67 protein-coding genes and 1 other annotated feature (1 of these 68 only partly in view) are annotated in these 56,802 nt (G+C 46.6%); of the genes, 5 read left to right on the top strand and 62 right to left on the bottom strand.

The annotated features are described in order from the left end of the window. From dapB to MH144_RS24990, 3 genes are all read right to left on the bottom strand, one after another. Positions 1-135, bottom strand: partial view of a 4-hydroxy-tetrahydrodipicolinate reductase gene (gene dapB / locus MH144_RS25000; RefSeq protein WP_239305022.1) — the 5' end (the start) only. 669 nt of this gene lie to the left of the window's left edge; only the first 135 of its 804 coding nucleotides appear in the window; the start codon lies at positions 133-135; its stop codon lies beyond the left edge, outside the window. Positions 136-219: 84 nt separating this feature from the next. Then, a complete protein-coding gene (locus MH144_RS24995) occupies positions 220-744 on the bottom strand; it encodes a tetratricopeptide repeat protein (RefSeq protein ID WP_239305021.1) in 525 nt (174 codons plus the stop codon). Positions 745-795: 51 nt separating this feature from the next. Continuing rightward, positions 796-1,125 carry a nucleotide pyrophosphohydrolase gene (locus MH144_RS24990; protein ID WP_239305020.1) on the bottom strand — a complete coding sequence of 110 codons (330 nt, stop codon included), beginning with the start codon at positions 1,123-1,125 and terminating at the stop codon, positions 796-798. A gap of 170 nt (positions 1,126-1,295) precedes the next feature. On the opposite strand from MH144_RS24990, the gene MH144_RS24985 reads away from it, so the two are divergent. Continuing rightward, positions 1,296-2,165 carry a YitT family protein gene (locus MH144_RS24985; RefSeq protein ID WP_239305019.1) on the top strand — a complete coding sequence of 290 codons (870 nt, stop codon included), beginning with the start codon at positions 1,296-1,298 and terminating at the stop codon, positions 2,163-2,165. Between the two features lie 92 nt (positions 2,166-2,257). On the opposite strand, the gene MH144_RS24980 is transcribed toward MH144_RS24985, so the two are convergent. From MH144_RS24980 to mtrB, 33 genes are all read right to left on the bottom strand, one after another. Then, positions 2,258-3,127 carry a sporulation protein YpjB gene (locus tag MH144_RS24980; RefSeq protein WP_239305018.1) on the bottom strand — a complete coding sequence of 290 codons (870 nt, stop codon included), beginning with the start codon at positions 3,125-3,127 and terminating at the stop codon, positions 2,258-2,260. A 60-nt stretch (positions 3,128-3,187) separates the two neighbouring features. Further along, complete coding sequence (locus MH144_RS24975; RefSeq protein WP_239305017.1) at positions 3,188-3,814, bottom strand: DUF1405 domain-containing protein; 627 nt, start codon at positions 3,812-3,814, stop codon at positions 3,188-3,190. A gap of 112 nt (positions 3,815-3,926) precedes the next feature. Next, on the bottom strand, positions 3,927-4,808 hold the full coding sequence (locus MH144_RS24970) for a menaquinol-cytochrome c reductase cytochrome b/c subunit (protein ID WP_239305016.1): 882 nt from the start codon (positions 4,806-4,808) through the stop codon (positions 3,927-3,929). 21 nt (positions 4,809-4,829) lie between these two features. Then, positions 4,830-5,501, bottom strand: coding sequence for a menaquinol-cytochrome c reductase cytochrome b subunit (gene qcrB / locus MH144_RS24965; RefSeq protein ID WP_017687726.1), 672 nt, complete (start codon positions 5,499-5,501; stop codon positions 4,830-4,832). A gap of 15 nt (positions 5,502-5,516) precedes the next feature. Beyond that, complete coding sequence (locus tag MH144_RS24960; protein WP_095361914.1) at positions 5,517-6,059, bottom strand: QcrA and Rieske domain-containing protein; 543 nt, start codon at positions 6,057-6,059, stop codon at positions 5,517-5,519. A gap of 192 nt (positions 6,060-6,251) precedes the next feature. Beyond that, a complete protein-coding gene (locus MH144_RS24955; RefSeq protein WP_239305015.1) occupies positions 6,252-6,797 on the bottom strand; it encodes a DUF2487 family protein in 546 nt (181 codons plus the stop codon). A 31-nt stretch (positions 6,798-6,828) separates the two neighbouring features. Then, on the bottom strand, positions 6,829-7,008 hold the full coding sequence (locus MH144_RS24950; RefSeq protein ID WP_095292837.1) for an IDEAL domain-containing protein: 180 nt from the start codon (positions 7,006-7,008) through the stop codon (positions 6,829-6,831). A 23-nt stretch (positions 7,009-7,031) separates the two neighbouring features. Next, positions 7,032-7,538 carry a gamma carbonic anhydrase family protein gene (locus MH144_RS24945; RefSeq protein ID WP_127540304.1) on the bottom strand — a complete coding sequence of 169 codons (507 nt, stop codon included), beginning with the start codon at positions 7,536-7,538 and terminating at the stop codon, positions 7,032-7,034. Between the two features lie 46 nt (positions 7,539-7,584). Then, positions 7,585-8,703 (bottom strand): hypothetical protein, encoded by a 1,119-nt coding sequence (locus MH144_RS24940; protein ID WP_239305014.1) that lies wholly within the window; start codon positions 8,701-8,703, stop codon positions 7,585-7,587. 235 nt (positions 8,704-8,938) lie between these two features. Beyond that, positions 8,939-9,538 carry a histidine phosphatase family protein gene (locus MH144_RS24935; RefSeq protein ID WP_239305013.1) on the bottom strand — a complete coding sequence of 200 codons (600 nt, stop codon included), beginning with the start codon at positions 9,536-9,538 and terminating at the stop codon, positions 8,939-8,941. Positions 9,539-9,577: 39 nt separating this feature from the next. Next, positions 9,578-10,213, bottom strand: a complete 636-nt coding sequence (locus MH144_RS24930) for an anti-sigma factor family protein (RefSeq protein WP_110758995.1) — start codon at positions 10,211-10,213, stop codon at positions 9,578-9,580. Further along, entirely contained in the window at positions 10,210-10,803 is a 594-nt protein-coding gene (locus tag MH144_RS24925) for an RNA polymerase sigma factor (protein ID WP_239305012.1), read from the bottom strand. The genes MH144_RS24930 and MH144_RS24925 overlap by 4 nt, the downstream gene beginning before the upstream one ends. A 645-nt stretch (positions 10,804-11,448) precedes the next feature. Then, positions 11,449-12,543 carry a prephenate dehydrogenase gene (locus MH144_RS24920; RefSeq protein ID WP_239305011.1) on the bottom strand — a complete coding sequence of 365 codons (1,095 nt, stop codon included), beginning with the start codon at positions 12,541-12,543 and terminating at the stop codon, positions 11,449-11,451. A 26-nt stretch (positions 12,544-12,569) separates the two neighbouring features. Then, positions 12,570-13,670, bottom strand: a complete 1,101-nt coding sequence (gene hisC, locus MH144_RS24915) for a histidinol-phosphate transaminase (RefSeq protein WP_239305010.1) — start codon at positions 13,668-13,670, stop codon at positions 12,570-12,572. Positions 13,671-13,743: 73 nt separating this feature from the next. After that, on the bottom strand, positions 13,744-14,550 hold the full coding sequence (gene trpA, locus MH144_RS24910) for a tryptophan synthase subunit alpha (RefSeq protein WP_239305009.1): 807 nt from the start codon (positions 14,548-14,550) through the stop codon (positions 13,744-13,746). After that, the gene (gene trpB / locus MH144_RS24905) at positions 14,550-15,746 is read right to left on the bottom strand and encodes a tryptophan synthase subunit beta (RefSeq protein WP_239305008.1); all 1,197 of its coding nucleotides are present in this window, start codon (positions 15,744-15,746) and stop codon (positions 14,550-14,552) included. Before trpB ends, trpA begins: the two co-directional genes overlap by 1 nt. Next, positions 15,743-16,456 (bottom strand): phosphoribosylanthranilate isomerase, encoded by a 714-nt coding sequence (locus MH144_RS24900; RefSeq protein WP_239305102.1) that lies wholly within the window; start codon positions 16,454-16,456, stop codon positions 15,743-15,745. Before MH144_RS24900 ends, trpB begins: the two co-directional genes overlap by 4 nt. A 20-nt stretch (positions 16,457-16,476) precedes the next feature. After that, positions 16,477-17,268, bottom strand: coding sequence for an indole-3-glycerol phosphate synthase TrpC (gene trpC / locus MH144_RS24895; RefSeq protein WP_239305007.1), 792 nt, complete (start codon positions 17,266-17,268; stop codon positions 16,477-16,479). Next, positions 17,258-18,331 carry an anthranilate phosphoribosyltransferase gene (gene trpD, locus MH144_RS24890; RefSeq protein WP_239305101.1) on the bottom strand — a complete coding sequence of 358 codons (1,074 nt, stop codon included), beginning with the start codon at positions 18,329-18,331 and terminating at the stop codon, positions 17,258-17,260. The genes trpC and trpD overlap by 11 nt, the downstream gene beginning before the upstream one ends. Before the next feature lie 35 nt (positions 18,332-18,366). Then, a complete protein-coding gene (gene trpE / locus MH144_RS24885) occupies positions 18,367-19,938 on the bottom strand; it encodes an anthranilate synthase component I (RefSeq protein ID WP_239305006.1) in 1,572 nt (523 codons plus the stop codon). A gap of 520 nt (positions 19,939-20,458) precedes the next feature. Continuing rightward, positions 20,459-20,836 carry a chorismate mutase gene (aroH, locus tag MH144_RS24880; protein ID WP_239305005.1) on the bottom strand — a complete coding sequence of 126 codons (378 nt, stop codon included), beginning with the start codon at positions 20,834-20,836 and terminating at the stop codon, positions 20,459-20,461. 2 nt (positions 20,837-20,838) lie between these two features. Beyond that, positions 20,839-21,936, bottom strand: coding sequence for a 3-dehydroquinate synthase (gene aroB, locus MH144_RS24875; protein ID WP_239305004.1), 1,098 nt, complete (start codon positions 21,934-21,936; stop codon positions 20,839-20,841). A gap of 1 nt (position 21,937) precedes the next feature. Continuing rightward, positions 21,938-23,107: a chorismate synthase gene (aroC, locus tag MH144_RS24870; protein ID WP_239305003.1), complete on the bottom strand. Its 1,170-nt coding sequence runs from the start codon at positions 23,105-23,107 to the stop codon at positions 21,938-21,940. 250 nt (positions 23,108-23,357) lie between these two features. Then, positions 23,358-24,149: a CheR family methyltransferase gene (locus tag MH144_RS24865; RefSeq protein WP_095361928.1), complete on the bottom strand. Its 792-nt coding sequence runs from the start codon at positions 24,147-24,149 to the stop codon at positions 23,358-23,360. 24 nt (positions 24,150-24,173) lie between these two features. Beyond that, positions 24,174-24,617 (bottom strand): nucleoside-diphosphate kinase, encoded by a 444-nt coding sequence (ndk, locus tag MH144_RS24860; protein ID WP_239305002.1) that lies wholly within the window; start codon positions 24,615-24,617, stop codon positions 24,174-24,176. Positions 24,618-24,774: 157 nt separating this feature from the next. Next, on the bottom strand, positions 24,775-25,749 hold the full coding sequence (locus MH144_RS24855; protein WP_095292868.1) for a polyprenyl synthetase family protein: 975 nt from the start codon (positions 25,747-25,749) through the stop codon (positions 24,775-24,777). After that, positions 25,746-25,895 carry a hypothetical protein gene (locus MH144_RS24850; protein WP_239305001.1) on the bottom strand — a complete coding sequence of 50 codons (150 nt, stop codon included), beginning with the start codon at positions 25,893-25,895 and terminating at the stop codon, positions 25,746-25,748. Before MH144_RS24850 ends, MH144_RS24855 begins: the two co-directional genes overlap by 4 nt. Before the next feature lie 182 nt (positions 25,896-26,077). Beyond that, complete coding sequence (locus MH144_RS24845) at positions 26,078-26,695, bottom strand: UbiX family flavin prenyltransferase (RefSeq protein ID WP_239305000.1); 618 nt, start codon at positions 26,693-26,695, stop codon at positions 26,078-26,080. Between the two features lie 2 nt (positions 26,696-26,697). Beyond that, positions 26,698-27,564: a UbiA-like polyprenyltransferase gene (locus tag MH144_RS24840; RefSeq protein ID WP_239304999.1), complete on the bottom strand. Its 867-nt coding sequence runs from the start codon at positions 27,562-27,564 to the stop codon at positions 26,698-26,700. Beyond that, complete coding sequence (locus MH144_RS24835) at positions 27,557-28,285, bottom strand: demethylmenaquinone methyltransferase (protein WP_239304998.1); 729 nt, start codon at positions 28,283-28,285, stop codon at positions 27,557-27,559. Before MH144_RS24835 ends, MH144_RS24840 begins: the two co-directional genes overlap by 8 nt. A gap of 11 nt (positions 28,286-28,296) precedes the next feature. Further along, complete coding sequence (locus tag MH144_RS24830; protein ID WP_239304997.1) at positions 28,297-29,160, bottom strand: heptaprenyl diphosphate synthase component 1; 864 nt, start codon at positions 29,158-29,160, stop codon at positions 28,297-28,299. Between the two features lie 101 nt (positions 29,161-29,261). Continuing rightward, positions 29,262-29,813: a hypothetical protein gene (locus MH144_RS24825; protein WP_239304996.1), complete on the bottom strand. Its 552-nt coding sequence runs from the start codon at positions 29,811-29,813 to the stop codon at positions 29,262-29,264. A gap of 202 nt (positions 29,814-30,015) precedes the next feature. Continuing rightward, positions 30,016-30,237, bottom strand: a complete 222-nt coding sequence (gene mtrB, locus MH144_RS24820; RefSeq protein WP_095292880.1) for a trp RNA-binding attenuation protein MtrB — start codon at positions 30,235-30,237, stop codon at positions 30,016-30,018. A gap of 149 nt (positions 30,238-30,386) precedes the next feature. Here mtrB and MH144_RS24815 point away from each other — a divergent pair, with 149 nt between their 5' ends. Then, complete coding sequence (locus MH144_RS24815; protein WP_239304995.1) at positions 30,387-30,548, top strand: hypothetical protein; 162 nt, start codon at positions 30,387-30,389, stop codon at positions 30,546-30,548. A gap of 66 nt (positions 30,549-30,614) precedes the next feature. Here the strand turns inward: MH144_RS24815 and MH144_RS24810 are convergent, their stop codons facing one another. From MH144_RS24810 to spoIVA, 5 genes are all read right to left on the bottom strand, one after another. Next, complete coding sequence (locus MH144_RS24810; protein WP_024630670.1) at positions 30,615-30,887, bottom strand: HU family DNA-binding protein; 273 nt, start codon at positions 30,885-30,887, stop codon at positions 30,615-30,617. A gap of 218 nt (positions 30,888-31,105) precedes the next feature. Then, positions 31,106-32,092, bottom strand: a complete 987-nt coding sequence (locus MH144_RS24805; RefSeq protein WP_239304994.1) for an ABC transporter permease — start codon at positions 32,090-32,092, stop codon at positions 31,106-31,108. Continuing rightward, positions 32,089-33,606 (bottom strand): sugar ABC transporter ATP-binding protein, encoded by a 1,518-nt coding sequence (locus tag MH144_RS24800; protein WP_239304993.1) that lies wholly within the window; start codon positions 33,604-33,606, stop codon positions 32,089-32,091. Before MH144_RS24800 ends, MH144_RS24805 begins: the two co-directional genes overlap by 4 nt. Before the next feature lie 111 nt (positions 33,607-33,717). Beyond that, a complete protein-coding gene (locus MH144_RS24795; RefSeq protein WP_239304992.1) occupies positions 33,718-34,815 on the bottom strand; it encodes a sugar ABC transporter substrate-binding protein in 1,098 nt (365 codons plus the stop codon). 221 nt (positions 34,816-35,036) lie between these two features. After that, entirely contained in the window at positions 35,037-36,515 is a 1,479-nt protein-coding gene (spoIVA, locus tag MH144_RS24790) for a stage IV sporulation protein A (RefSeq protein ID WP_127540262.1), read from the bottom strand. Between the two features lie 459 nt (positions 36,516-36,974). Here spoIVA and MH144_RS24785 point away from each other — a divergent pair, with 459 nt between their 5' ends. Then, positions 36,975-37,364: a tautomerase family protein gene (locus tag MH144_RS24785; RefSeq protein WP_239304991.1), complete on the top strand. Its 390-nt coding sequence runs from the start codon at positions 36,975-36,977 to the stop codon at positions 37,362-37,364. A gap of 102 nt (positions 37,365-37,466) precedes the next feature. On the opposite strand, the gene MH144_RS24780 is transcribed toward MH144_RS24785, so the two are convergent. From MH144_RS24780 to MH144_RS24700, 17 genes are all read right to left on the bottom strand, one after another. Continuing rightward, positions 37,467-38,243 (bottom strand): hypothetical protein, encoded by a 777-nt coding sequence (locus MH144_RS24780; protein ID WP_343226113.1) that lies wholly within the window; start codon positions 38,241-38,243, stop codon positions 37,467-37,469. A gap of 74 nt (positions 38,244-38,317) precedes the next feature. After that, complete coding sequence (locus MH144_RS24775; RefSeq protein ID WP_239304990.1) at positions 38,318-38,671, bottom strand: 2Fe-2S iron-sulfur cluster-binding protein; 354 nt, start codon at positions 38,669-38,671, stop codon at positions 38,318-38,320. Between the two features lie 15 nt (positions 38,672-38,686). Continuing rightward, entirely contained in the window at positions 38,687-39,334 is a 648-nt protein-coding gene (locus MH144_RS24770) for a hypothetical protein (RefSeq protein WP_239304989.1), read from the bottom strand. A 55-nt stretch (positions 39,335-39,389) separates the two neighbouring features. Continuing rightward, on the bottom strand, positions 39,390-39,569 hold the full coding sequence (locus MH144_RS24765; protein ID WP_095292896.1) for a DUF2768 family protein: 180 nt from the start codon (positions 39,567-39,569) through the stop codon (positions 39,390-39,392). 174 nt (positions 39,570-39,743) lie between these two features. Further along, entirely contained in the window at positions 39,744-40,019 is a 276-nt protein-coding gene (locus tag MH144_RS24760; protein WP_056696692.1) for a stage VI sporulation protein F, read from the bottom strand. A gap of 100 nt (positions 40,020-40,119) precedes the next feature. Beyond that, positions 40,120-41,160: an NAD(P)H-dependent glycerol-3-phosphate dehydrogenase gene (locus MH144_RS24755; protein WP_239304988.1), complete on the bottom strand. Its 1,041-nt coding sequence runs from the start codon at positions 41,158-41,160 to the stop codon at positions 40,120-40,122. Then, the gene (gene plsY, locus MH144_RS24750; RefSeq protein WP_239304987.1) at positions 41,153-41,776 is read right to left on the bottom strand and encodes a glycerol-3-phosphate 1-O-acyltransferase PlsY; all 624 of its coding nucleotides are present in this window, start codon (positions 41,774-41,776) and stop codon (positions 41,153-41,155) included. The genes MH144_RS24755 and plsY overlap by 8 nt, the downstream gene beginning before the upstream one ends. Before the next feature lie 11 nt (positions 41,777-41,787). Beyond that, positions 41,788-43,110 carry a ribosome biogenesis GTPase Der gene (der, locus tag MH144_RS24745; protein WP_239304986.1) on the bottom strand — a complete coding sequence of 441 codons (1,323 nt, stop codon included), beginning with the start codon at positions 43,108-43,110 and terminating at the stop codon, positions 41,788-41,790. A gap of 183 nt (positions 43,111-43,293) precedes the next feature. Continuing rightward, positions 43,294-44,508, bottom strand: a complete 1,215-nt coding sequence (gene rpsA, locus MH144_RS24740; protein WP_095292903.1) for a 30S ribosomal protein S1 — start codon at positions 44,506-44,508, stop codon at positions 43,294-43,296. 146 nt (positions 44,509-44,654) lie between these two features. Further along, complete coding sequence (locus MH144_RS24735) at positions 44,655-45,242, bottom strand: lysophospholipid acyltransferase family protein (protein WP_239304985.1); 588 nt, start codon at positions 45,240-45,242, stop codon at positions 44,655-44,657. Then, positions 45,239-45,943 (bottom strand): (d)CMP kinase, encoded by a 705-nt coding sequence (gene cmk, locus MH144_RS24730; RefSeq protein WP_239304984.1) that lies wholly within the window; start codon positions 45,941-45,943, stop codon positions 45,239-45,241. The genes MH144_RS24735 and cmk overlap by 4 nt, the downstream gene beginning before the upstream one ends. 395 nt (positions 45,944-46,338) lie before the next feature. Continuing rightward, positions 46,339-46,992: a flagellar brake protein gene (locus MH144_RS24725; protein WP_239305099.1), complete on the bottom strand. Its 654-nt coding sequence runs from the start codon at positions 46,990-46,992 to the stop codon at positions 46,339-46,341. A 139-nt stretch (positions 46,993-47,131) separates the two neighbouring features. After that, positions 47,132-48,478: a germination protein YpeB gene (ypeB, locus tag MH144_RS24720; protein ID WP_239304983.1), complete on the bottom strand. Its 1,347-nt coding sequence runs from the start codon at positions 48,476-48,478 to the stop codon at positions 47,132-47,134. A 108-nt stretch (positions 48,479-48,586) separates the two neighbouring features. Beyond that, entirely contained in the window at positions 48,587-48,757 is a 171-nt protein-coding gene (locus tag MH144_RS24715) for a hypothetical protein (RefSeq protein ID WP_164764345.1), read from the bottom strand. Between the two features lie 117 nt (positions 48,758-48,874). Beyond that, positions 48,875-49,570, bottom strand: coding sequence for a glutamic-type intramembrane protease PrsW (gene prsW / locus MH144_RS24710; RefSeq protein WP_239304982.1), 696 nt, complete (start codon positions 49,568-49,570; stop codon positions 48,875-48,877). Positions 49,571-49,611: 41 nt separating this feature from the next. After that, positions 49,612-50,226: a genetic competence negative regulator gene (locus MH144_RS24705; RefSeq protein WP_239304981.1), complete on the bottom strand. Its 615-nt coding sequence runs from the start codon at positions 50,224-50,226 to the stop codon at positions 49,612-49,614. 187 nt (positions 50,227-50,413) lie between these two features. Further along, positions 50,414-50,767 (bottom strand): hypothetical protein, encoded by a 354-nt coding sequence (locus MH144_RS24700; protein ID WP_239304980.1) that lies wholly within the window; start codon positions 50,765-50,767, stop codon positions 50,414-50,416. Positions 50,768-50,860: 93 nt separating this feature from the next. On the opposite strand from MH144_RS24700, the gene MH144_RS24695 reads away from it, so the two are divergent. Next, positions 50,861-51,745 carry a polysaccharide deacetylase family protein gene (locus tag MH144_RS24695; protein ID WP_239304979.1) on the top strand — a complete coding sequence of 295 codons (885 nt, stop codon included), beginning with the start codon at positions 50,861-50,863 and terminating at the stop codon, positions 51,743-51,745. Between the two features lie 51 nt (positions 51,746-51,796). On the opposite strand, the gene MH144_RS24690 is transcribed toward MH144_RS24695, so the two are convergent. Genes MH144_RS24690 through MH144_RS24680 form a run of 3 tightly spaced genes read right to left on the bottom strand, consistent with a single transcriptional unit; the run spans position 51,797 to position 53,630 of the window. Further along, entirely contained in the window at positions 51,797-52,537 is a 741-nt protein-coding gene (locus tag MH144_RS24690) for a metallophosphoesterase (RefSeq protein ID WP_239304978.1), read from the bottom strand. Between the two features lie 53 nt (positions 52,538-52,590). Then, positions 52,591-53,040 (bottom strand): hypothetical protein, encoded by a 450-nt coding sequence (locus MH144_RS24685; RefSeq protein WP_239304977.1) that lies wholly within the window; start codon positions 53,038-53,040, stop codon positions 52,591-52,593. Further along, entirely contained in the window at positions 53,037-53,630 is a 594-nt protein-coding gene (locus MH144_RS24680; protein ID WP_239304976.1) for a type II CAAX endopeptidase family protein, read from the bottom strand. Before MH144_RS24680 ends, MH144_RS24685 begins: the two co-directional genes overlap by 4 nt. A gap of 336 nt (positions 53,631-53,966) precedes the next feature. Beyond that, positions 53,967-54,198 (top strand) — a binding site (T-box leader). 198 nt (positions 54,199-54,396) lie between these two features. Here MH144_RS24680 and serA point away from each other — a divergent pair. After that, positions 54,397-55,992 carry a phosphoglycerate dehydrogenase gene (gene serA, locus MH144_RS24675; RefSeq protein WP_239304975.1) on the top strand — a complete coding sequence of 532 codons (1,596 nt, stop codon included), beginning with the start codon at positions 54,397-54,399 and terminating at the stop codon, positions 55,990-55,992. Positions 55,993-56,058: 66 nt separating this feature from the next. On the opposite strand, the gene MH144_RS24670 is transcribed toward serA, so the two are convergent. Beyond that, positions 56,059-56,802 (bottom strand): BclA C-terminal domain-containing protein (locus tag MH144_RS24670; protein WP_239304974.1); only part of this gene is annotated, 744 nt, incomplete at its 5' end.

Raw genomic sequence — 56,802 nt, 5'->3', positions numbered from 1 at the left:
GGCATCAATACCTGCGCCGGAGCGGTTAACCGCGGCAGCAAGCTCCAGTTCAGGGTCTTGAAGAACCAGCTTCACCACTTCCCGGCCCATCCGGCCAGCCGCTCCGATTACGGCAACTCTTATTACTTCACTCATCTTGGCTGCATCTCCTCACTGTATGTTGGTTCAGTCACTAGAAAATTCATATCATCAGCTTTCACTTCAGATGAAATGAATTTCTTATTGAATGGAATTCTTACGCTGCTTGATTTGTTGGTACATTTGATGCAATTGTGCGTTCTGCGGATCCAGCGATATCGCATCACGAACAGCCTTGATTGCACGATCAAATTCATTCAAATCGCTATAGGCCAGTGCAAGCATCACATGCGCTTCGACAGACAGCGGATCAAGCTTAACCGCCTCTTTCAGCAGAGCAGCTGCCGAAACATAACGTTCGTGTGTGCCGCTACCTGCCTGTTCAAGCAAAGCCTTCGCCTGTGTACTTAGCTGTTTGGCTTCCAATGTCTGCAGATGCAGAACATATTCTTCTGTGCCACCGGACAGCTGAGCTGCCTTACGGGCATGTTCCAGTGCCGGACCAAGGTGCTGGCTGCGGGCATGCGTAATGGAACAACGGTAGTGAAGCTCCGCATGTTCCGGGTGAGCAAGAATAGCCGATTCGAACCAACGGATCGCCTGCTCAAAATCATTTTGCAAAATACAGCGGTAAGCCTGCTGCATATAATCTTCCGGCTTCATCATTCAAGCTGTCCCTCCCCATTCGGGTGATGGTACAGCATATGTAATCTACGCCTAATCGGTGTTTTTTGGAGTCCACCGATTTGCATCGCGTGTATTAAATTTATGCATGACTTTGTCGTGTGCCTGCGCCAGATCAATCCCGAGCGAGTTGGCAAAACAAATCGTGATAAACAAAATATCCCCTAGCTCCAGCTCAATGGAATTGTCTGCTTCAGAAGCTTTTTTCGGCTTTTCACCGAACTCGTGATTGACTTCCCGAGCTAGTTCTCCCACCTCTTCCGACATACGGGCCAGCATGGACAGCGGACTGAAGTATCCTTCTTTGAACTGGGAAATGTAGAGGTCAACCTCGCGCTGCATTTCTGCGATGCTTTTCTCCATGAGAACGGATTCTCCTTTTGAAATTGTGTCGTATTTGTTCCTAATATATCAGTTATTTAGTTTGACTTCCACCATCCTGAGGCACAAATCATTTTTAAAGAATCAATAAATAGGTATACTAAGATGGCAAGTATTGCTTCATCATTAATTTACATATGGAGAGGGATCTAATGAGCACTACCAAAACTTGGATTCAAATCAAACTGATTCTCCCTATTCTGCTAGGTACTGCATTGTATGCTTTTGGTCTGCTGTACTTCATTATCCCTAATCAACTGATGGAGGGTGGCGTCACCGGGGTTACCGTACTGCTCAATTATGCTTTTGGCCTCTCTCCGTCTCTGACGACCCTTATTATCAACGTTCCATTATTTCTGATCGGACTCAAGATATTGGGCGGCAGACAGATGGTCTATACAGGGGTGGGCATTGGTGCCCTTACGGTGTTTCTGTGGTTGTTTGAGAAAATGATTCACTCGGGATGGATTGAGCCACTGCACACAGAGAACGATCTCCTGCTGGCAGCGCTTTATGCAGGTGTCACTCTCGGGGCCGGTTTGGGTATTGTATTCCGCTCAGGCGGTACGACAGGTGGTTCAGATATCATTGCACGGATTCTCAATCGAAAATATGGATGGAGCATGGGCCGAATTTTGCTCGGTATCGATTTTATTATTATCGGCATCTCCCTAATCTACATTCCAAAAGAAAAAATACTCTATACGCTGGTTGCGGTCTTTATCGCCTCCAAGGTCATAGACTTCATTCAGGAAGGGGCTTATTCCGCTCGAGCATTCATGATCATTAGTGACCATGCACCAGAAATAGCCGATCTGATTACCCGGGAAATGGACCGCGGTGTAACGCTTATTCCAGCCATCGGCGCCTACTCCAAACAAGCCAAACATGTTGCTTACTGCGTTATTTCACGTCAGGAATTCAGGCGACTGCAAACCATTGTCAGATCCGTTGATCCCCGAGCCTTTGTTATCATCAGCGATGTACATGACGTTCATGGAGAAGGCTTCAAGGAATCCTGAAACCAACCAAAATATACGCAAAAACCTCTATCCCAAGGACAAGCCAATTCAAGTCCTTGCGGTATAGAGGTTTTTTGGTTCGTAGTTAATGATCAGCGCCGGAATGGAAAGATGCCTTGCTGCTGTGCACGATACTTACGATATCCCGCATAGGTTAGTGCGGCCACAATTACGGAAGTGATGAATAACCCTGCGGCTCTCCGGTTTGGCCCTTGAACAAATGGAACAAAGGCACTCTCATCCTTCTCGCGACCAAACAATTGATTAACCAGTTCTTCGCCTTGGGATATCATACTTTGCAGCTGAGTGATATCTGGCTGTTTAGCTCCAGTCAGCCCTTTGGTATGGGATAACCAGGCGTCCAGCTGAGCGATCTCGTAGGGTTCACGACGAATCATCGCTGCCGGTCGAATGGTCTCATAGTGTTCCTCGAGCAATGCATATCGGCTGGTGAGTGCTGCTGTTTTCTCATGCTGACTTACAGCAGTGGATATGGCCTGAAGATCATCTTTTACAATTTTATAATATTGGAGCCATAAAGGTTTGGATGGATTAGCAAGACTGTCAGCAGCGAGCCGCAGCTTGGCAGAAGCCTGCTGAAGATCGGTGTCATCACTTTTGACGCGGACAGCTGCTTGTTTTACTTCCACAATCGTTTCGGATAAAGCATGAATGCCTTCGACCGTCGTCTGACCTTCAAACGAGATATGCTCCAACCGTTCGCTAATCCGCATAATACCGTTTCTGACTTCTTCGATATTATGATCTAAGGCATGCCTGTAGAGCGATGTCGCTTCCTGATTAAGCTGCTGAATGGAACTATTGACGAGGGCTTGTTGATCCGCTTCTACTTCCTTCCCTTCACTTTGTGCAGATACACTGTATGACAAGTTCGTCCAAAACAACAGCGCCATGAACGATACTACCATTAATCCGGTTTTGTTCCAGAACATTCTCTTCATGGACATCCCCCCCATACCAATGTATGGCAGGGCACGGGCACTTAGAACAAGCTTACGAAATCAGGCTCGTTTAGCCTGTCTTAACGCCAGCCACGCACACAGAATGCTAACCAGCGTAAGCCCGAAAGTGAAATTGCGCACACCATCCAGATGCTGATAGAGAGCACTCGGCAGCCAAGGGAAAATATCATATGTATAGTCCATCGTATCGTTCAATAACGTCCATAGACTGGCAATAAGCAGCGCAGCCCATCTGAAACCAAAGAACCTGACATAAATCAACGCTTCAATGGCCATGGCACTGTGTGAGGCGATCAGCATCCAGTCCTGCCAATGCGGCGACCCACCCTGCATCCAACCCGCAAAAATAATTGAAACGGCCCAGACCCCATATTTCACCGATGTAACCACAGCGAGAGCTTGAATAACATGTCCAATTCGGTTGAGCACCGTAGACTTAGGTTTATATAGAACCCATAAAAGACCAAGGGTAAAAAACAAACTCGCTGTGGGACTGTCCGGAACAAAAACAACCTGCCATATGGGCTGTTCCTCCAGTGTTAGTTTTAGCTGATCTCCGTACCATATGTACCCATACACGGTACCTACTGCATTACACCAAAACAGAAGCCACAGGAAATACCGATTGGTCAGAAATTCCCTGCTCCAGAAAAACGATAAAGACACGTTCGCTGCCCCTTCCTTCTTACAATTCTATAGTCTTTTTGAAGCGTTGATTGGTTAAACACTCAAAAAAACCTGACCGCAACAACAGTCAGGTTTTTGGCTTAATTCGATTTTACTGTTCTGACTTCTGTTTCGCAAGCCATTCCGCCAGGTGATTAATATCGTCGTCTGTCAGACCTTGGGCGATAGCTTGATCATACATTGCAGGCATAGTGTTATAGCCCTCTTTAATTATGGTCAAAATCTCTTCCTGGCTGTGTTTGTCACCAATACCACGAAGCGAAGGTCCATTGGCTCCCTTCAAATCAGCAGCATGACAAGAAATACACCCTGCTTTTTTGAGTGTTTCCATTGCAGGATCATCCTTCTCAACGATGGCCACTTCTTGTTGTTGGCCCGGTGCATTGGAAGTCGGCAGACCTTGTTCATGCTTCTCGTGTGCCTCTTCCTCACGCTGAATATGCTCAGGCTTCTGGCCTGTCGCTTCAAGCTCGTGCTTGTAGTGCGTCCAAGCCACATTCGTGAGATAAAATACAGAAAGGATTGACAGGACCATCAACGATGATGCAATTGGACGTCTGTAAAACCTTCTTTCCTTACCTGTATCCAAGAATGGGGCAAGCAGCAATGCTCCAAAAGCAACCCCGCTGACACCCAGAACACCGAGCAGGACATAATCGCCTGACGCATACGGATATTTTAGATATTGGTACAGAAAAAGGAAATACCAGTCCGGCATCGGAATAACGGATGCACTTGGATTGGCCGGATAACCAAGCGGAGCAGGTTCAGAGATGGTCAGTACCAGGATACCCACCAGCACCACAACACCAACCATCCATTCCTTCAGCAGAAAGTTAGGTATGAATGCTTCTGATTTGCCTGGATACGCTGTATAGTCCGGAGGGGTAATGAACCCTGCCCCTTTACGGACGCGTGAATCACCGACAAAGATAATCTTCTCCTGATCATCAGGCTTGTGTCCGTGAGCCATTGCGATTCCTCCCTTCTCAAATTATAGTGGTCCCGAAATGCCCTGTCTGCGGATCATGATGAAGTGTCCGACCAGAAGCACCAGAAGCACAGCGGGAAGGAAGAAGACGTGCAGGGCAAAGAATCGTGTTAGCGTCTGTGCACCTACAATGGTTCCGCCTTGAAGGAATTCTTTAATGATTGGTCCCAACCAAGGGACGGTATTGGCAATTTCAAGGGTAACTTTGGTAGCAAAATAGGCTTTGTTATCCCACGGCAGCAGGTACCCAGTCAATCCAAGACCCAGCATGACGAAAAAGATCAACATGCCGACAACCCAGTTCATCTCACGGGGCGCTTTATAAGAGCCTGTAAAGAATACACGCATCGTATGTAAAAACATCATTACGATTACCAGACTGGCTCCCCAGTGGTGCATGCCGCGCACAATTTGGCCGAAGGCTACCTTGGTCTGCAGATACTCGACACTGGCATAGGCATTGATAATATCAGGTACATAATACATCGTAAGAAACATTCCTGAGAGAATCTGAATTACGGTGATAAAGAACGTCAAGCCACCAAAGCAGTAGACGAATGCGGAAAAGTGGTGAGCCGGGTTTACGTGCTCTGGAACTTCATGATCCGCAACGTCCCTCCAGATTGGCGTGATATCGAGACGCTCGTCAATCCAGTCATAGACATTTTTAAACATCTGCGTTCACGCCTCCTATTTCACTCGGGTGTTCGGAACAATCTCGCCCAGATATACCCAGCCCTGTTCCTCCTTGACCACATACTCATCCAGCGGTTTCGGGGCTACGGCAAGATTTTTCCCTTCCTTGTCATAGTGCGCGCCATGGCAGGGGCAATGATACTCATCAGGATAATTTTTGTCACTGTTCCAGCCGACTGTACAACCCAAATGTTTACAGATCGGTGAAAGCGCATAAATTTTACCCTGCTCATCCTTGCGAATCCATGCCACAAGCGAAGCATTACTCAGGTACCAACCATCTTGCTGCTGCAATTCAAATGTGAACTCTTGAGGTTCGTTTGTAATTTTGCTGATCTCAGCTACTTTGACAGAAGTGCCTTCTCCCTTGTGCTGCAGAATTGGGTCCACCGCAAAACGGACCATGGGAAGAATCGCACCGGCGGCCATATAGGCTGTAGCTCCACCAAGCGTGTACGTTAAAAACTGCCTGCGTGACATTTCCATCCGGCTTGGCGGTTTGTTCGAGGCTTCGTGCTGGTCATGCTCACTGCTCATACTGTCTCCACCCCCCTTTTTCAGCCAACTCTCTCATACGTTTTCATTATCAGAAATTCCACGACTTACTAGAACATACATAATCATATAGTAGCCCTAGAACACCGTCAAGAATTTGTCACACATTTTTAAGGTTCAATTGTAAGCGTTATTAAAAAAGTGTTGATAAATTGTCACAATTCCAGTTGAATGCTAATTTTTCCACATCTCACGTACTTTTCCCCCGACATACCCTGCTATTTTCACTTCATCTATTTCTTCTACCATTTCAGAACGATTAAAAACCAGATCAGCAGATGAAATTTGGTCTTTCTCCAAAAAACCATCTGATGTCATTATCACCACATATTTGAATCCTGAGCGCTTCAACTGCTCACATATGGTGTTTAATGCCATTGACATTTCCGGAAAGGCAAAATGGAATGCCGGATACGTCATGACCCGTCCTTTAAACGGGACTTCAATCAGATCCAAAAAGTCTCTAAGCCTCTCTAACGCTTCCGTGGCTTCAGCCGGCGACTGATTACCCGTTATACCGGTGAATGGAATAAGGCATGTATCCAGATAGAGTTGCAGTTCAGCCCAGCTGTCTTGAGTCATCTCACTGAATTTCAATTCCCTATTTCCCCTCTCTATCCATTTTATTCTCATATTATATATGAGCAAACGATGTAAATCTATAGAGTTATTCGTAAATCTCTCCCAAATAAACACAAAAGGAAATGCGTAATCACGCATTTCCTTCTTATATGGTTAGATCATCGGTTTATCAGTTTATGGTTTTCAGTTCATCCGTCAGACTCCGGAAAGCTACTTCGTCTCCGGTAGCCAACGCCTTGTCGATTTCCATATACAGCTTCTCGCTACGCTGTTTACGAAGCGCTTCGTCCCACACCATCTCAGCAGCCAGCCCCAACATGACTTCATACGTAACTTTCATTTTATCCAATAGGATGCACCTCCAAAACGGATTTAAGAGCTCCTATATTCCTTACCTTTGGCAACATAACCAAGTGAAGTTCTCGACATCCGCTCAAGGTCGGCATCCGTCAATTCACGGATCACTTTGGCTGGTGTTCCCAGAGCCAGGGTATAGGGCGGAATTTTAGTGTTTTCAGTTACAACAGAACCTGCCCCAATCAGTGTGTATTCACCAATTTCGGCTCCATTGAGAAGGATGGCTCCCATACCGATCAGTGAGCCTGTTCCAATGTGACAACCATGAATAATCGCAGCATGTCCCACTGAAACGTCATCTCCCAGAATCAAAGGTTGATTCGTATTCACATGTCCAACAGCATTGTCCTGAATGTTACAACGTTGTCCGATCCATATTGGCGCCAGATCGGCTCGTAATACGGCATTGAACCAAACCGTAGAATCTGCACCTAACTTCAGGTCACCTATAAGTTTGGCCCCTTCAGCTACATACACCGAAGAATGAAGCTGCGGTTGTTGACCCTTGAATGGGATTATCATATCGGTATCACTCCTTAATTTGGGAGTGATTTTAACAACTTGTCCCCTAAATGTCAAACACAAGAGGCGTTGTGTCGCCAGACAGCGAGCGGCAGGTTGCAGCGAGCCGCAAGCCCCATGCTGTCATTTGCACGGTACTTTCACCCTCCTGCTCTCCGATGCGAAGCATCCCCAGATGCAGCATCATTTTGACAACTCTCGTTTCATAGATCGTCTCCGGCGTGTCGTAATAAAACGGCTGGATTAACGGACCAATTTGTCGGAACAATGACTCTGCGGTGGACCAACCAGGTGCACATTCTCCTGTCCAATACACAATGGAGGACAAGTTTGGAATAGCACCTTTATAAAGTCTTAACCAAAACCGAAATAGCTGTATCATCTCGGCTGTATTCTCTGCACCCAGTTTTTCCTCGCCGGATGCAGTCAATTTCAGCAGCCCTTGTTCTTCCCGAACAAGCCGGTGGTGGAATGCATAGTCATATAGCAATGCAAACCGGTCAGGGTAATCCTTGAAGGAACGACCGTAACCAAACCTCCATCCCGCTTTTCCAACCAATGTTTCACTGACATGAAGATGGTCCATCACCTGCTGCTGGGAACGCCTGTACATCATACCCTCAGCGTTCAAAGTAATTTCATGCTGCTGTACAAATTGCAGGAACAACTTCAGATCGTCCACCAGCAGATGGTATTCATCCCGGTACATCGGTGGTTCATTTGTCGTTCTAATACCTGCCTTCAGGTGTGCGGATAACACATCCCTGAATCTCATTTTCAGATCCTGGGGTACCTGATACAGGTACTTCGTATGCTGTGTTGTTCCATTGAATAACCACCCGCTTTTGGTGAACCGAACGATAAGATCTCGCGGACTGGCGCCGGACTCGCTTTCTTTTTTGTCCATCGACTGACGGGCAATGGCGACAAGTTCCTCCATGCCAAAGTATTGCCGAGGATCAAATAGCAGGTTGTTCAGAAAACGCAAATGCGCCACATTTAGTTCGCTGACCTGTTGCTCAAAAAATCGTCTACTGCCCAACGTTGTGAGAATACTCTGGATGAGTTCATGTTTGGAATTGGGTTTGCACTCACACTGGTAATAGTCCGCTATTCGATTAAGCTGGCCGATATCGGCAAAAGTTAGCATATCCGCTAGATTCATGGGTCCATCGCCTCGCCGTTAACTACTATTGGGCTACTGATTCGGGGCCGGAGTAGTTTGGTTTTGTAAACATGTTTGACGGAATTCCCATGATCTAAACCTCATTTTTCAAATCTTTTATCTTTTTATTCATCCTATGCCTGAACTTGTCTCCTCAGAAGAAAAATGAGAGGCACAGATTGATACCAAACGACAGTTTCGCTGTTTCAAAACAAAAAAAACAACCTGAGTCCAATTACTCAGATTGTTTAGCCGCATCCAATGTTAGATGTCGTGTGCAGTTATATAACAAGGGACTCCAGTCATCCTGTTCTTTTTCCAAGATCGTAAGTGACAAGTTTCCAATTCGTTCCGTATAGCGGTCTTTGAACAAGGCAGATAACAGATTAGCGAGAAAAGCCCCATGAGTTACAATCAATACGTTTTTGTCCTGATATGCAGTCCATAAATCTTCTAGAAACGCTAAAGCGCGAGTCTGTATATCAATAATCTGCTCCTGCCCCAGATCCAGCGTCTCCCAGTCCATTCCCCAGCGGGTGATTCGTTCATCCGAGGTTAAACCCTCGATCTGACCGAAACCTCTTTCTTTCAAACGCGCATCTGGCTCAAGCATAGGCACGTTTAGCAATCCAGAGATAATCTCTCCTGTCTCCTGGGCCCGCGATAAACCACTGGTAATGATATAGTCCCATTGATAATCCTCTGTCAACAGACGGTGTCCCAGACGTTCTGCCTGCTGACGCCCTTCAGCATTCAGTGGTATGTCTGTCTGCCCTTGGATACGCCCTGCAGCGTTCCAATCGGTAAGACCGTGACGAATAAGCCCAATACGCATCTCATCCCTCATTTCTCTATACGGTAAACGCTTGATTAACTACGCACGCGCACCTTGTTTACGTTTGTTCGTCGTTCGATGCATACGCCCCAGCGAAAACAAAGCCATGCCAATGGCGAGTAGTGACAATGCCATCCAGTACCCCGGATACGCAGGTCCCATACTTACGACAAAGGGTTCAATAATGCTTCCTCTATCGGCACCTGGCATGTCGTACTGATACATGCCTGAAGCGGTCAGATCACTCCCAGCAACAGCTGTTTCGAGAATCCCCGTAGAAACGACGCTTTGCTGTTCAGCTTCTGATACACCAGACTTAAACATCGCCATGTATAAGAAACTGCATAAAAAAATGGCCAGAAACGCAGCAATCCACAACGTCATGTGCTTGCGGATCGCAGCAGAGAATCGATTCACTTTTGCCTCTTCAGGCAAAAGCCACGGGGACTCCGCATAAATGCGGTCCATTACGTTGCGATTGACTCTCTCTGCCTGCTGCTCTGTCACTGGTTCCGGTATGCTGTGCAGCAGCACTTGGGCTTCTTCCCAAACTTCAAACTGCTGCGAGCACTCCTCACAACCATCCAGATGAGCATGAAAAGCAAGCCGCTGCGGATGATTTGCCGGCAAGTCCCAGATCAGTGCAAACAAGTCCTGGGCTTCATTGCAATTCATCGGTTCTTCATCCCTTCATATGGCTCGTACACCGGTTCGAAGAAATAAGGTTCCAATTGAGTTTTTACGCTTGATCTTGCTCTGAACAATAACGATTTTACAGAACTGACGCTCTGCCCAAGAATATTCGCAATCTCCTGGTAGTCTAGTTGATCATATTCACGGAGTATGATGGCAGAACGCTGCTTCTCCGGTAAGTTGTTAATGGCATCTCTAACCAGCATGACCCGCTCACTGCGCAGTACAGCATGCTCTGGCGCGTTCTCGGAAGGAGCAACGGGTACAACCCCACTCTCTTCTAGAGGAACACTGCCACTGCGCTGTTTACGCAGCTCACTCAGTACCGTATTTCTTGCAATGGTATATAACCACGTAGAGAATGAGGCATCCACCTCACGGAATGAGTGTAAACTGCGGAACGCCTTATAGAAAGTCTCAGAACAGAGATCTTCCGCAAGCAGCTCCATATTGGAACTTTTCAACATATGATATACGAAAGCCAGTATTTTACGCTGATAACGACGCATCAGCTCGGAATATAACTCCAGGTTACCTTCCTTGATCTCTCGAATCAACTGGGAATCCGTCATTTGAGTGCGACCCCTCCTCGCCCATCCATGTGCTTCTCCCCGTTCGACTCTATCCATGTATTACCGAACAGGCACAAAAAAGTTGCGGTTCTCACCGCATAAAACAGCGTAAAGCCAAATCAGGCCTCTACGCCAAATTCCCCTATGTAATGGCAATTTCCCCAACGTTTCTACATTAACAGTATTTATTGTACAACGGTCAACAGCCTCCTGGCAAATCCTTTACGATATAAAAAAGCCCGACCTGTCATTCTTATGCCTCTTATTTCACGAGTATGACGACATAAGGACCCTTTTTGGAAAAAATGCACATTGCACACTCATTAGACGCAGAGAGATCCCAAAAGGTTTCAAAATTTTAATCTTTTTATTCCATATTCTTTTTTCAGGATTTTATTTCCTGGAATTTACGTAAGTTATAATTTGGTTTAACAATTTTTTATAAAGTGTTGACAAAATGAAAACGTATACATATAATAAAAGTACAGTATGGTTTCTCTCCACTCCTATCCAATAACTGTATTGCTCCACGTGAGCAATGGCCGCTTATGTAAGCGGTCTTTTTTTTGCCCTTCTTTAAGGACGTACCGTAACAACTGCTAATTAACACAAAAAAAAAGGGCTCTCGCCCTCTTTTTTCTATCCTCACACCCAAACCTGATATCCCAGGGAATCCAATAAAGACTTCGCACGTTCCATATCCTCTTCCTGACGGAATGACAAACGCATGATGCCTGGTACATCGACCCGGTTCTCGATAATCTCCAAGTTACTTAGGTTGATATCATGTGTCCCGAGCTCTGTTGCAATCTTACCAATCATCCCTGGTGCATCCTGCACGTCTGTATACAAGTCAAACAGCGGCGAGATCATGCCTTTACGCCGTTCTGGTAATACGCTCCGGAAATCACGGGCCTGACGGAATGCTTCTTCGATTCCTGGGCCATTCTCGTTCTCCAGCATATCCGTAAAAGCAGACATCTGGCTGTTCCAGTCCTTCAATAGACCAAGGAGTACTTCACGATTGCTCAGCAGGATATCACGCCATACAATTGCATCACTGGATGCAATACGTGTGATATCACGGAATCCGCCTGCAGCCAACATTTTATAGAGCGGATTCGATTCATTGTATTCACGCACCTGATTCACGAGCGCTACCGCGATGACATGTGGCAAATGACTGATAGCTCCCACAATATCATCATGTAATAATGGCTCGACTCGGACGATCTGTGCCCGCGTATAGGCAAGAAGCTCGGATAATTGGGCATATGCCTCTTCAGGCACATGTGCAGACGGAGTCAGAACATAGTACGCGTTCTCGAAGAGTACGGCCGAAGCGGCGTCAACACCAGCACGCTCAGATCCGGCCATCGGATGGCCGCCAATGAAGTAGGCATCGGTCATGCGTACATGCTCTGCACAGGCAACGATGGAAGCCTTGGTGCTGCCAACATCCGTGATGATGCATCCCTTTTTCAAAGGCAGCTTCGCCAATTGTTGAAAATATGATTCAAGCAAACCTACTGGAACGCACAAAAAAATAAAGTCGGCATCCTGCACCGCTTCTTCCAGAGAGAGTGTAGCCTCGTCCACTACACCACTCGCTATGTACTTGTCTTTCAGTTCAGGTAGATGAGCATAGCCCATTACAGTTACTCCCGGCTTGCCTTTGAAGCAAAGCGCGAGAGATCCTCCAATGAGCCCCACACCAATCATTGCAATTTTTAATTTCATGAGACCTCACTCTTTCATCGCCGGTTTTAGTGGCTTGTTGTCGCCTTCTCAGCCAGCGTGTTTTCCAATGCCGTCACAAATGCACGGTTCTGCTCAGGTCTGCCTACGGACACACGAATGTATGTTGGATAGACTTGGAATCCAGGGCGGACTATGATGCCTTGTTTGAGCAAGGATTGGAACGCGTCCTTAGATGGCATATCCAAATCAACCATGATGAAATTTCCTTGCGAAGCGAAGAATGGCAATCCAAGTCGCGCAAACTCACTTTGCAGAAAATCGCGTTCAGATGCATTCTGCTCCGCACATTCCTGAACAAATGGTTGGTCCAAAAGTGCTGCCGTTGCTGCCACCTGGCCAAAACGGGACGTGTTGAACGGTTCGCGTACTCGGTTAATCAGGTCGATGACCTCCGGACGTGCAATGCCATATCCAATTCGTAGTGAAGCAAGGCCATAGATTTTGGAGAATGTCCGCAAAATGACCAGGTTCGGATAACGATCCAGCATGGAAATACTTTGTGGATAATCCGCATCCGTTACGAACTCATAATAGGCCTCGTCCAACACAACCATAACATGAGCAGGTACCCGATCCATAAATGATACAAGTTCCTGTTCAGAGATAATTGTCCCTGTAGGGTTATTCGGGTTACATACCCAGACAACTTTGGTTTTATCGTTAATTTTCGCAAGCATGGAAGACAGGTCATGGGTTCCATTTTGAAGAGGAACTTCAATTGTCACAGCGCCCTCAATGTCTGCATTGCTTTTGTACACGGAGAACGTCTGATCCGCCATGATTGTCTCATCGCCGGGAAGGAAGAAGGCCCGGGTAATCAGGGCAATAATCTCGTCTGATCCGCAGCCAAAAATAATGTTGTTCCGTTCCACGCCTAAATGCTTCGCCAGCACCCCAGTCAGCTCAACCGCGCTGCCGTCAGGATACAGACTAACATGGGCCAACTCTTTCGTAATGGCTTCCACTACGGCAGGAGAGCTGCCATAAGGATTCTCGTTGGAGGCCAGCTTGATCACTTGCTCAAGCCCCAGTTCACGTTTCACTTCTTCAATCGGTTTGCCCGGTTGGTACACAGGCAGATTGACAATCTGGGATTTCGGTTTCAACCCGACCGCCTCCTGTAGTTAAGTTATAAGTTACATGCCGAAACATGCAGGGCAATAACACGCCGTTATCTCCCTATCCTTTTAATTGTGCCACAAAGTTGCGAATTTGCAACAGTCCTGCCGCACGGGTATCCGGATTCCCAAGAAGAGGAATCGCTTCTTCAACCTGACGAACAATGGCACTGCCCACGACCACACCGTCGCAGATGCGGGAAAAACGCTCCACTTGCTCATGGCTGGATATGCCGAAGCCTACTGCAACCGGAATATCTGTCAGACTTTTCACAGTCTCAATAAAGCTTTCTACTCCGTCAAAGAAGGAGGCTCTCTCCCCCGTTACACCAAGTGAAGATACGCAGTAGATAAAGCCTCGCGCTCCTGTAACGATACGCTCAATCCGTGCGTTGGACGTAGGAGCTACCAGCGGAACCAGATGCACACCTGCTGCGTCTGCTCTGCGGCGCACATCTTCTGCTTCCTCAATGGGAAGATCCGGAATAATCATGCCGCTAATATCGTGTTTGACAAGTTCAAGAAAGAATAAATCAAGTCCCGTTTGCAGCACAGGGTTGTAATACGTAAAGAGAACAAACGGAAGCTGTACTCCTGCCTCACGTGCTTTGGCAGCTGTTTCCATGCAGGTACGAATGGAGATCTGGCTTTTCAGCGCACGCTCGGAAGCACGCTGGATGACAGGGCCATCCGCAAGCGGATCTGAATAAGGAACCCCAAGCTCCAGGATGTCAGCTCCAGCCTGTTCAAGCTCCTTGATAATATCGATTGTCGTCTCTACGTCAGGATCCCCAACAGTCAGAAACGGAATTAGTGCTGTACGATTTTGTTCCTTTAAACGCAGGAAGGTTTGGTCCATCCGATTCATCACAGGTTCCCTCCCGTGTATTTCATAATGGATTCAACATCTTTGTCTCCCCGACCGGACAGACAGATGACAACGATATCGTCTGCTGTAAGTTCAGGTGCAAGCTTAACGACCTGAGCGACGGCATGTGCAGATTCCAGCGCAGGAATGATACCTTCCGTACGGCTGAGCAACTGCAGGGCATCCAGCGCCTCCTGATCTGTAATCGGTACATACTTTGCACGTTCAATATCCTTCAGATAGGAATGCTCCGGACCAACGCCAGGATAATCCAGACCCGCCGAGATGGAATGTGCAGGTTGAACCTGTCCATACTCATCCTGAAGCAAATAACTCATGGAACCCTGGAATACACCATGTGTCCCTTTACTCATCGTCGCTGCGTGGAATTCAGTGTCCACACCTTTGCCGGCAGCTTCAACACCAACAAGCTTCACATCCTGATCCCCAATGAACGGGTAAAACATGCCAATCGCATTGCTTCCGCCACCGACAGCCGCAACAATCACATCAGGAAGACGCCCTTCGATTTCCTGAATCTGTCTGCGCGTCTCATCCCCAATGACTCGTTGAAAGTTACGCACCATCATGGGATATGGATGAGGACCAACGACTGATCCAAGCACATAGAATGTATCCTCCACGTTGCTGACCCAGTAACGAAGTGCCTCATTCCCTGCGTCCTTCAGTGTCCGTGTGCCCGATGTCACCGGGATCACTTCCGCCCCCAGCAGTTTCATACGGAATACGTTCAGTTGTTGACGCTCTGTATCTTCTTCTCCCATGAATACTTTACATTCAAGACCAAGCAGTGCAGCAACGGTTGCCGTTGCGACGCCATGCTGTCCGGCACCCGTTTCGGCGATGACTTTCTTTTTACCCATACGTTTGGCAAGCAAGCCTTGTCCGATCGCATTGTTAATTTTATGTGCACCGGTATGATTCAAATCTTCCCGCTTCAGATAGATTTTCGGTCCTCCCAGATGGCGAGACAACTGTTCCGCATGATACAGCGGCGTCTCCCGTCCGGAATACTCACTTAGCAGATAGTTTAATTCCTTATTGAATTCCTCGTCTTGAGAGTAACGATCATACGCCTCTTCCAATTCGATTAGAGCGTTTATTAGTGTCTCAGGAACAAAGCGGCCTCCGAAGGGACCGAATCGCCCGTGTTGATCCGGCAATTGATGTGTCATGCCTGCTTCACCCTTTCTACAAATGCTGTGATTTTTGCAATATCTTTCACGCCCTCAGACTCTACGCCGCTGGATACATCGACGCCGTCTGGTGCATAGGTCTGTATCAGTTGCTCTACATTATCCGGATGCAGCCCCCCTGCTACGAACAAAGCAATTCCATGTTGAATTGCCCATTCGGCATAAGCGGGAATACGATCCCACGCAAACGTCTTGCCGGAACCGCCTCCATATAGAGGATCAAAGGTATCCAGTAATATGCCATCCACAACGTTTTGATAAGGATCAAGAGTCTTCTTGGCAGTATCGTTCACTTCTGCAGCTGTTCCATCTTTGGGAAAAGAAAGAGCCTTGAATACCTCGGTGCCGAAACGCTGCTTCACCAGTCCGCAAAATTCCGGAGACTCCTGTCCATGCAGCTGAATAACATCCAGGTGAGCTACTTCCATGACACCTTCCAGTTCTGGGATTGAAGGATTGACAAATACTCCCGCAAGTTTCGGACGATCAGAAGCATTCCAGTCCATGAGGACCGCTCTTAACTCGGCAGCTTTAAGCGCATCAATTTGGCGACGGGACTCGGCAAAGACAACACCAATATAATCAATCGGCAAGTTTATCATCGATTTTAGCACTTCAACGTCCTGAAGTCCACAAATTTTTACTGCCGCTGCCGATTCTCTAGGTGCCCTGTTATCTCTGCCGCCCATACCGTCATTCATGAGTTTATTCATCCTCTTGGCCCCATCAGTTCGTAAACGGCAGCTTCCACATCATCCTTACGCATCAGATGCTCACCGACGAGGATTCCCTGCACTCCAGCCTCTATTAGAGATCCCAAACGCTCTGGACCGTCAATTCCGCTCTCACTGATTAACGTTACGCCATCTGGAATCAACTCCATCAGATCAAGTGTTGTACTTAAGCTGGTTTCGAACGTCTTCAGATTACGGTTATTGATTCCAACAAGAGTCGCCTGCGGAATCTCCAGTACCTGCTCCAGTTCCGTTCGGTCATGGACTTCAATTAAGACATCAAGTCCTATACTTTTGGCAAACGACAGATACTGACGGATCTGCTCTGGTGACAGAATGCTTGCAATCAGCAAAACGGCATCTGCACCAAGTAATCTTGCTTCAGCGATCTGGCGCTCATCGATAATAAAATCCTTACGCAAAAGAGGAATATTCACTGCTTGATGAATGGCCTGCAAATATTCTCCACTGCCTTGAAAGTAGGAAACGTCCGTCAATACAGAGATACAATCTGCTCCTGCCCGTTCGTAGGCTAATGCAATCTCTACCGGATGAAAGTCAGGACGTATAAGCCCTTTGGATGGAGATGCTTTTTTCACTTCTGCAATAAGTCCCAAGCTCCGATTACGATTCTTCGATAACGCCCGTTCAAACCCGCGGGTAACCGGCAATGCTTCAATCCGTTTCAATACCTCTTCCATCTGAAAGGTTTGGGCTAATACTTCAACCTCTTGCTGTTTCGTTGCTACAATTCGATCAAGATACATGACTGTACGCCTCCGTTGTGTGTATTAGCTGTTCCAATTTCATCGCTGCTTTTCCGGAATCCACAGCATCCGCGGCCATGTTTACCCCTTCCGCTATGGTCTCAGCAAGACCTGAAAGGTAGATGCACGCTCCTGCATTTAACAGAACGACATCACGGTACGCGCTCCGTTCTCCGCGGAAGATTCGTTTTATGATTTCGGCATTCTGGAGAGCATCTCCTCCAAGAACCGTCTCAAGCGGATGGAGCGACAACCCCATATCACGCGGGTCAATGTCATATGTCTGAACTTCACCATTACGCAGTTCAGATACCTGAGTCGGTGCGGATATGCTGATCTCATCCAGTCCATCATGACTTGCGACCACGAGCGCTCTCTTTAGACCGAGACGATTGAGGACTTCTGCAATCATCGGCGTGCGACTGCGGTCATATAGACCAAGGAGCTGTCGATCTGCCCCTGCGGGATTAGTGAGAGGACCGAGCATATTGAAGATCGTACGTACACCCAGCTCTTTGCGCGGTGCAGCCGCATGTTTCATGGAAGGATGATATACCTGAGCGAAACAGAAGCAAATTCCGATCTCATCCAGGCATTGTCTCGCCTGTTCTCCATCCAGATGAATGTTAACACCCAGCGCTTCAAGGACATCTGCACTGCCTGCTTTACCTGAAGCAGATCGATTGCCATGTTTCGCCACACGAACAGAAACTGCTGCCGCAATGATAGCTGAGGCTGTTGAGATATTGAATTTGTGAATCCCCGATCCGCCGGTCCCGCAAGTATCCAGCAGCCCGCTGCCATCGGTAAGAATCCGGCCGCCTTGTCCGCGCATCGCCTCGGCAAAACCGGTGATCTCGTCCACCGTTTCCCCCTTCATTCGGAGAGCCATCAGCAACCCGCCGATCTGAGCCGGAGTCGCCTCACCTCTCATGATGGAATACATCAAGTTACGTGCTTCCGCCTGCTCGAGATGGTTACCCTCCAAAATTTTGGCAAGTCCATTCTTCATTCCTTCGTTCTGGCTTAGGGCAGATGCGGATCTCTTGGAATCCTCATTCATCACAGGGTTCATATTCATATCCGGTCTCTCCTCTCTCAGTTCTGTACAGCCGTGGCTGGCGTTACAAAATAATCAGCATTAGCAAGTGTCAGGTGGTTATCTTTTTCTTTGGGAGGGAACATGGCCTCCGCTGTACGGATTGCTTTAAGTAATGCTTTCGCCTTGTTGACCGTTTCCTCGTATTCACTTTCAGGTACCGAATCCCATACAATGCCTGCTCCGGCCTGCACGTACGCTTTTCCTTTTTTGAAAATGATGGTTCGAATCGTAATGCAAGCATCCATGTTACCGGAGAAACCGAGATATCCGATCGCGCCTGCGTAAGCACCGCGTGCTTCTTTTTCCAGCTCTGCAATAATCTCCATCGCACGCAGCTTCGGTGCGCCCGATACTGTTCCAGCTGGGAGACACGAGAGGAATGCATCGAAGAAATCCTTGTCTTCTCTGAGCTCGCCCGTAACATTCGATACCATGTGCATGACGTGAGAATATCGCTCAATCTCCATGAACATGTCACACTTCACACTGCCAAATTTCGATACACGGCCGAGATCGTTGCGACCTAGATCAACCAGCATGAGATGTTCCGCCCGCTCCTTCTCATCCTGCAGCAGATCGGCTGCAAGAGCACGATCCTCCGCTTCCGTCGCACCTCTTGGACGCGTGCCGGCAATTGGCCGTGTCTCCACACGATTGCCATCCACCTTTACCAGAGCCTCTGGTGAGGTCCCGACAATGATTTCATCATCCATTTTCAAATAATACATATAGGGCGATGGGTTCAGGGTCCGGAGTACACGATACACATGAAGCGGGGAAACTTCAGTATCGATGTGGAAGCGTTGCGACAGCACGACCTGAAAAATATCACCTGCACGGATATATTCCTTGGCTTGCTCCACATTGCCGATAAATTGTTCCTTTGTTAGGTTGGAACGAATATCCCCCAGATCAACGTCTCCCGGAATGGTTCGCGGATTCAGGTTTTCCCCTGGTCCTTGCTGCTGCAAGCGCTCAGCGGCCTGTTCAAGCTTCTCTGATGTCACTGCATAAGCTTCCCGGATATCCTCATCCGTTGCTCCTTCTTTGACATGAACGTTTCCGACAAGCAGCATTTGCTGTTTCACGTGGTCAAACACAATAATTTGGTCACAGAACATGAAACGAATATCATCCATATTCAGATCATCCAGTGCATGAGCCGGAAGCTTCTCATAATATTGCAGCAGATCATATCCAAAAAAACCAATTGCCCCACCTGTAAATGGCGGCAGTTCGTCGTCCTTGGGACTACGGTACTTGCGCAGCAGCGCTTTTAGTTCTTCAATGGGTTTGCCTGGCAGCTCGCGCTTCTGTCCTGCTTCTTCCACTTCCATTCGGCCCTTTTTGGCCGAAATCATCAGAAACGGATCCGTACCAATGAAAGAATACCTTGCCCACTGAATACCGCCCTCCACACTTTCCAGCAGGAATGCCCGGTCATTGTCAGCATAACGGCGGAAAATCCGGATCGGTGTTTCCATATCAGCCAAAATCCGTTTGACTACCGGAATCAGATTGTATTCATTCGACATTTGCAGTACTTGATTAACGTTTGGCGTTATCATCAGATCACGTCCTTTCAGATTAGGTAGAAGAAAGTCATGGGTTATATATAACAAAAAAACCTCTACCATTAGGTAGAGGTTCTGGGTCTATAAGCTGTAATTAACAGTTTGGTGCTTCATAAATAACAAGTCCCTATACTTCCATGCTGGATTATCAGACCAGTCTCACAAATAAACGTCCTACATCCACCAACCTGCACGTCTTGAATATGGATTTACTAACTCTTCCTGCTTGCAAGATACCATCAAAGACACGAAATGGGATATCAGCAAACACAATGAGCATATACCAAAACAAAACGGCGTCACTGGACACGTTTCACGATATGAGGTTCCTGTTCCTATCAATCCTGTAGCACGACGTACCGCGAATCAGTTGGCCGACCTTGTTACTCCGGCTACCACCCGCTGGACTCTGCTATATACTCCACTATCTCAGCTGCTCTCAGCTCAACTCATACTCTACTCAACTGGTTCTCACTATACAGCATTCCGAATGGTTTGACAACCACTCTATTTCTTATGAATTCGAAGGTGCAACCAAATCAGGCCGCAGGGATTGTGCACCATTCAAGTACACATGATTGATTTCATGTTGGTCTTTGGTTGTGTTCACATGTACCATGAAACGAATGCATTGCGGCAAGGCACCTTTAACGGGTACTTCCAGTGCACACATCAAAGGTACCAATTCCCAGCCATCCAGTTGACGAATGGCCTTCGCTGGAAAGGCTGCATCCAAATCGCCCGTCATCGTAATCCAGACGCTGCAGATATCTTCCGGCTTAATATCGTTGCGGTCCACAATCTCCTGCAGCAATATCGCTGTTTCCATCAAAATCTGTTCTTCGTTATTTTGCGTGACTGTTGTAGCCCCGCGAATTCCACGTGTTACCATCGTTATTCTGCTCCTTTCTTAAGCAATTCAATGACATCCCGAACTGCCGATACGGGCACGTCTTTCACAATTCTCGCTGCTCCAATCCGATCCGGAATAATAAAAACCATATGTCCTTCACGGAATTTCTTGTCATGCATCATGGCATCCATCAACGCATCCGTATCCAGATGTTTCGGCATTGTGACTGGTAAGCGCAGGGAACGGAGCATACGCACCGTATCGTCATATAGACCTGCAGGTGCACCAAGCTTCTCGCCCAGCAAAGCCGACCCGGCCATCCCGATAGAGATGGCCTCACCATGCAAAAACTCCCCATATCCAGCAATCGCCTCAATTGCATGACCAATGGTATGGCCCAAATTCAAAAGTGCACGCTCGCCGTTTTCCCGCTCATCACGTGACACAATTTCAGCTTTGATGCCACATCCGCGTTCCAGTCCGTATCCGAGCGCTTCAGGATCAAGCGCGAGCAACTCTCCCGCATGCTCTTCACACCAATGTGCAAACGCTTCGTCACGAATCAGTCCGTGCTTCAGCATTTCCGATAATCCCGCTGAAACATCGCGCGGCGGCAAGGATTGAAGTGTATCCACATCATAGAGCACAAGCTCAGGCTGATGGAATGCACCAATCATATTTTTGGCCAGCGGATGGTTAACGGCTACTTTACCACCAACACTACTGTCATGGGCGAGAATTGTTGTCGGTACTTGTACAAACTTGATTCCACGCATATATGTAGCAGCCACGAATCCAGCCAGATCTCCTACAACGCCTCCGCCTAACGCAATAATAGCGGAACTGCGATCCAGTTTACCCTCAATTGCAACTGTCATCATGTCTTGGTAAACCGATAGGGATTTGGATGTCTCTCCCGAAGGAACCACTGCCGAGACGACTGTATAGTCAGCCGCCCGGAGGGTCTGTTCAAGACCTGCCAAGTACTTGGGAGCCACATTCTCATCTGTAATAATGAGCAGCGGACTTTTTTTGGTCAAACCATATTGTTCAAAGAAACGAGGTGCCTCAACGAGCAGACCACTGCCAATCAGAATGGGATATGAGCGTTCCTCCAACTGAACTGTCAGCTGACGCATATTAGTAGTTCTCCAATTGAGCATTATAGTTGTTGTAGTTCGCGCGAATTTCCTCCATGGAATCCCCGCCGAACTTCTCAAGAAATGCCTTGGCAATCTCCCATGCCACCACATGTTCCATAACTACGCTTGCTGCTGGAACGGCACATGCATCTGAACGTTCGACTTGGGCAGTGAAAGCTTCTTTGGTATCAATATCAATGCTTTGAAGCGGTTTGTAGAGTGTCGGAATTGGTTTCATTACCCCACGAACCACGACCGGCATTCCGTTGGTCATACCGCCTTCAAATCCACCCAAACGATTGGTTGCCCGGTGGTAACCCCGTTCTTCCGTGTGAAGAATCTCATCATGTACCTGGGAGCCGCGAATCGTTCCAGCTTCGAATCCAATACCGATTTCCACACCTTTAAAGGCATTAATGGACATGACACCCTGAGCAATCCGTGCATCCAGTTTGCGATCATATTGCACATGGCTTCCGAGACCGACAGGTACACCTTCAATAATGCATTCCACGATTCCCCCGATGGAGTCGCCTTCCTGCTTGATCTGATCAATATAGGCTTCCATCTTCTTCTCCGTCTCTGCATCGGTTACTCGAACCGAGGAAGCTTCAGTTACTTCAATCAGCTCATCGATAGGCAGGTCCTGGTAAGGAGCCTCGATCTCTCCGATACGCAGTACACGCCCCGCTACCTTAATGCCAAACTCAGCCAGGAATTGACGAGCGATCGCTCCACAAGCTACACGTACCGTTGTTTCACGCGCACTGGAGCGCTCCAGAACGTTGCGTAGGTCTTTCAGGTTATATTTGAGTCCGCCGTTCAGATCCGCATGTCCAGGACGAGGACGGTGAACGCGGCGTTTCTCTTCATCACTGCCTTCGATAGGCTCAATATTCATAATGTTCTGCCAGTGTTTCCAGTCATTATTTTGAACGACCAGAGCTACCGGAGCTCCAGTTGTATATCCGTGACGGATGCCACCCACAAAATTGGCCTGATCCTTCTCAATCTGCATCCGGCGTCCACGGCCATATCCTTTTTGTCTACGGTGGAGCTGGAAGTTCAGTTCCTCAAAATCAATATTCAGATTGCTTGGCAATCCTTCAATAATTGCGGTCAATTGGGGTCCGTGCGTTTCCCCTGCGGTTAAATAACGTAAACTCATAATACGTTCCCCCTTTAAACTGTTAAACTGCACATTGCTAAAATCCCATAATTTCTTTGCTCATTATAGTATAGCTGACCCGCTTTGACAAGAAAGCCCGTCGTTTCCTGCCCAAAAACGAAGTTTTGGTCAGCTTGTGCTGACATAATTCGGAGCTGAAATTACGCTCTTCTTTACCAGAAAATACAAAAAACCGCCTGGACACATGTTCGTGTGTGATCCAGACGGTCATCCAATCCGTTAATATTATTTATTTTTTGCGATAGAAGAACGTTTCCGCTGTCTCCAGACCGTATTGTCCAGGTGAGAAGATCTGTTCTGTGCTGCCTACGAATAAAATGCCGCCTGGCCGTAAACTTGCTGCAAATTTATGATACAACAGATTTTTGGCTTCCTCGGTAAAATAGATCATCACATTCCGGCACACAATCAGATCATACCCATCATCGAATCGATCCAGCAGCAGATTCTGTTTCATAAACTTGATTGAGCTTTTGAGCTTGTCATCGATTCGATAAACTAACCCGTCCTGTTTAAAATAACGACTGGCTGTCTCTTTTGGGACATCCTTGAGCGAACGCTCCATGTAACGCCCTTCCTTGGCTTTAGCCAGTGCACCTTCGTCCAGATCACTCGCCGTAATGGAACTGTCCTTAAGAATTCCCATCGTATCCAAAATCATTGCAAGTGTATAGGGCTCTTCGCCAGTTGAACAAGCTGCACTCCATACCTTTACTCGGCGCTTTGGACCAATCAATTCAGGAAGGATCTCGTCACGGAGCACTTCCCAGCGGTTAGGATTTCGCCAAAATTCCGAAACGTTAATCGTCATCCGATCAAGAAATTCGTAAAACAGCGACTTATCCTTCTGCATGGCATCAAAAAAATTAGAAAATGTATGAAACCCGTTTTTGTTTCGAAGTGTGGTCAGCCGTCTTTTCATCTGGCCTTCCTTGTATTGAGCAAGATCAATGCCTGTGCTCTCTTTGATTTTCCGAATAAAACCGGCATAATCCGGGTCTAGTTGTTCCTGCTCCAGCATCGTATCACCCTTCTGGCTAATAAATTACAACCAGGCTGCGATGCTCTTGTCGTACGTCACCAATTCATCAGAAGTAAAGAAGTTTGCTGCTTCACGAGAGGCAGACTCCGGTGAATCAGCTCCATGAATCAGGTTGTGCGGTGTGTGGCTAGCAAAGTCTCCGCGGATGGTACCGGGAGCTGCTTCCTTTACATTGGTTTTGCCGATGACGATCCGCGCAAGTGCCACAATGTCATCACCTTCCCAGACCATGGCAAATACAGGCCCGGATGTGATAAACTGCACCAGATCATCAAAAAACGGCTTTCCTTCATGTTCCGCATAATGGCGCTTGGCCTGATCCTCTGTCATCTGAACCAGTTTCCCAGCCACCATTTTAAACCCCTTGTCTTCCAGACGGCTAACGATACGCCCAATCAAACCACGCTGCACACCATCCGGCTTCACCATCAAAAATGTACGATCCATACGCTCACTCCTCACTCACGGTTCAAAGTTAGTTCATTATGTAGACGCAATCACTTTGATTGTAACATACATGTCCATTTCCTCCCAATGAGGAATCTCACATCTATGTCTTTGGAGTAAACCGGGGCAATAAGCAGCAGGATCATATCAATGCACTTTAATGAGTACGTTTGACAACAAAATGTGCAATATCGCGCAAATTTTTGCTTGTTTTGATATTGGGCAGCTGATCCAGAGCATCGAGCGCTTTCTTCATATATCGGTCAGCCAGTGCTTCAGCTTTAGCGATTCCTTGACTTTGGCGAATCATTCCAATCGCATCCGAAGCACTTGCCCGTCCATCTTCACGCTGAACACGTGAAATCTCGTTAAGCAGCGGCTCACGAAGATCACGTTCCTGCAGAGCGTACAGAACTGGCAGCGTAATATTGCCCTGTTTCATATCACTACCTGGAGGCTTGCCCAATTGTTTCTCCGTTCCCACCAGATCAAGCACGTCATCCTGAATCTGGAAGGCCATGCCCACATTATATCCGTAAGTATAAAGGAGCGAAGAAACATGTTTTGGTGCGCGTGTAGCCAGAGCTCCAAGCTGGCAGCTGACCGCAATCAGCAGCGCCGTTTTGCGACGAATCCGCAGCAAGTAATTGCGAACACTCTGCCCTGTATTGAAAAAGTCACGAATCTGTTCCATCTCACCGATAGACATCTGCACCATCGCCTTCGCCAGAATACGATGGATGTCCGGATCGGACAGGCCAGCTGTCATCTGAAGTGCTTTTCCATAGATATAATCCCCGGTGTACATGGCAATCCGGTTGTCCCATTTGGACTTCACCGTAGGTTTGCCTCTCCGCGTCTCTGCATTGTCAATAACATCGTCATGTACCAGCGAAGCGGAATGAATCAATTCCAGCGGTACCGCAATCAACTTCAGGCGTTCAATATCATATGTACCATATTTACCGCCGAGCAGTACAAATACCGGACGCAAACGCTTCCCGCCGGCTTTGAGCAGATGAAGTGAAGTTTCACTTAGCAGTTTCTGATCTCCCTGCACACTGCGATACAGTTCTTTTTCAATGTAATCCATGTCTTTTTTTAACAACCCGAAAATATCCAATAGTTTCATTCGTTCACCCGTGTCAGCGTATTATCAGTCCAAAAATCCATGCTTACCTTCCCCTCCAGCAAGTCGGGCCTGCAGGCATAACGAAAAACCAGGGCTTGCCGTTCCTGCTTGTGTTCTCTAAGTCGTACTACTTCCTCGAATGTCATGACTGACATCCGGGAATTAAACTCTTCGACTTGTTCTGAAACAAATCAGAAGTTGCCGGAGCATGGGTCAAGGCTGTGGTTTCACCAAAACTCTACCATCAGCGCTCACCAATACCCCGGGATACCGGGGGCGAGCCGATTATATCCTGCATATTAAGTTAAATCAGTTATAGAAAAAACTGCTAGCCCCGTTGATCCGGTTCTCCCCATCTTGCAAACAGTTGATGCTGTATACGCAAACTATCCAGCACTTTACCTACCAAAAACAAAATCAACTCTTCCATCGTCTGAGGTTTGTGATAAAAAGCCGGCATGGCCGGAATCATTCGAACACCCAAGCGAGATAGCTTGAGCATATTCTCCAGATGGATCGCATGCAGCGGCGTCTCCCGTGGCACCAAAATTAGCGGCCTTGCCTCCTTCATCATGACATCCGCAGCACGAGACATCAGATTATCTGACGCCCCCTGTGCGATGGAGGAAAGTGTTCCCATGGAGCATGGCATGATTATCATGCCATCGGCCAGGTAAGATCCGCTTGCAATCGAAGCCCCTATATCACTAACGGGATGATAGACCAGCGAACCGCCGAGGCCGCCGAATTTCTCTTCCAGCACACCTTCACGATTCGTAACATCCCAATCCATTTCTTCTTTTAAAACCCGCCAGCCGGCATTAGATATCACCAGATGAACAGTGAAGTCCATGCCGAGCAGCGTTTCAATAAGTCTTATGCCATAAATACTTCCGCTGGCTCCGGTAATTCCGACAACAAGTCGTTTATTGTCCAGCTGCTGCATGTTTATTTCACCGCCAGGTCTATCAAAGTAAAGGTAAATACGACCAGACTCAAAACACTATTCATGGTAAAGAAAGCCGTCTGTACACGACTCATATCGTTAGGCGATACAATATAGTGCTCATAGAAAAGAATACCATATGTAATCAGCATGCCTGCACCATACCACCAGCTCAGATCCGTCATCAACAGAAGCGCCAAAAATCCGATGGCTGTAATAATGTGGAAGGACTTAGCAATATTCAACGATTTAATAAGTCCGAAACGGGAAGGAATGGAATGAAGCCCCTCATCTTGGTCGAACTCCAGGTCCTGACATGCATAAATAATATCAAAGCCCGCGGTCCAGAACACAATCGTAACGTACAGCACAATGGCTGTCCAATCCATGGACCCCGTAACAGCAACCCAGCCTCCAAGTGGAGCAAGGCCAATAGTCATTCCTAGAACAACATGGCAGAGCCAAGTGAATCGTTTGGTGTATGAATACAATACCAGCATAAACACTGCGATTGGCAGTAATTGCATCGATAACACATTAAGATTGGATGAAGCCCAGAATAACAGTATAAATGAAACAATAATAAAGATAACAACCTCGCCATTTTTGAGCAGGCCCGCTGGGATGGCGCGCATAGCTGTCCGTGGATTTTTGCCGTCGATCGCTTGGTCAATCATCCGATTGAGTCCAAATGCTGCACTCCGTGCACCAACCATGGCCAGCAGCACCCACATAATCTGCATCCAGGTTGGGAACGTTCCGTTCACAACCATAGAGCCGAGAATGGCACCCATAAACGCAAAGGGTAAAGCAAAAAGCGTATGTTCAATCTTGATCATTTCTAAAAAGATGCGAATTTTCCTAAACATGCTGATTCTCCTTGGTTCCAATATGCAATGCCGCGATGCCTCCGGTCAGAGGATAGGCCTGCACTTGCTTCAATCCGGTTTCTTCGAAAATGGTAGCCAGTTCCTTCCTTCCCGGAAATAATGCCAGTGAATCAGGCAGCCACTTGTACTGCTCATAACGTTTGGCGAACAATTTGGCAAGCCTCGGCAGTACTTGTTCAAAATAAAAATAATAAATACCTTTAAACGGTTGCCATGTCGGCTTGGACAATTCCAGACACACTACCATGCCACCTGGTTTCACTACACGCTTCATTTCGGACAAAACCTGTCTCAGATCAGGAACGTTACGAAGGCCAAACCCAATGGTAACATAATCAAATGAATTATCTTCAAAGGGAAGTGACATGGCATTCCCCTGAACAAGCGTAATCTGCTTTTGTCTGTTTACGGCATTAACCTTGTTCTGCCCAACTTCAAGCATATTGCTGCTAAAGTCCAGTCCATGCATGTGACCCGTTTCACTTGCCTCTGCCATCGCAAGCGTCCAGTCACAGGTACCGCAGCACAAATCTAATCCTGTATCCCCTTTGGACATGTTCATTTTCTTCATTGTGAATTTGCGCCAAGCTTTATGCCTGCGGAAACTCAGGATATCATTCATCACATCATATTTTCCGGCTATACTCTGAAACACCGAATGGACGAACTCTTCTTTCGGTTTCGTTTCTGCGCTCCCCATTTGTCTCCCCCTCAATCTTCCCTTACTGCTGCGTGTGAAGGCTCCAGATAACCCAAATAGGTTTCCAAGATGGCATGCAACTCAGCTAAACCCCGCTGGTCTTGTTCTTCCTGCAGCAACAGCTTAATGCGGTTTATACTTTCACGAAGCCTGTCCAGCAGAAGCCCATCAATTTGATACTTGACTACCATAGCGCCACATGACCGCATATCTGGCTCCGGCTGGCCAATCAAGTTCCGTTCGTCGCCTGTACCTTGCTCGTATATATGCCAGAAAGCATAACTATGGCTGAATTTCTTCTGGTCATTCATCCGCTGCAGCTCTTCCACAACGGTCTCGCACAAGCTGAATTCAGCAAGAAGACTCTCCCATAGCTTCTGTTCCTTTGATCCAATCATGTCCGCAAAAGAAAGAAACAGCTGCATCTTCAGCTGTACCGTTTCACGCAAGTATTCTTCAGCCGAAACGAGAAGCTTTTTCATCCGATCATACAGTGTCATCTTGCGCACGTTGACTTCAGATACGGCACCGCTGAGCTTGCCGATCATCTCAATACGACCAGCATGGGCAAGAAGTTGATAAAAACGACTGCTCAAGTAATCACCGGCAAGAACGTTCAACTGTCGTGAGCGCATCTCCTGCTCTTTTCGATCCCCGGAGATCGTATCGATTCGATCATGCGTATCCATGGCCAGCTGAACGAGCGAGGTAGCAAGAGCATAGAGCTCATCATGCTCCTTTTCATCTGTACGGCCCACAAACGCCTGCAGCAGACGAGCCCGGCTATCCGGAAACGGTGGTATTTCCGTATGTTGTCGAATCATGTCGTAATCCGTATATTTTTTTGCTAGTTGGGGTACGCGATATGAATTCATTCTCAGCCTCCGAGCCTTTGCATTGTTAAACCATTTCTGCACTACAATCTTATATATTATAGCATATGTTGAACAGACACGCACTGAATCCTGCTATTCTATTAACCTTCGTTCAACAATTCGAATTGCTTCTTCCACAGATCAGTCTCCATAATGTGAAACCATTCTTTTATTTCACCCGATATGACAGGGCTTTTCCAATTTCGCAGCGCATCAATTGCATCTGTTGGCCACTCATTTCTTCGAATATCAGCAGCAAGCAGCAGATGCCTTTTGTGCAGCCACTCATCTTCTGCCATGACACGAAGCAGTATTTGCTCTACGTTATCAAGACCGTGAAATCCAAGTTCAGCCACCGTTGCCATATTGTCATAGATTTCGGTGTAACTTGTTCCGGTACCTGTCACCTTCAGATCCAGCTTCAAAATGGACTGCTTCCACTCCACTTTTGCAATAGGTGTAGTTAAATGCATGGAACTTAGCACGTCCACCAAATTCTCGTCAGACAGTTCCTGCTTTTGCTCAGCTGCAGATACCGGCTGTACCCGTTCTCCGCCCAATGTTCGCATATGTAAGGTTTGCACAGCAACCAACAGGAAAACTGCTGCAACCGTTGCCAGCAGCGAAGCCGTCACGATCATTCGCGGTTTCATAAATGCCCCCCTGCCTTTACATGTTAGTGTAGTCTGTCCGGTAAAGGCTCATACCTCATTGTACAATGAAAAAAAGCAGGCTATGCCTGCAATTTTTCATTCATACCGAAAGTATAGGCTCTACCAAATCCACTTCGTGAAAAAGCAGGGATTTTCGTAAAACGATGTTTAGCTCTGATGCAACAAACTCAGAACTCATCTTTTATTCTGATTCTATTTGGCCATGCTTTGTAATCATGGTAGCCTTGCCGCGGATTTTGATCGCGGAAGTATGATTCGTAAACTGAGCAATCATGACTTCACCTTTGTCCAGCTTCTCTGTATGATGAAAACGCGTGTCCTGCCCTCGCGTCAAACCAATGACCTGAACTCCGTTTTCCTCTGCCTTAATGACAATGTAGTCACTGCCGGTTGGATGGTCCATTACGTAACGTCCCCTCTCCTAATTGTTCAATAGCGTTAATGATGATTAAGATTGATTCATTTGTCAACTGAGTTTTGCTTGTAAAGCTGCAACAATCTATGGAAACCGGGTCATACTACAGGATACATCCCATAGAAAGGAGCCTCTGCATGAAGTACACCCCTGCAACCTTGACAGACGAGCATATTCATCAGCTACAGGACATTGAACAGCACCTTTCGGAATCAGCAGGAGAAGATCTGATATTGATCGCCTACAGCAAACAACCGGACGACCCTGAGGTCACAGAAAGTAGCGAGGCACATCGTTAGAAGACAAAAGAAAAGGCCGTGAACGAGTCACGGTCCTTTCTTTGACATATGGAATATGTAGAAATCTTATTTAATTCCGTCTTTGAGCGCTTTACCTGGTTTGAATGCAGGAATTTTGCTCGCAGGAATTTCGATTTCTTCACCTGTTTGCGGGTTACGTCCTTTGCGTGCAGAACGCTCGCGAACTTCGAAGTTCCCAAAACCAACCAATTGTACTTTGTCTCCGCTTTGAAGAGCCTCAGAGATTGCTTCGAATACGGCATCAACCGCTTTCGTTACATCCTTTTTGGACAATTCAGTCGCTTCAGACACGTGTGTAATCAAGTCTGATTTGTTCATTTGTTTTCACCTCCTGAATCAATGTCCTGAATGTTATACTGTGTTTCCGTTTTAAAGCGAAATATACGTTCATACGCAAAAAATCTACGTACATCTTGAGCGTGATGAACACAATTCTCCGCCTGCGGTCAACAGTCATTTCCGGCAGAATGTCGCCTGAAACCAAGCGCGTTCCAGACGCGGAACAAATTTTATACTAATACAGACAGCCCACAATTTCAAGTGCGGTTGCGGTTTAGCACGTAAAATGTCACTGCCAAGGCAAGCACGAGGACGCCACCTTTTACAATGTCATGAGTAAAATACTGAACATTCATCATGGTTAAACCATTCACGAGCACACCAATCAGGACCGATCCAATGAAGGTTCCGATAACATTTGGTTTACCCGCACCGAAGACAGAGAACCCTACAAACACAGCTGCCACGGATTCCATTAACAACGGAGATCCTGCATCGATTTGTCCAGATCCCACCTTAGAGGCGTAGATAATGCCCCCTATTGCAGCAAACACGCCAGCAGCCACATAAGCAAGCGTCCGCACCTTTTTCACCTTGATTCCGGACAAACGCGCCGCTTCTTCATTGCCCCCTGTAACGTACATCTGGCGTCCGTATTTCGTATACGTCAAAAAGATATGAACACCAATGACTGCAACGAGAAGAAGGATAACCGATATAGGCATGCCAAGCCATTTTCCCTGACCAATCAGCAAGAACGTAGGATCCATCTCTCCGGCTGCCTTGCTGCCATCTGGAAATTGCATATGATTATAAATGGTATACCCTTGCGCGTATGTTTTGTGAATACCTCCGATAATGTACATGGTCGCCAGCGTGGCGAGCAGATCAGGAATGCGCAGTTTTACAATCAGCAAGGCATTCAGGAGACCAATGACTGCTCCGATCACCAGCGGAACAATAATGACAACAGTGAGTGGCTGCTGATACCAGATCATTAACGAGGCGGTTACAACAGTCGTCAATGATACGGTAGCCCCCACCGAGAGATCGAAACCGTCCACAATGAGAGATAACGTTACACCAATGGCAACAAAAGTCACAATCGATATCGATCCCAGAATGTCAGTCAGATTACTATAGGTAAAAAAGTAAGGCAATTTGATGCCAAAAAAAGCAATAACACCGATAATAACGATAATCGCCCCGTAACGGAACGCAAAATCCATTGATTTGTCCTTCATACCTGCACCTCTTGTCCACCGCTTGCGTAGAATAGCAGCTGTTCTTGGTTAGTCTCGCCACGCTTGAATTCTTTTACGATTTTCCCTTCACACATCACTGCAATGCGGTCTCCTATACCGAGCCCCTCGTCCAGCTCACATGTGAAATAGATGACCGCCTTGCCTGCCAAAGCCAGTTCGTTAATGATACGGAAGATGTCACTTTTGGCTCCAATATCCACGCCCTTGGTAGGTTCATCAAATATAAAAACATCAGCGTCCGCATTCAGCCATTTACCAATAGCTACTTTCTGCTGGTTACCTCCGCTCAGATACTTTACTTCCTGGCGTACCGAAGATGTTTTAATGCCCAGCTGTTGAACCAGTGATTCCGCGTTTTCTAGCTCTTTTTTGCGACTCACGAATCCGAATGTACTAAGACGTCCGAGCAAGGGCAAACTCAGATTTCGTTCCACATTTTCCTGAATGAGAATCCCCTGCTTGCGACGTTCTTCGGGTACGGAAACAATGCCTGAAGCTGCGGCATCCGCGGGCTGAGAGAAGCGAAGTGGTTTTTCGTTCAAGCGAATATCCCCTTTCTCCAGCTGGTCTGCTCCAATCAGAAGACGGGAACATTCCGTTTTGCCCGCACCGACCAGACCGACAACGGCCAGGACCTCACCACGGCGTACAGACAAATCAACCCCCTTGACCTTAATCCCCCGGTGCAATCCACGCGCTTCAAAGATTACCTCGCCAATTGGTGCTTCCGTCTTCGGAAATTCCTCTTCGAATGGCTTGCCCAGCATCTGTGTGACCAGATCATTTACAGTTAGTCCACGCGCCTCACCCGTAAATACATGCTGTCCGTCTCTCATGACGGTCACTCGATCACAATGTCCAGTCACCTCAGTAAGCCGGTGGGTTATAAAAATGCAAGCTACTCCCCGTTCTTTTAACAGATGAACAATCCGGAAAAAGGCGTCTGTTTCTTCCTGGCTCAGCGGAGCAGTCGGTTCATCAAATATAATCACCTTGGCATCCTGAATCAGGATACGCGCCAGCAGAATCATCTGTTTCTCTGCAAGTGTAAGATCCGCTACCTTTTTCTGAACTGCAATGTCTGCTCCTAATTCTTTGAGTGCCTCAAGAGCACGTTGCTGGAGCTTACGCGGGCTTTTCCACCATCCACCATCTGGAGAAGCCAGCTGGTCCAGCATAATGTTCTCAGCAGCCGTCAGCTGCGGTACCAGTGCAGCATCGACCTCCTGATAGACACAGTGAATCCCGTTTGCCTTAGCGTCGCCTGGTGAATTTAGACGTAAATGCTGATCATTTAAACGAATCTGGCCCTGATCCAGTTGGTAGGCACCCGACAGAATTTTCATCAAGGTACTTTTTCCTGCTCCATTAGCGCCAAGCAGCGCATGGATCTCTCCACCTTTTACAGAAAAATCAACGTCTTTTAGCGCAGGAACGCCAGCAAACTGCTTATGAATATGTTCCATTTCAAGCAAAATCGGTGCAGTTGTCATGATGTAGACCTCCAATCCTCCTCCAGGGAGTCAAGCTATCCTTACGATCTGTTGTTTTACATATCTGCCTGCGAAAAAAGCGCACCTTGCGGCGCGCCTTCTAACGCTGCTTTATTTAGCAGTGATTCCGTATTCCGCCATCCAATCCTTGATGCCCTGTGTACTACCTCCCCAACCATCAACATATTGGGACAATTCGGAAGTAGAGATTTGTGTCTCAGGCAGTGCTTCGCGTTGAACATAAACTGGATTGAGTACCACCTGATCTTCAGTCTCATCGCCGTTCAGTTTCTGATAAGCGTAACGTACCTGAACACGTCCAATGTCTGTTGGGTCTACCGCTGCGGAAGCAATCCAAGGATTTTTCGGATCCTGAATCATTTGCAAATCTTCATCACTCATATCGATACCATAAACTTTAATTTCGTCACGACCTGCTTGCTGGATTGCGCGCGCAGCCCCTTTGGCAAACTCATCCCAAGCAGCCCACACAGCCGTAATTTCGCCTTTCGGATATTGTTTCAAAATAGCTTCCATTTTGGCTTGTGTATCCAGAGCCGGGTTTTGTGCTGAACCAAAAGTGGCAATTTCCTTGATGTCCGTATTCTCTTTCATGAATTCGCCGTATGCAATCTGGCGACGTTCCATAGGAGCGAACCCGGCCACCCATACTTTCACGATATTTCCTTGGCCATTAATATCCTTTTTCATTTGTTCCAATGTAAGTTCCGCCATCTTCTGGTCGTCCTGGGACAGTACGGTTGCCCCCGGTACTTGGATGGCTGCATCGAAGACTACTACCGGAATGTTTTGTTCTATCGCTTTTTTCACACCCGGTTCCAGAAGCGAGTCCCCGTGGTCTGTCAAGATTGCATCGAACTTCTGGTTAATTGCGCTGTCCAGCAAAGAAACCATTTTGGCTTTATCATTATCAGCAACAAATGTAGTTAGCTCACCGCCGAATTTTTCAATTTCCTCTTTTACGCCTTGCACATACTGCTGTGAGAATGTACCCGTGTTAAATTCCATGATGAGGGCAATTCGTTTACCACTGAGCGGGCCCGTTACTGCCTCAGTCTTGGGCTTGTCCTCTGATGTTCCGGAAGCTGGAGTTGCCGCTGGTTCTTTTTTGATCCCGCAAGCGGACAGTGCCAATGTAAATACAAGCAGAACACTCAACCATACCCATTTCGTATCTTTCTTTTTCATCTCTGTCTCCCCCTATTCGTGCACTCTCAGTGACCTTGATCACAATAGTTGAATATTAATATAACGGCTAATCCCTAGTATGTAAATGGGTTTTAACAATTTAAAGCTAAAACTCGCTAAGTTTTTCAAGAAATATGTAGTATACATCCAGTAGTACCATATATAAGAAACTAAAATCATACAGCAAAAAGACCACAAGGATAGCCTTGTGGTCTTTTGTTTTACAGAATGATGGCAATCAAGCCGCCTGAGCCTTCGTTGATGATACGTCCCAATGTCTCCTGCAATTTGTACCTTGCATTGTCCGGCATCATGGCGATCTTGCCCTGAATCCCTTCGCGCACAATGGAATGCAGCGAACGACCAAACATGTCTGAATCCCATACCTTGATTGGATCGTTCTCGAAGTCCTGCATCAGGTACCTCACCAGTTCCTCACTTTGCTTCTCCGTACCGATAATCGGTGCGAACTCGGACTCTACATCGACCCGGATCATGTGGATGGAAGGTGCGGTCGCTTTCAAACGTACACCGAATTTGGTGCCTTGACGAATGAGCTCGGGTTCATCCAGTGCCATCTCAGCAAGCGAAGGTGCCGCAATGCCGTACCCGGTCGTTTTGACCATCTCCAAGGCTTCAGCGAAGCGATCATATTCCCGCTTGGCATGAGAGAATTCCTGCATCAGCTGCAGTAGATGATCCTTGCCTCTGATTTCAATGCCGACCACTTCCACGAGGATCTGATCGTATAATTCATCAGGAGCGTACAGATCAATCTCGGCCACACCCTGACCCATATTCATACCGCTAAGTCCTGCGCGGTCAATGAACTCATACTCCATGAACTGGGACACAACCCGGTCCACGTCACGCAGTCTGCGAATGTCTTTCACCGTGTCGCGCACGGAATTTTCGTAGTTATTCCGCAGCCAGTGGGTTTCATTCAGGACCATAACCCAGCTCGGCAGATTCACATTAACCTCATGTACAGGGAACTCATACAGGACTTCACGCAGCACACCTGTTACATCGTCTTCCGTCATTGTGGCTGCGCTTAATGTCATTACTGGAATATCATATTTAGCTGCCAATTCACTTCGCAATTGAAGAGCTTCTTCACTGCGAGGACGGGTAGAGTTGATGATCAGCACGAACGGTTTGCCAACCTCTTTCAGTTCGGCAATGACTCGTTCTTCGGATTCCACGTAGGAACTACGGGCGATCTCGGCAATCGTGCCGTCTGTGGTAACCACAACACCCAGTGTGGAATGCTCCTGAATGACTTTGCGTGTACCAATCTCCGCTGCTTCCTGGAACGGGATTGGCTCTTCGAACCAAGGCGTGGAGATCATGCGTGGTCCATTCTCATCCTCGTATCCCTTGGCTCCCTCAACTGCATACCCTACACAATCCACGAGGCGGACATTGACATCCAAACCCTCGGCTACCTTGATCTGAACCGCATTATTCGGTACGAATTTCGGCTCGGTGGTCATAATCGTTTTGCCTGCTGCACTCTGTGGAAGTTCATCCACTGCACGGGCACGATCAGCCTCGCTTGCGATGTTTGGCAGTACGATCGTTTCCATGAATCGTTTAATAAATGTTGATTTCCCCGTCCGGACTGCGCCGACAACCCCGAGATAGATATCCCCTCCGGTCCGCTCAGCTATGTCCTTAAAAATGTCCACTTTCTCCAATGAAATCCCCTCCCTAAATTACTCCGAAGGAAAAATGCTAAAGAGCATCCGCTTCGTTTTTTCAATCAGAAGACTGAAATCCCTGCAACGGTAGAGCCGCCTTTGTGAGTGCCCGGAAGTCGTCCGCCGCCGAACGTTGCATTCTGATGAAACCGGCGAAAGCGGCGTTAACTCGTACATGCAATTGGACTAGTATCATCTTATGTATCCGTATGCAGCAATATGACGCGTTTTTTTTGTTTTTTTCTCAGGCCTTTAACTCCGGGAAGTAGCCCCGCTCTCGGACTGCGCGTCATTATTTCAATCTACTTTATGAACGCCCGATTGCATTTATGCTGGTTTCATTCATTTCTATTTGAGGTGTCGGACAGTTAGAGTTAGAGGTATACTGTGAAGGAAACACATTTTTAGAGCCGAGCTAAGGTAGATCCAAAACGAGATGAGAAAGGTGAGATGAGTATGGCACAGATTAAAGTTTTCGGTATACGTGAGCAGTTAAATCCAATGAAAGAACAGCTTTCTAACGTAATTCATTCCGTTCTGATGGATGTCCTGGGACTGCCAGAGAACAAAAAATTCCAGCGTTACTTCCCCTTGGATGCGGAGGACTTTCAGTACCCGCCAGATCGATCAGCAGCATACACCATTGTTGAAATCAGCATGTTCGAAGGAAGATCTATGGAAACAAAGAAAGATTTAATCCAGCAACTATATAAACAAATACATGAAAAATTCCTGTTGTCTGTCCATGATTTGGAGATCACCATTTTCGAGACACCACGTGCACACTGGGGCATCCGTGGATTGCCCGGAGATGAACTTGAGTTGAACTACAACGTTGAGGTCTGACGTATTACCTACTCCGGTTCTTTGAAGCTCCTGAGAACTTAATGCATCAACAAAAAGAGATACCCCTTGATGCGGAGTATCTCTTTTTTTGGTGCATTTCATCTATGGTTCGTCTTGTGCAACTGGGGCATTCTTCTGCCACGTATAACTAACCGATTTTACCGGAACGAAATAGGAGTGCTCCAGCAAATACTCGCGCACATCATCTCCATCCACAGGAGAACGATCCGATTTTTCCACCGCTTGCATGATATCGAAGGCATAATCAACATACACATTGCCTTCACCGTCCATCATAAATGGTAACTCCTGACCGGAATAGACGCTATTCAGCGTAACCTCAGGAGCACCTGCCTGAGCGGCTTGTTCCATATCTACAGCGTAGAGACCGGTGTACAATTCTTCCCCGGCAGGCAGTTTGCCATTATGTACTGATTTATACTGATTAACCATGCGCTGTACATCATTGACCTTCTGTACTGTCTGCAAGTCCATTACTTTTACAGTGGGTGAAGTCTCTTCATTTTGAATAAGGAAGTAAGCGCTCCCACCACTTTCGAAAGCAGTACCCGGAATTTCGTCCAGATAACCTTGCTGTTTCAGTTTCGGCAGATCCACCCTGAATTTTTCATATTTGGGTGTATCCATATCCGCATTAATCATGGGCAGAATCCCCTGATCCTTCTGAAAGGCTTCTACAGCACTCTGTATCCGATTCACACTCTCCCTGTATGCTATTTTGGGGTCATCGTTACTCTGGGACGGATACATGCAACCACTTACTGTAACAACCATTAAAATTAACAGAAGACAGCGGACTCCCTGGATCCCGTACCTCCACCCCGAACTAATGAAGAGCCTATCTTTGTTTGCGTTCATCTGCATCCTCCTTGAATCTGAAGAGTCCAACGAGAAGACCCATTCCAATCGAGCACCAATCATTCAGGTTAGTTTCAGAACCAATCGTCATCCTCCTGCTGCTGCCGTTCCAACTGCTTACGTATTGCAGCTTTGAGTGGATCTTCCGGAACATGAACAGACACTGATCCCCTCACCTTGGCCTGACAAGCAAGACGAGTTCCTGCTTCCAGCAGGGAACCCAGTTTCCTTTGTTCAGCATCTGTAGGAGGGTGCAGAGACTGTGACTGATCACCATCTACTTTGACCTTGCACATTAAACAAGCGGCTTTTCCATCGCAACGGGTTGAAATTTTCACTCCTGCACGACGTGCGGCACTGAGCAGGTTCACTCCCGCTTTTAGGCGAATGCTCTTATTTTGCGGTAAAAATGTAATCGTGTGCTCCATCTTCTTGCCTCCCACCTATGAAGTCCATGTAAAACCGACCAACTCTTCTACCTCAGCGGAGAATCGGCTTGTCCACACATTATGCTTACCCAATGAAGCCAGTAAGGGTTGATGAAGCTGTGGATCCTTCCGGATTGCTTCGGCAATAGCCTCATAACGGTCAGCTCGACCTCTCAATAGATTAAAGAGCAACTCATGAGCAAGGGGCATCAATCGTAACGTGTAAGAACCAATTTGAGCCTGAGGCGCATGATGAATCAACAGTTGTTCTATCTCAATCCGGTACCAGCTCTGCCTGGACCATACTTCAAAGCCGCCAACGAGTTCAAGCGCACACTCCCCGACTTGATAATGACTCAGCAATGAAGCGTATGGCCCTGTTCGATCTATCACCGGTTTATCCAGGGCAATTCCTGGGGCAGAATGATGAAGCCCATGTGCAGCAGCCAGATCGGCGTAGACGTCAATATCTCTAGGAGCCTGCTGCAACTCGACATGCTGCAACAGCAATCCACAGCTCCCCCCAAGAAGCCAAGTATAAGGTACTGTATTCCAGGTTTTTGCCGTTTCCAGCAACGCAGCGTGCAATTCCGGATAGCGCTCTGTAAGGCCCTCTGTTCCATGTGGTCCCAACCGGCTCACCTTCCCTTCATCCGTTTTCATTGTGTCAGTTCTATGGTGTACTTATGCGGATGTTAAGCTACAGGCAAGAATAAGATCAAGTGAGCGATGCAATTCCGCCGAAAAAACCAATCAGCATAATCAGAAACGCGATTAATGACAGAATCCCTCGTACAAAGCCTTTGGTTTTGGCTCTCGCGAAGGTTATCAGGAATACAGACAATCCCATAATCAGAATTGCAACCAATGACAGCCACATCTTGTCCATTGCGCTCATAATCCAGCAGTCTCCCCTTCAATCCGTTATTCATCACTGACACGGTGACAATTGAAATTATTATAACACGAAATTCAGAGGACTTTTCCAAAAAAAAGACAAAAAGAAAGCCAGCCTTAGCTGACTCATCTTTTTGTCTCGCTTACTCACTTTTGTAGAAGCAAAAACGATCTATTATTTTTTCATCATCATTTTCATTAATGATTCCATGCTGTTTGGATTCAGTCCGCTCTTTTTGACCGCACTTACAATATCCTGAACCGTATCTTCAGATACCGGAACTTTCGCCATGGCGGATACTTGTTTAATCAATTGGCGCAACTGAGCTTCATTCTGCATGGTGGACGGTTTTACTGTGCTCGCCAATTTCTTGACAGCACCTTCTGTAATTGTTTTGCCCGTTTTTTTGTTGATCGCTTTCAGTGCATCCTTAGAAATGTTGTTACCCATTCGTCTCCCCTCCTCCGGCAATACTCATGTGTATAGTATGAGTGTACCAATGAAAAGGTGAATGAGCTTCTTTATTTCTGGTGAGTGAAGCAATGGCGAATCAGGAGTGCCACTGTTCCCATGTTTCCAGTTTCATAACTTCCATTTCGGTCTTGGGATCTCGGCCCATGAGTGCCTCAACCGCATCACGCGGCTCACGATCCTGAAAGAGAACATGGTATAGTTGATCCGCAATCGGCATCTGCACCCCGTATTTCTGAGAAATAAAATAGGCTGCTTTTGTCGTACGAATTCCTTCTACGACCATTCCCATGGAATTCAGCACATCCTCCAGCTTTTGCCCTTGTCCCAGCATGGAACCGGCCCGCCAGTTCCGGCTATGTTGACTTGTCGCGGTAACGACCAAATCGCCGATTCCGGCGAGCCCCGCAAACGTAAGCGGGTTCGCTCCCATCTCCACGCCAATCCGAGTGATTTCTGCCAATCCACGAGTCAATAGAGCAGCTTTTGCATTATCTCCGAAGTCCAGGCCATCTGACATCCCTGCACCAAGTGCGATAATATTTTTGAAGGCACCTGCCAGCTCCACACCAAGCATATCCCGATTCGTATACACACGGAAATAGGCATTCATGAACAAGGCCTGAGCAGCATCTGCTGCAGCTTTGTCCAGTGAAGCCACAACCACCGTTGTAGGACAGCGTTTGACCACTTCTTCCGCATGACTCGGACCCGAAAGTACAACGATATGCCCTTCTTCGCATTCAAGTTCCTCAGAGATCACCGTCGACATCCGTTTGAGGCTTTCCGTTTCAAATCCCTTGGTTGCATGGATTATTAACATATCTGGCGTATAATACGCCTTGAGTTGGTTAACTACCGAACGCATGGCTGAGGAAGGTGCAACAATTAAAACGGCCGAAGCCCCTAGAACGGCATCCCCCATATTAGTCGTTGCCTGAATGCGAGTTGATAACTCTGCACCAGGAAGAAAACGACTGTTCCGATGCTGGTTGTTAATTTCGGCGGCCTGCTCTTCACCACGTGTCCACATCGTCACTTCCAGCCCATTGGCGGCCAGCACACTTGCGAGAGCGGTCCCCCAACTGCCTGCGACCAGGACGGCAACTTTTTTAGACAACGCGTTTTCCACCCCCAGGTTTATTGGCTCCTAATTTATTTTCCTGTCCTCTGGCAAGCTTCGCAATGTTTGTGCGATGTCTCCAAAAAGCAAACAGACAAATAATCAGACTTCCCCAGAATAGATTCATGGAATATCCCGGGAACACTAGGATGAAGATTGGTGTTAGTGCTACAAAAATAAGAGAACCCAGTGAAACGTAACGTGTCAAAACGATGGACAGGATTGCAAAAAATCCGGCAGAGACTGCAGGAACGAATGCAAGAGTGGCGAGTACGCCAATTGCTGTTGCAATTCCTTTTCCCCCACGGAATCGGAAGTAGAGCGGCCAGTTATGTCCTGCAATCGCAGCCACACCACAAATTGCAGGAATCCACTCGGAACCGTCACTAAGCCACACTCCAATCCATACAGCTGCAATACCTTTAAGGACATCCAACAGCAGCACAAGAATAGCCGGTCCTTTACCCAATATTCGCAATGTATTGGTAGCGCCTGCGTTCCCGCTGCCATGCTGACGAATGTCGATCCCCCGTATTGCCTTTGCAAGGAGGACACTAAAGCTGATTGAACCGAGCAAATAGCTCAGTACAATCGCTGCGATTGGTAAAATCACAAACTTCTCCCCTAACCTTCGTCGGACTTCTTCCGAGTAAATATGCGAATTGGCGTACCTTCAAAATCAAACGCTCCGCGGATTTTATTCTCCAGGTAACGTTCATAAGAGAAGTGCATCAATTCCGGATCGTTTACAAAAATAACCATGGTCGGTGGTTTGACAGCAACCTGTGTCACATAGTTAATCCGCATTCTGCGTCCTTTGTCTGTAGGCGGCGGATTAATAGCCACAGCATCAGATACGACATCATTAAGCAAATGCGTCTGAACACGCATAGCATGCTGCTGAGCTACGCGAGTTACCACAGGAAGCAATTTTTGTAAGCGTTGTTTTGTTTTGGCTGACAAAAAGACTACGGGAGCATAAGTCATAAACAGGAAGTGATCCCGAATTTTTTTCTCAAACTCATTCATCGTTTTATCCGTTTTATCTACCACGTCCCACTTATTCACAACGAACAGGGAAGCTTTACCGGCTTCAAATGCATAACCTGCAATATGCTTGTCCTGTTCAATGATGCCTTCCTCGCCGTTAATAACGACCAAAACGACATCAGCACGTTCAATGGCACGCATAGCACGCATTACACTGTATTTCTCGGTAGTTTCATACACTTTACCGCGTTTACGCATACCTGCCGTATCAATCAGCACGTAACGCTGCCCATCTTTTTCAAACGGGGTATCAATGGCATCGCGCGTCGTTCCGGCTACATCGCTTACGATAACGCGTTCCTCACCCAAGATAGCATTTACCAATGAAGATTTACCTACATTTGGACGTCCGATTAGAGCAACGCGGATGACGTCTTCATCGTATGTCTCTTCTTCAAGTTCAGGCAATTTTTCAACGATTGCATCCAGCAAATCACCAATACCCGTACCATGACTTCCGGATACACCGATGGGATCTCCAAATCCAAATCCGTAAAACTCGTAAATGAGCTCACTTCGCCCAATATTATCCACTTTGTTAACGGCTACAACAATGGGCTTGCCTGAGCGGTACAACATCTCTGCGACTTCTTCGTCAGATTGCGTAATTCCTGCTTTTGCATCACACATGAATACAATAACATCCGCTTCTTCAATGGCGAGCTCTGCCTGCATCCGAATTGATTTAAGAATGACATCCTCGCCGTCGATTTCGATACCACCTGTATCGATAATACTGAATGGTTTACCGTTCCATTCACCGATTCCGTAGATCCGGTCACGGGTAATACCCGGCTTGTCTTCCACAATGGCCAGTCTGTCGCCGATAATCCGATTAAAAATAGTGGATTTACCCACGTTCGGTCGCCCGACAATTGCCACAACGGGTCTTGCCATACATTCCACTCCTCCTGTCCATACTTACGTTACTCATCATAGCAAAAAACACATGTCTTGGCTAACCTTTCATGCCAAGAATGCTCACAATAACAACAATCGGCGAACCCGCTGGGGCTCGCCGATCTTGCTTTTATTGTTCAGCAAAATATGCAGTATAACTAAGAACCATGCATGAATAACTTATTTGAATTTGCTGAGTTTGTCACCGAAACGTTCGCCGAGTGTGATACTCATACCTTGATTGCTCAAGGAAACGTTCGGGTTGTTGATTTCTTCACGTGGAGCGTTGTTTCTAGCAGGTCTTTCAGCTTTTGGCGCTTGGGCAGGAGCTTCTTCTGTTTCTTTAATGCTCAGGCTTACACGTTGCTCAGCAGGGTTCATGTCGAGAATCTTAACTTGAACTTCCTGACCTTCTTTCAACACTTCGTGTGGAGTGCCGATATGTTTGTGGGAAATTTGTGAAATGTGCACAAGTCCCTCAACACCAGGAGCGATTTCAACAAATGCACCGAAATCAACCAGACGTTTAACAACACCTGTTACGATATCGCTAGTGTTGAATTTCTCGCCAGCTGTTTCCCATGGTCCTGGTTGAACAGCTTTCATGCTCAGGCTGATTTTACCTTTTTCCGGGTCAACTTTCAGCACTTTAACGCTGACTTTGTCACCTTCGGAAAGGACATCGGATGGTTTGTCCACATGCGTCCAAGCGAGCTCAGAAACGTGAACCAGACCGTCAACTCCGCCTACATCAACGAATGCTCCGAATTGAGTCAAACGTTGTACTGTACCTTCGATAACTTGGCCTTCTTGCAGACCAGCCATAACCTCAGCTTTGTTAGCTTCGAATTCTTGCTCAAGAACGTCTTTTTGGGAAAGGATCACTTTGTTGTTCTCACGATCGATCTCTTTCACTTTAACGCGCAGTGTGCGTCCTTTGTAGTCGCTGAAGTCTTCTACGAAATGGCGTTCAACCATGGAAGCCGGGATAAATCCACGTACGCCCACGTCTGCTACCAGACCGCCTTTCACCACGTCAGCTACAACAACTTCGAATACATCTTGGTCTTCAAAATGCTTTTGCAATTGATCCCAAGCGTTTTCGCTGTCGATTGCACGTTTGGACAGAACGAGTTTTTCCTTCTCGTCGTCGATGCTAAGTACTTTAGCTTCAACTTCTTGTCCAACTTCTACTGCATCAGACGCGCTGTCAACATGCAATGAAGACAGTTCGCGAATTGGAATTACACCGTCATATTTATATCCAATGCTCACATAGGCTTGGTTATCTTCCAATTTGACGATGGTTCCTTTTACGGTATCTCCTTTTTTCAAGGAAACGAATTGATCCAACTCATCTTGGGTTGCTTCTTGATTTTTCATTTCTTCCGACATGTCAAATACCCTCCTCAATTCAAAAACCCCATTATATTCAAACCTGCCTGTAGCAGAGTTCAAAACACTTTCAACGCTGAATGGCTCGGATTAGTTTCCCTCAAAAATATGGAAACAATGCATTCAGACTTTCGGCGTAGAACAAATTATTTGCTCGGTACGCCTGTTTTCACCATTTCATTAATTTTGGACATAATCTTTTCAGTTGCTCTTTCCAGTGCGTCACCGGAAGGATCTTCCTTAAACTCGTCCAAAGTCACCGGTGCTCCATACACAACTTTCATCTTACGAAAAAGCTTGTAGTTGCCGATAATAGCAGTAGGGATAACGGTAGCACCACTCCGAAGAGCGAAGCTCGCTGCACCTTTTTTGCCGATGCCTCCATCGTTGTGCCGGCTCCCGGATGGGAAAATGCCGAGCACTTCACCGTTACGCAAAATGTTTAGTGAAGTTTTGATGGATTCCTTGCTAACGCCTCCACGCTTAACGGGAAACGCGCCCACAGCCTTAATGATCTTCCCAAGTACCGGAACATCAAACAATTCACTTTTGGCCATGAAGCGTACCTGCCGGCGAATTTTAATACCTACCGTTGGAGGATCAAAGTTACTGATATGATTGGAACATAAAAGTACGCCGCCCTCTTGCGGGATATTCTCCCGTCCAACTGCTTCCAGGCGGAAAAGAATGGTGTAAATGATCCGCAGTAATGTGCTGCAAAATGTGTAAATCATAGACCAACCTCTCCTCTGACCATTGTGCAATAAGATACGATTTTGTCAACCACTTCACGAATACTCATCTTGGTTGTATCAAGAACGGTTGCGTCCTCGGCACAGCGAAGTGGGGATATTTCCCGCTCTTCATCCAATTTGTCACGTGTGGCAATGTCTCGCTCTAGTTGCTTCAACGTCAGTCCTTCAGAGGGGTCCAGTTCTTTGAAGCGGCGAAGTGCACGCTCTTCCACACTGGCAGTCATGAAGATTTTCACTTCCGCATCGGGCAATACTGTCGTTCCGATATCGCGTCCATCCATGACGACGCCCTTGCGCAAAGCCATTTGCCGCTGAGTATCCACTAATTGCGAACGCAGCCCCTCGATTTGCGCATATCGGGACACGATCCCCGTAACTTCACGGGAGCGGATTTCCGAGGTTACATCTTCCCCGTTACAGAACACTTTCTGTCCACTCGGGTCCGGCTGTAAATCAATGACCAGTTTGTGGGCTTCTTGAAGTACCTCTGTTACATTATCCGGAGAAATCCCTTTCCGAATCATGTATAGGGTTACCGCACGGTACATTGCGCCAGTATCGACGTAAATATAACCGAGCGCCTCTGCAACCAATCGGGCCACGGTGCTTTTCCCGGCACCAGCAGGTCCGTCAATTGCAACGTTCATCTTCCCGTTCTCTGATGTGTTCTGGCTTGCCAACGGGGCATTCCTCCTCAAACGATAAGCCTCAATAAAAAAACAGGCATTGCCTGCATCGTGAAAATTATACCACACTATACACATGGATGCAAAAACAGCCAATTCAGTAATGTTCCCTTTCTGTTGAAAGCTCCATATGAATTGGTGTTCCCTCCATCCGGTCTATCAGGGTCACATTTCGCTTGAAATATGGAACCTGAAGCAGCAATTGGTATATTACCAACAACAAGAATAAAACTGTAATTAGCTGAAAGAGTCTTCTTTCCATTCGTTTGGAGAACACGTAGTACAGGCGCTCATATCTTCGGGATATACGTCGGTGATTCATACCCAGATACCTCCGTTTTTCCCCTTACGTTTCCCGCCATATTTCCTTTTTATTCAAAAAATATGCCCTACTTCGTACGATAATCAAGCTGCCGTTCAAAGCAAAACTTAATGATTTTTTGACGCTCCGAGTCTGTGATCTGCGTAAATTTCAACATGCAGAGCTGTCTGCCAGACTCCAGGGTTTTAATGCGAACGACTTCAGCTTCGAAAGCCACATGCTCAATCGTAGAATTCCGATAGGGAACCAGCAACCAGCAGTTCAACTTTTGTCCTTCCGCGATCGGGAAGTTTGGTTCTCCATATATAGACAAGCCCCCGCCACCTATATCCTCGGTCAATCCCACGGCACGAGTCAGATCTTCGGCTTGAATGGCTAGTTCAAGATTCGCATGAACACGTAAGAAGCTGCGTCGTTGTATTTTCGAGATATCGTCAGGCAGCGGCTTGCGTATACGCACAAGTCTTACCACATCTTCTTCAAAACCGGTCACGTACGTATTGAAATAATGTCTGACGCCATCTTCAGTGATATAAGAGATGGACAGTTCTTCACCGAAATATAATCTTTTCAAACGACTGCTACCTTGTTGCATTGGTACTTCAATTAAAAAACTTTGGTCATCCATGTCTGCTATACGGGATTTGTATTCCTTGCTCTCTTCTTTTTCATCTGCTGAGGCAATTTGGATGTGTAAAATTTCATTAATTTTCGGATACAAGCTCTTCACCGCCACCTTACTATTCATCATCGTATGTACAAGGACTATTATACCATGACCTTTCTCATAGCGGATAACAAAAAAACAGACCACAATGTGGTCTGTTTCGTATACATTTCATGTGTTTCGGCTTTAAATTCTACGAAGTTGCATTCACTGGTTTAATTTCTTCAACCGCTTCTTCGACGCCTGTATCAGCGTTGATATAAATTCGGTATTTCGTGCCGTTGATACGGCCACCGAATTCATAACATAACACTTCCTTGCTGTAATCATTCTCAATTAATGATTTGCGTGCATAGCTCTCCTCGAATTCAGGATTAAGCTTTTTGCGAGCCTGTGCTTCCGTAAGAGCCGCTTTTGGTATTTGCCGCTGTTTCTGATGCTCATAGACATAATCACTTGCCTGGAAGCCTGTAACGTCTCCTGTGTCCAGACCAACGCGTACAGACATTTTCTCCGGATAAAGCAAGGTATCCCCTTGTTTGCGAACATACGTTAAGTTTGCTAAGTTACCGTACTCATCGTAGTTTACTGCTTTCATATTTTTGTAGCCTTTGTTAACGAGGAATTGATCCGCTTTGGCCATGGCATCTGAACGTGAGACCTTCTTGGCGCCGATTGGTCTAGTATCGCTGTAGGAAATCAGCATGCCCCCATTGCGGGTAAAATCCATCATCAACTTGCTTTCTTTGCCTTGATTAATCGTAGCGGTATAGGACTCCCAATCCGTACCTTTACCATTCTCCTGAACCTGGATCTTGTTGCTGTCTGCATTCGAGAATTTCGCAGCTTTGCTTTTAATTTGTTCTTTTGACACCGGAATACCATCCAGCTTTTTGACTGAACGCTTTGCATAAATGCTGGATACCGAAGGGCCCCAATCCAGTTCAGGATACTCCTGTACTTTTTTGTTCACCGTCCGAAATCCATCGACAATGGTATTATCCATTGTTTTTTCTTCTGTAGCCATGGCCGTTTCGGCATCCATCCAGCGCAAGCGGTCAGAAAGTACTTTTTGCTGGACTTCCTGTAGGTTTTTAGTGATCTCGGAGGAATTCTGGTACAGACTTTTTAGGTTGCCCACTTCCTTCTCACTTAGTGGCTCATTGGTTAAATCACGCATGGATGCCTGATATGCAAAGTTTGAGATTCGAGAAAGAAATTCCTCCGTCTCGTTAAAAGGCAGCATGGTTAGTGGCAGTTGGTTAATCTCATTTTGCGCCTCGCTGGTAAGCCGCCACACATTCATCAGACCTTTACGGTGCATACCCTGGGAAGTGGAGCTCACCGCCAGTGTATTACCGATTTCAGAGTGCAGCTTGTCCATATGGAAAGACAAATCATGAAACGCACGCTGATACTGATTCTCCGCTTTGATCAAGATCGCATTTTTCTCCTGGTTCTCCTGGTATCCCCATACGAGGGCACCGATCAGCAGTACTGCAAATATCGGAAACATGACTGAACTTAAACGTTTATACATCGGTAGAGTCTCCTTTCATCTGAACCACTATCTATATTGTGGATCGAAGAAAGTCCTCTTATGCATCGGTTTTCCAGCCGGCACAATGTTTGACTCTTTACGAGCTGTTTAGTTCATTTGAATCCAAGACGTACCGCCATCTTCTTCAATTTCAAATTGATCCCGATTGTCACACAGACACTGCTTAAATCCGGTCTCAATTCGCCCTCTTTCTTTTTTGCCGCGCAGCGTAAACCGCTCTCCGCACTGTTTGCATCTGATTTTAATTTTTATCCTCATTACGCTGTCCCCGTTTCTGTTGATCATTCCCCGGGAATTCTTTAGCTTGGAAACAAAAAAACACACCGGGGCATCAGGCGCAGTACGCGCTCCATGTCCACCAGTGTGTCCGTATTTCTATAATTTAATCTCTTCCTCCCGTTTCACAAATCGAAAAGGAGAGCGGTTGTTAGCCCGCGTAATTTTGCCCATGGCTCCATACCATAATCCCGCCATTAGCGGTGCTATGAACCACAACCAGTAGTTTGTCATCGTGTTCATGATGACATCGTACAGCGCATGCCAGAAAAATGGAAGCAGTAAGGAGAGCATCAAGAACCAACGTTTCTTCTTACCATCCGTAAACTTGGCCCGCCCCATGTAATACCCCATAATCACCGCAAACATGGCGTGTCCTGACACAGGAAGTAATGCACGGAGAAACATGGCTGAGACGGATGCATTCCCCGCAAAGGCATACAAAACATTCTCCACCGTAGCAAAACCAAGTGAAACAGCAACGGCGTATAGAATTCCGTCATATGGCTCATCAAACTCCGTGTGATTATAAATGATATGGTATAACACAAACCATTTGACGAATTCCTCAACCCCGCCAGAAATGAGAATTGACTCAACGTAAGGGTTATCTCCGAGCCAAAGCATCATACCTCGTTGAATAATCATCACAGGCAACACCATCAAAATACCCATGACGAATACTCTTAGTACCATATGAAGTGGCTCAGAATCATAACGGTCTTTCAGATAAAAATATGTTAACAAGGCGAGACCCGGAGCTACTGCTGCCGCTAAAACCGAAAACAAAAGCACCGAAATTCCCTCCTCTGACTAAGACGCGTTTGCAATTGATTTTAATCCTGACGTTTGAAATGGGTGCAGATCACTTCAATAGCCTGTTCAGGCATAATGACTTTGCCATACTCTTCCATTACTGCTGGCGTAACCGAAGAACCCTCACCAAATTCAGCAAGCAGCGCTATTAACGCAGCATGTTTGGTGGTATCGACTTCGTCCGGTTCCAGATGCAGGAACCACTTATCTTTATAGGAATAGAGTCTTCCCGCATTCGTTACATGTTGACGCAACATATGTGCAGCCTCAATCAAGACTTCAAAATCCTTAAAGGCATATACAATGGAATCACTCTGCTCCAGTGTAACTTCCATCTCATAAACTTCTTCAGGCAGATCATCCTCATTGCCCGAACCATATTGTTGCGGATCATATTTCCCACGCGTAACAATGACCACCATTCCTTGAGCGGGAAGTGCGAATACTTCGACAGCAAGTGGACCTGTAGCATCGAACCCAAGTTCGGAATATGCCTGATCCATCATTTCAGTGAACAGTTCATGAACTTTAGGTATTTCCTGCCACATATCTTCTTTTTGTATTCCGCGCTCGCTCAGATCGTCAAAGGTCAGGAAAATCCGTATCTTATCGTGACTTAATCGTTCTATTTTCATACAGGATCTCCCCTTTATAAGCAAGTCTTATAACAGATTATGAAGCACAAAACAATATGTGCTGAAAATAAATCTATGTAGTTATGTTATCATTTTATACCTGCAAATGCACGAAGTAAAATCGACAAAAAAAGAATCAATCCACATCATACAAGACTGTGGTTGATTCTATTCCAGTAGTTTTGGTTTATAAACCGGGTACTGTTGTGTTTGTTTGAGTCAAAATTTGCTCAACTTCTTGTTTAACATCCGGATTGGTGCGAATAAAATCTTTGAGCATGTTCATGTTTTCTTCTCTTTCCTGCGGGGTAATGGCTCTTGCTGTTTTTTTCAATGCACTTTTGTGGGATTCACTATGCTCATTATTCTTAGGGCTGAATCCATCCATGCCTGGAAAAGTCATTTCCATCATCTTGTGCTTGGCTTGGCCCATCATGTTGCCGGACGAGAGTGAAGACAACATGGGAACTTTGCCCTTGGACAGATATGAACTGGCAGCAACGCCAACTACAATCCCCCAAAAAAAGGATGACGCCTTCATTACACCAACCTCCTCTTATGTTAAGATCACAACTAGTGTTTGCGGAAGCACCACATCTCATTCCGCATAAATACAGGAAAGTGAGTTGAAATTATGTTTAGAACGACTGCCACAATCCTTATTGCCGCATGTCTCCTGTTGTCAGCATGTGGAGCACAGGAAGCAACATCTAACGAAAACACCGCTTCTGAGAAAGAAACCGTCTCTCCTGTACCGAGTGAAGAAAGTGCTTCAAACTCCGTGGAAGATGACGAATCTTCGACTCCAGACAGCCTGGAGCAAACAGAAGAAAAAGAGCAAGAAACAGAAGTAACTGAGGATAAAAAAGAACAACACATTGAGAAGACATATCATATGAATGAAAATTATTACATCAAACCCAATGATGAAAACGGTGAGAAGAAGGTCGTTCTCCTGACATTCGATGACGGCCCTAAGGAAGCAGAAATGATTAATGGATTAATTGATACACTGGACAAACATGATGCCAAAGCCATATTTTTCGTTAATGGATATCGTGTCAAAAGCCATCCGGAATTGTTAAAGCTTATTTACGAGCGTGAGCAAATTATTGGCAACCACGCTTGGGACCACGAGGACCTCAAGAAAATGTCCACTGCTGAAGCTGCCAAGCAGGTAACGGATGTTCAAAACATCGTCAAAGAAACGATTGGTGTGGAGCCTGAATTTTTCCGCCCTCCGTTTGGTTCTGGTAATGACGCTTTGAAAGAAACAGTCAAAGAAAATGGCATGTTATACATGACATGGTCCAACGGATCGCTGGACTGGGACAAGAGCACCCAGAACAAACCCGATAAAGTCATTCAGAACGTGCTTGATCAGTTAAATCCCGGAAGTAATATATTGATGCATGAACTTCCTTGGACTGTAGAAGCCCTAGATGATTTGTTAACAAAGCTGGAGAACAAGGGATATTCTTTTGTAGATCCTCGTTCAATAGAGCTTCAAGCCAGATGACAATATAGATAAACAGCCCTGATCCATATAGATCAAGGCTGTTTTATTTTGTTATTTTTTTAATTTTAATGTAATCTTGTGCATCTCGGCTGGACAGCATAACCTGAGCGGCAAATGATTCGTTCCATAACCTCTGCTGACCAGCATTTTGCCATCCGGATCACCGTTCAACCGTTTCAAGGTGTACCATCCGTTCGACACATTCCGGTAAGTTTTGTTAAGAAAAAGTGGTCCAAGAAACGGGATCACCAGTTGTCCCCCGTGTGTATGCCCACTTAAGACAAGATCAGCATAATCGTGAACACTCTTTGCCTGAAGTGGATCGTGAATTAATACAATCAAGCAATCATTCCTGTCCTTTTCGGTGAGGTGATTACTGAGTTCTCGAGACCGATAATCCGCACCGGCGAGCTTTATGCTGGAATCACCTTGTTGAAGAGACACAACCTGATCCTGTAGAAGCCGAATCCCAGTTTCCCGGAAAATCCGAGCCAACTGAGCCGTTCCCGCATGTTTGTCATGGTTTCCATAAACCGCATAAGCGGGTGCGATATTGGTCAGTAGTTGCATATTGTGTCTGACGATAGACCATGAAATCCCCTTTTCCGCCACATCTCCACCGATCAGAACCCAGTCCACCTGGCCTAATAATGGCTTAATGTCCTCCTGCCTCAATTTTCTCTTATGAAGGTCGGATACATACAAAATGACGCTTCCATCAAACGAAAGGGGTAAACGGTTTACTTCAACTTCATCCTCCACGACCCGGTGGAGGTGCGCTTCGCGCCACATATGAACTATTAATATGAAAACCACCATCAACACAGAAGCAAACCAGACTATCATTACCAAGGCCAAGGAAGAAATGTGTTTAGTGGCGGAGCCCCTTTTATGCCCCACCAGACAAGGCTGATCGTGAGTAAAACAAAAATAAAGATGAGTGAATTGACAAATCGTTTACTTAACCGCAATCTGCGTGAAGGATGAAGCTCGGTTCGGGTAGGAAGTGAACCTGCTTCCGTGACCGTTTCATCGGTCGCTTTTCGCGAAGATTTGGAACGTGCTGGAGCCCGGCTGGGGAGCACTGGGCTTTCCAATTCTGAAGCATACGACTTGCGTTGTGATCTTGGTACGGATACGGTGGACAATGATGCCCCCGACCCCTCCAATGCAGCAGCCGGTTCAGCAACCAAGTTCACTTGAGGTGCCGAAGTTCGCTCGGTTTTCTCTGTTTTGTCCGAGTGACGGTGGCGCTGACTACCATATGTCTTCATTCTACTTAATTGCTGGTTCATGATCCCCTCCGAAAACGTATCGCTAATCCGGACACCAAATCAATAATAAAGTGACATAATATCGGCGCCCACAATGTGCCGGATTGCAAATAAATCCAACCCAATCCATAGCTTGAAACAAATACCCAACCTGTAGGAATCCAGTGGCGAAGATATCGAATATGAATTACTGCAAACAATATGCTAGTCCAGTAAGGCCCAATGGCATGCTGAATGGCTCCACGAAACAACAATTCTTCACAAATAGCGACAATGGCTGCTATACATACGATATGCCAGATGGGGCGAGACCTGAACAGCATATCATTGATTCCTCCGTCATCCATGCTCTCCTGAGGAATGACATAGGACAGAACCAAATCCATGACCAGCATAATGCCAGCAAGACCAAGCCCCCACCAAATAAAATGAACACTTTCAGGCCAAGCAAGCACGTCGAACAGATTTCGCTTCTGCAATAAAATCCATATAACTCCTATGATCAGAGTTAAACCTTGTGTAAAGTATAGATTGATCAGAAGCAAGCGCTCGGTAAGCTGCTGTGGTTCAGCCTTCTGAATCTTAAACTTGGAAAACTTTGATTTTTTCATCGCCTGCGTCTGTCCTCTTACTAGATATTTGATGGATAACCTACTTGGCTGCCCAATCGGATAGTATACTAAATGATAGCCAAAAATCCAAATTGGTTCAAGACCTGCCTCAAGTCCCGGTTTCCTATCCTTTGTTACCCGAATTTCGGGCTCATCGTAACGACTCATTTATTTTTTTAATCTTTAAATTCACTACTACTTTTTATAATATGATTTAGGCATCTTCCATAGTAAACCGCTGATAAATGAACGTGATCCAAGTCATCTGCATTAAAACATTTATGCCTATTGACATGGTCATGTTAGCCATGATACATTATGAAAAAATTAGTCACGTTAAACACGATGATGGAAAAAAGATGTTGCTTTGTTCTTACAGAGAGCCGATGGACGGTGCAAATCGGTGGCAGGCAATGGATCTTGAGCGTTCCTGAGTTATTGCATTGAAATTGGAGTAGGTGCAATCGGTTTAGAGCCGTTATCCTCTTCGGTCTTTATTGACCGCGAAGACTGTCGTTGCGAAGCGGCAGTGAATTAGGGTGGTACCACGACAACTCTCGTCCCTTATTGCGCAAGCAGTATGTGGATTGAGAGTTTTTTGATTTATTTTTAGGAATATACGTGGGGGCCACTCTATTATTACACCTCTCCCCTCTGCTGCGACACCGCGTTGTTGAGCGGAAGAATGAACCTGGTTTTAAGGAACACCTCATGGCTGAGGTAAGTCCTTGACGATATAGATACACATACTAAGGAGGAAGAAACCATGTACAAAGTGTTAGTATCGGACCCAATCAGTGATCTGGGTATTCAGCAACTGGTGGATGCAAATGATGTTGTAGTTGAGAAAAATACCGGTCTTAGTGAAGATGAGCTTGTAGCTATTATTGGAAATTATGACGCCCTTCTCGTTCGAAGCCAAACTCGTGTTACCGATCGTATTATGGCCGCTGGAACAAATCTCAAGGTCATTGGCCGTGCAGGGGTTGGGGTGGATAACATTGACCTGGAGGCTGCCACTCAACGCGGTATCATCGTTATTAATGCGCCTGATGGTAATACCATCACGACATGTGAGCATACATTTGCCATGATGATGGCATTGGCACGTCACATCCCACAGGCTTACGCCAAAACCATTCAAGGTACATGGGATCGTAAAACCTTCTTGGGTGTGGAACTCAGAAATAAAACTCTGGGCGTACTCGGAATGGGACGAATCGGTAGTGAGGTTGCCAAACGCGCCAAAGCCTTTGGTATGGATATTCTCGCATATGACCCGTTTCTGACCCAGGAACGCGCTGAGAAACTTCAAGTTAAACTGGCCAGCGTGGATGACATCATTCGTAATGCCGACTTCATGACGGTACACACTCCTCTGACACCTGAAACTCGTCACATGATCTCCCGTGCACAATTTGAAATCATGAAAAAGGGTATGCGCATTATCAACTGTGCTCGTGGCGGAGTCATTGATGAAATGGCTCTTGTGGAAGCGATCGATGAAGGTATTGTTGCAGGTGCTGCATTTGACGTATTTGAAAGCGAGCCACCAGCACATGATCACCCTTTCTTGAACCACCCAAGTATCATCGTTACGCCTCACCTGGGTGCATCCACCGTGGAAGCACAAGAAAATGTAGCGATTGATGTATCGGAGCAGGTTCTTCATATTTTGCGGAATGAACCGTTCAAAAACGCTGTAAACATGCCAGCTGTTGCGCCAACGGTTATGAACAAACTCCAGCCGTACTTTAAGCTTGGTGAAACCCTGGGTAGCTTTGCAGCCCAAATTACACAAAATGCAGTGCAAGAGATTCGAATTGACTATGCAGGTGACCTTTCAGAAGTAGATACGTCGCCTCTCACTCGTTACATTGTTAAGGGCATTCTCGCAAGACATCTGGGCGGAGAAGCAAATATCGTTAACTCCATGCATCTGGCCAAAACCCGCGATCTGAATGTGGTTGTAAGCCAAACATCCACAACCAAAGGGTTTACTAACCTCATCACAGTTACGTTGGTAACGACACAAGAAGCAGAGGAACGCCGTGTAGCTGGTACGCTGCTTGCTGGTTACGGAGAACGGATCGTACGCCTGGACAAATTCCCGGTTGATATCGCTCCAGAAAGTCACCAAATTTTGATCTCCCATAACGATAAGCCAGGTATCATCGGACGGGTAGGTACGCTGCTTGGTCAAAATGATGTCAACATTGCCTCCATGCAAGTGGGACGGAAAATTATCGGTGGTGCTGCAATCATGATTCTGACTGTGGATAAAGCAGTTCCAAAAGATGTCCTTGTCCAGCTTACAGGTCTGCCTGAGCTTAATACAGCTGTTGAAATTGTTCTTGAATAGATGCCACATCGTGCATAGATAGTCAAAAGAGACGATCCCAGAAGGGTTCGTCTCTTTTTTTCTAATTTAGCTTAATCGAATAATGTTAAGTGTTGCACCCGGAGGTGACAGTACTGCTGTTGCAACCAAACCAAACAATTGCAGTTGAATGGTTGATCCAGCTGTGACGGTTACAATAAAGTCGGTTGCTAATTGGCTAAGAGAAAGTACGGGCGAGATTACACTTGGTGGAGCTACAGCACCATTCAGCAGTATCCGAGATTGGACAGCGAGCGCTGCAGTAAGATTGATTTTGTAACTAATATAATAACGTCCTGCCGTAGCGAGAGTAAACGTATCACTGGTTCCATTCACGGTAATTCCGGTACCAATGTTTTGATTATTAGGCAGAGCTACAGCCGTTCCGCCCAAAAGAACAAGAATTGTACCACTTGTATTCTCTGCGTATGATGAAGCCGCTGTAACTGACGTTCCTGTTACACCTGTGGCGCCAGTTACTCCTGTGGTCCCGACACCTGTAGCTCCTGTTATGCCAGTCGCACCCGTCTCTCCAGTTGCACCTGTAGCACCTGTAAGTCCCGTTGTACCTGTGGTTCCTGTTGTACCTGTTGCTCCACTACTTCCCGTAATACTTATCCCGGTTGCCCCAGTTACTCCGGTTACGCCTGTTGTACCTGTAACGCCGGTCGCTCCTGTTACACCAGTTGTTCCTGTCGCTCCAGTACTTCCTGTTACACCTACACCAGTCGATCCTGTTATACCGGTACTTCCCGTTATGCCTACTCCAGTAGCTCCTGTTATACCGGTCTC

This window comes from Paenibacillus sp. ACRRY, assembly GCF_022346995.1.
GTDB lineage: Bacteria > Bacillota > Bacilli > Paenibacillales > Paenibacillaceae > Paenibacillus.
The sequence above is the reverse complement of the archived record's forward strand: the minus strand, read 5'-3'. Positions and strand labels throughout refer to the sequence as shown.

Coding starts and splice junctions, on each gene's coding strand:
- MH144_RS24995 (WP_239305021.1), bottom strand. CDS start 744: ATGATGAAGCCGGAAGATTATATGCAGCAGGCTTACCGCTGTATTTTG.
- MH144_RS24990 (WP_239305020.1), bottom strand. CDS start 1,125: ATGGAGAAAAGCATCGCAGAAATGCAGCGCGAGGTTGACCTCTACATT.
- MH144_RS24985 (WP_239305019.1), top strand. CDS start 1,296: ATGAGCACTACCAAAACTTGGATTCAAATCAAACTGATTCTCCCTATT.
- MH144_RS24980 (WP_239305018.1), bottom strand. CDS start 3,127: ATGAAGAGAATGTTCTGGAACAAAACCGGATTAATGGTAGTATCGTTC.
- MH144_RS24970 (WP_239305016.1), bottom strand. CDS start 4,808: ATGGCTCACGGACACAAGCCTGATGATCAGGAGAAGATTATCTTTGTC.
- qcrB (WP_017687726.1), bottom strand. CDS start 5,501: ATGTTTAAAAATGTCTATGACTGGATTGACGAGCGTCTCGATATCACG.
- MH144_RS24960 (WP_095361914.1), bottom strand. CDS start 6,059: ATGAGCAGTGAGCATGACCAGCACGAAGCCTCGAACAAACCGCCAAGC.
- MH144_RS24955 (WP_239305015.1), bottom strand. CDS start 6,797: ATGCGTGATTACGCATTTCCTTTTGTGTTTATTTGGGAGAGATTTACG.
- MH144_RS24945 (WP_127540304.1), bottom strand. CDS start 7,538: ATGATAATCCCATTCAAGGGTCAACAACCGCAGCTTCATTCTTCGGTG.
- MH144_RS24940 (WP_239305014.1), bottom strand. CDS start 8,703: ATGAATCTAGCGGATATGCTAACTTTTGCCGATATCGGCCAGCTTAAT.
- MH144_RS24935 (WP_239305013.1), bottom strand. CDS start 9,538: ATGCGTATTGGGCTTATTCGTCACGGTCTTACCGATTGGAACGCTGCA.
- MH144_RS24930 (WP_110758995.1), bottom strand. CDS start 10,213: ATGAATTGCAATGAAGCCCAGGACTTGTTTGCACTGATCTGGGACTTG.
- MH144_RS24925 (WP_239305012.1), bottom strand. CDS start 10,803: ATGACGGATTCCCAGTTGATTCGAGAGATCAAGGAAGGTAACCTGGAG.
- MH144_RS24920 (WP_239305011.1), bottom strand. CDS start 12,543: ATGAAATTAAAAATTGCAATGATTGGTGTGGGGCTCATTGGAGGATCT.
- trpA (WP_239305009.1), bottom strand. CDS start 14,550: ATGAATCGGATGGACCAAACCTTCCTGCGTTTAAAGGAACAAAATCGT.
- trpB (WP_239305008.1), bottom strand. CDS start 15,746: ATGACACATCAATTGCCGGATCAACACGGGCGATTCGGTCCCTTCGGA.
- MH144_RS24900 (WP_239305102.1), bottom strand. CDS start 16,456: ATGGGCGGCAGAGATAACAGGGCACCTAGAGAATCGGCAGCGGCAGTA.
- trpC (WP_239305007.1), bottom strand. CDS start 17,268: ATGTATCTTGATCGAATTGTAGCAACGAAACAGCAAGAGGTTGAAGTA.
- trpD (WP_239305101.1), bottom strand. CDS start 18,331: ATGAATGAGGATTCCAAGAGATCCGCATCTGCCCTAAGCCAGAACGAA.
- trpE (WP_239305006.1), bottom strand. CDS start 19,938: ATGATAACGCCAAACGTTAATCAAGTACTGCAAATGTCGAATGAATAC.
- aroH (WP_239305005.1), bottom strand. CDS start 20,836: ATGGTAACACGTGGAATTCGCGGGGCTACAACAGTCACGCAAAATAAC.
- aroB (WP_239305004.1), bottom strand. CDS start 21,936: ATGCGTCAGCTGACAGTTCAGTTGGAGGAACGCTCATATCCCATTCTG.
- aroC (WP_239305003.1), bottom strand. CDS start 23,107: ATGAGTTTACGTTATTTAACCGCAGGGGAAACGCACGGACCCCAATTG.
- MH144_RS24865 (WP_095361928.1), bottom strand. CDS start 24,149: ATGCTGGAGCAGGAACAACTAGACCCGGATTATGCCGGTTTTATTCGG.
- ndk (WP_239305002.1), bottom strand. CDS start 24,617: ATGGATCGTACATTTTTGATGGTGAAGCCGGATGGTGTGCAGCGTGGT.
- MH144_RS24855 (WP_095292868.1), bottom strand. CDS start 25,749: ATGAAACTATTGGATATTTTCGGGTTGTTAAAAAAAGACATGGATTAC.
- MH144_RS24850 (WP_239305001.1), bottom strand. CDS start 25,895: ATGACATTCGAGGAAGTAGTACGACTTAGAGAACACAAGCAGGAACGG.
- MH144_RS24845 (WP_239305000.1), bottom strand. CDS start 26,695: ATGCAGCAGCTGGACAATAAACGACTTGTTGTCGGAATTACCGGAGCC.
- MH144_RS24840 (WP_239304999.1), bottom strand. CDS start 27,564: ATGTTTAGGAAAATTCGCATCTTTTTAGAAATGATCAAGATTGAACAT.
- MH144_RS24835 (WP_239304998.1), bottom strand. CDS start 28,285: ATGGGGAGCGCAGAAACGAAACCGAAAGAAGAGTTCGTCCATTCGGTG.
- MH144_RS24830 (WP_239304997.1), bottom strand. CDS start 29,160: ATGAATTCATATCGCGTACCCCAACTAGCAAAAAAATATACGGATTAC.
- MH144_RS24825 (WP_239304996.1), bottom strand. CDS start 29,813: ATGAAACCGCGAATGATCGTGACGGCTTCGCTGCTGGCAACGGTTGCA.
- mtrB (WP_095292880.1), bottom strand. CDS start 30,237: ATGGACCATCCAACCGGCAGTGACTACATTGTCATTAAGGCAGAGGAA.
- MH144_RS24815 (WP_239304995.1), top strand. CDS start 30,387: ATGAAGTACACCCCTGCAACCTTGACAGACGAGCATATTCATCAGCTA.
- MH144_RS24810 (WP_024630670.1), bottom strand. CDS start 30,887: ATGAACAAATCAGACTTGATTACACACGTGTCTGAAGCGACTGAATTG.
- MH144_RS24805 (WP_239304994.1), bottom strand. CDS start 32,092: ATGAAGGACAAATCAATGGATTTTGCGTTCCGTTACGGGGCGATTATC.
- MH144_RS24800 (WP_239304993.1), bottom strand. CDS start 33,606: ATGACAACTGCACCGATTTTGCTTGAAATGGAACATATTCATAAGCAG.
- MH144_RS24795 (WP_239304992.1), bottom strand. CDS start 34,815: ATGAAAAAGAAAGATACGAAATGGGTATGGTTGAGTGTTCTGCTTGTA.
- MH144_RS24785 (WP_239304991.1), top strand. CDS start 36,975: ATGGCACAGATTAAAGTTTTCGGTATACGTGAGCAGTTAAATCCAATG.
- MH144_RS24780 (WP_343226113.1), bottom strand. CDS start 38,243: ATGAACGCAAACAAAGATAGGCTCTTCATTAGTTCGGGGTGGAGGTAC.
- MH144_RS24775 (WP_239304990.1), bottom strand. CDS start 38,671: ATGGAGCACACGATTACATTTTTACCGCAAAATAAGAGCATTCGCCTA.
- MH144_RS24770 (WP_239304989.1), bottom strand. CDS start 39,334: ATGAAAACGGATGAAGGGAAGGTGAGCCGGTTGGGACCACATGGAACA.
- MH144_RS24765 (WP_095292896.1), bottom strand. CDS start 39,569: ATGAGCGCAATGGACAAGATGTGGCTGTCATTGGTTGCAATTCTGATT.
- MH144_RS24760 (WP_056696692.1), bottom strand. CDS start 40,019: ATGGGTAACAACATTTCTAAGGATGCACTGAAAGCGATCAACAAAAAA.
- der (WP_239304986.1), bottom strand. CDS start 43,110: ATGGCAAGACCCGTTGTGGCAATTGTCGGGCGACCGAACGTGGGTAAA.
- rpsA (WP_095292903.1), bottom strand. CDS start 44,508: ATGTCGGAAGAAATGAAAAATCAAGAAGCAACCCAAGATGAGTTGGAT.
- MH144_RS24735 (WP_239304985.1), bottom strand. CDS start 45,242: ATGATTTACACATTTTGCAGCACATTACTGCGGATCATTTACACCATT.
- ypeB (WP_239304983.1), bottom strand. CDS start 48,478: ATGTATAAACGTTTAAGTTCAGTCATGTTTCCGATATTTGCAGTACTG.
- MH144_RS24715 (WP_164764345.1), bottom strand. CDS start 48,757: ATGAGGATAAAAATTAAAATCAGATGCAAACAGTGCGGAGAGCGGTTT.
- MH144_RS24705 (WP_239304981.1), bottom strand. CDS start 50,226: ATGAAAATAGAACGATTAAGTCACGATAAGATACGGATTTTCCTGACC.
- MH144_RS24700 (WP_239304980.1), bottom strand. CDS start 50,767: ATGAAGGCGTCATCCTTTTTTTGGGGGATTGTAGTTGGCGTTGCTGCC.
- MH144_RS24695 (WP_239304979.1), top strand. CDS start 50,861: ATGTTTAGAACGACTGCCACAATCCTTATTGCCGCATGTCTCCTGTTG.
- MH144_RS24690 (WP_239304978.1), bottom strand. CDS start 52,537: ATGTGGCGCGAAGCGCACCTCCACCGGGTCGTGGAGGATGAAGTTGAA.
- MH144_RS24685 (WP_239304977.1), bottom strand. CDS start 53,040: ATGAACCAGCAATTAAGTAGAATGAAGACATATGGTAGTCAGCGCCAC.
- MH144_RS24680 (WP_239304976.1), bottom strand. CDS start 53,630: ATGAAAAAATCAAAGTTTTCCAAGTTTAAGATTCAGAAGGCTGAACCA.
- serA (WP_239304975.1), top strand. CDS start 54,397: ATGTACAAAGTGTTAGTATCGGACCCAATCAGTGATCTGGGTATTCAG.